Genomic DNA, 57,671 nt, shown 5'->3' with positions numbered 1-57,671 from the left:
TTTGGAAGTGGGTCTGTTAGTTGTACGTTAGTTGCAGCTGTATTTCCACTGTTTGTAATAAGAATTGTATAACTGATTGTTTCGCCAATTGTAGCAAATTGTTTATTTGTTGATTTTGTTAATGTTAAATTCGCATTGTTAATTTGAGTGGAAACGAGATTAGAAGAAATGTTTTTTGTAGTGGGTGATTGGCTAGGATTGACGGTATATTGATAAGAAGCACTTGAACCATTAGATACGACATTTGACGCGGGTATTGTGTTTACTACTACTTGAAATGAAACATTTTTTGTTGTGCCAGTTGGAATAGATCCTATATTCACACCAGTAGCGGGATTTGCACCCACTTGTGTCGTGCCATCTATTGTTAAACTGTTAAGGACGTAAGTTGTTCCGGTAGGAATGACATCTGTAAAAATAACGTTGTTCGCATTCGTATTACCTGTACCTGTAAAGGAAACGGTGTACGTTAATGTATCACCAATATCTGCAAAATTTTTATCTACTGCTTTTGCCATAGTTACAGTAGCGTTATTCACTTGAGTAGATACGATGTTGGTCGTATCAGTCCCACTTACTGCCGGCTGATTTGGCACAGGAATGTATTGATAAGTTGTTGTACCACTATTTAATATTGGATTTGTTTGCGGGATAGAAGGAACGAATACTTGAAATGAAACAGTAGTCGTAGAATTAGCAGCAATAGATCCAATTGATATACCAGTAGCGGGATTTGCACCAGCTTGAGTAACTCCGTTAACAGTTACACTTCCTGGAATGAAAGTAGTCCCGCTAGGAATCGGATCTGTATATAAAACGTTCGTTGCGGCGATATTCCCTATATTAGCTAAGGCGATACTATAAGTTAACGTTTCGCCAATATCGGTAAAGATTTTGTTAACTGATTTTGTACCATTAATATCTGCGAGGTTAATTTGTGTTCCTGCAGAGTTGCTTGTTGCAAGACCATTAAAAGTCGTTCCACCGGCAATTGGTGTATATTGAAATGTAATATTAGCAGTGTTAGAGATAGGGTTTTGGCTTGGAAGAGAAACGACAGTTGCTTGGAAAGTTACTGTACGAGAAGCGCTATTATTAATTGTTCCAAGAGATATACCAGCAGCGGGATTTGCATTTGTTTGAGGTACGTTATCTATCGTTACAGTGCCAGGTATAAAGGAGGTACCGTTAGGAAGACTGTCTATAAAAATAACGTTATTGGCGGGAAGAAGCCCGGTATTAGGGATAGTAACGGTATAAGTGAGAACATCTCCAATTGCAGCTACGCTTTTATTCACGCTTTTCGTTGCTTGTATGTTAGGCGAGTTTATATTAATTTGTAATCCGACTGTATTTAACATATATGCATCTCCGTTAGTTGTTAAACGGATTGCGGCGGAGACTTGGGAATTTGTTAAATAAGGAGAAATATCAATAGAAGTAATGTCCCAGCCTTGCCTTCCAGCGGAGATATTTGTACTTGTAGAAGCGCTTTGATTTCGTGTTCCAAATGTCCCTGTTGTATCTAAATTTCCGGCAGCGTTATTTACTTGAGAACCGAAGAAATTATTTACAGCATTATTTGGCCCGGATAATGCATTTAATGAACTGAAATTGGGTCCAAATAATGCTTGATCCCCAGTTAAATCAGCATCCCCTTCAGTAGAACTTATAAATAATCTCCCGCTTACAGGTCCTCCAGCAGGTGTTAAAAACCCTGAGACAGATACATCTGCACTACCAGTTTCTACAGATACACGGTTACCAGCTACGTAAATTGTTAAATTTCTTGCGGGTAAGGAACCGTTTTGATAAGCGACAATGAGCGTCCATCCAGAAGAATTGATAGCTCCGTTAGAAGCATCTAAAGGATCAACAAGTCCAGGGACAGAGCCGGTTGTATAAGAGCCAGATCCTCCAGCTTGAACGAGGGATGTTACATCTGCGGAACGCGTATAGAATCCAAATGTGACAGATCCAGAAACGAAGGTTTGATTAGAAGCTGTAACGGTTGAAGGGGTAATTGAGTATGTTGACACAGGTGTTGTAAAAGAAACAGGGTTTCCTAATACACTCGTAATATTTTGATCACGAGATAAGTAGTTTCCACCCCAAACAAGTTCTGCATAAAGAATAGTACTACCAGCAGGGATATTTAAAATAGCGGTAGAACTATTTTGTGTATAGTTTAATGTTGTACCCGCAGGAAAAGTAGTTACTTGTAAAGCGGTATTCGTAGTTGCGAATGCACCAATTGCCCCGATTGTACCAGCACGGTTTAGATTACTAATTTTACTTAAGCCTAAAGTATTTCCTGTAATAGCAAGTGCGCCGTTAGTGGTGGTAGAAAATCGATTCGTAATCGGCATGTTGTCACCTCATTTACAATATAGTCTTGGTCAAAATAGGATATGTGTGTGACAGATAAAGTGAAACATGTACAAGTTGATTTGGTAATAATGATTTAAATGTCTAGATAAGGGGATGGAATATGCTTGAATTGGAAATCAGGGTGGAACGTCTTAAGGAAGAACAAATAGGCGATATTGTAGAATTATCTTCTTATATTGGGTGGGATTATAACAGAGAAGAAATTGAGACTATTTTTGATTCAGGTATCGTATATGGTGTGTGGAATGAGAGGGAGAAACTGATTGCTAGCGCGGCAATAATATTATATGGGGAGAAATTAGCGTCTATAGGAATGGTCATTGTACATCCGGATTATAAGGGGAGAGGGATTGGAAAGACAATAACGAATTCATGCATTAAGAGCGTATCGGTTCAAACTCCCATTATGCTTATTGCTACGGATGAAGGAAAGCCGTTATATGAAAAACTAGGATTTAGGGCAGTAAGCTATGTTTCTAAATACATATGTAACTCGTACAATGTGAATGATTACTGTGTAGGAAATGAAGATTATATGATGAATTATGAAGAGTGTGATTTAGAAGAAATAATAAAATTGGATGAGTGTGCGTTTGGAACAAATAGAGAAGAGTTTTTAACGAAAAGAATGATGCAAGGTGAACAGTGCATCGTTGTAAAGGACAAGGAACAAAATGTATTAGGTTATGGTTTAAGTATACAAACATCAGAAAATAAAATAATAGGTCCAGTCGTTGCTAAAAATGATGAAATGGCAATGCGAATTGTTCATCATTTAGCAAGAGAGCATAATGGTAAATTAAGAATGGATGTACCAGAAGGAAAGAATGGTTTCATGAAAGAATTAGAGATTACTGGTTTTCAAAAGGTTAATACACCACCAATTATGATGAAAAATAGCGATAAATTATTAAGAAGGAGTAATGAACTGTATAGCATTGCAGCACAAGTTTTTGGGTGAAAAAAGAATCCTTTCGTGAAAAGGATTCTTTTTTATAGCCAACTTAATCACGATATTGATCATGAATAGGTTCAAAAAGGTCTTCCTCGACATCTCTAACAACTGAAAAATGATCAACATTATAATGTCCATGTAGAGTTTTATTATGATGACCGATGATTTGCTCTGCAGATAATACGTCGGAATCAGTTGTGGAATGACCGTTTTTAATTAATGTAACGTCAAATCCTTGTACAGTAGCTGTTCTAACAGCGGTGTCGATGCAATGTTCTGTTTTACATCCACCGATAACGATATGGTTAATTTTTTCTTCTTTCAAAAGTTCGAGTAAAGAAGTGCCATAGAATGCGTTTGTTGCTGCTTTATTAATAAGGATTGCAGACTGAGGTACTTTAATTTCATTATGTACTTCAAATCCTTCTCCGCTGCCAGAAGCAACATCGATATCTCTTACGAAAACAATAAGGGCATTTGAATCTATCGCTTTCTGTACGGCTGTATTTAGTGTAGATAATAACTCGGTTTTACGAAAAACTTCATTTTCTTGTTCATTTCCATCCATTAATTCTTGCTGCGCATCGATAATTAATAGTGCTTGTTTCATCGTGTCTCTCCTTTAATATGAAATAAGTGCCACTATATATATTCATTCAGATTGTAGAGGAATCCTCTATTGTCTACGAAGTAGACGATAGATTTACAAAGTTGTCAAAGAAATTTCATTCTCATAGCGTGTAAAAACATGTATGATAAGAAGTGGAGAATTTTTGAGTAGGTGGGAATAACATGCAAACAGTAGAAGATTATCTTTCATTCTTACATACGAAAGGATTTAAACTATCAGAGGAAGCGCAAGGGTTTATTATGTTCGGACAAGGATATACTGGCGCATCTGATGGGATTGTGAACGTGGCAATAGAAGCGACAATTAAACATCAATTACAGTTTGATGGGAGTTATTTTGTTGCGTTATTAGAACGATTGAAAGAAGAAGAAATTACAGATAAAAAAAGCGCTAAGGCTTTTATGCGGAAGTTACAAGCGTAACTTCACGCAGCCTGCGCTTCTTTTTTTGTTTTGGAAGGTAATTCAACAAAAATCATGCCTAGAAAAATACATAAGCATCCGATAATAGCAGAAATAGAAAGTTGTTCGTTTGCCACGAGTACGCCTGTTAAGGCAGCAAAAACGGGCTCCATTGCAAAAATGATTGCTACTCTCGTTGGAGACGTATGTTTTTGTGCTGATGTTTGAATGAAAAAAGCAATGGATGTCGCAAATAGGGAAGTTAAAAATAGAGCAAATAAAAAGGAAGAGTTCGTCCATAGTGCTACTGAAAATAATTTTTCCCAATCTTCAAACAAAAAGGCGCAAATAGAAGAAAACATGCCGACAGCTAATACTTGCGACGTGCTTAACAATAAAGGTGATATTTTCTTAGAAAAGAAGCCGTTAACGAGAATATGAGCAGCAAAAGCAACTGCACAACCGAGAACGAGTATATCTCCAATGTTTAATTGAAAAGAATCACCAGCCGTTAATAAGTATAAACCTGCTGTTGCTACAGCAATACCAAGTACGATAAAAATGGTAGCTTTTTGTTTTAAAAAGATAAAAGACAAAATAGGCACCATAACGATACTAAGCCCTGTTAAGAAACCTGCTTTTGAAGAGGTTGTATAAAGTAAGCCAAATGTTTGTAATACATAGCCAACACATAAAAAGAATCCAACGATTAATCCAGCGAGGCTACTCTGTTTTATATCTTGTTTTGTAGTTTTTTTTGCGAAAATCATTTGAACGAATAATAAAATAATTCCAGCGAATAAAAAGCGAATACCATTAAAGGTAAATGGACCAACGAAAGACATAGCATTTTGAACGACGACAAATGTAGCTCCCCAAATAAAAGAGACAAATAATAAAGCAAGAGGAGCAATCCAATCTTTTTTCACACTCATACCCCCGTTAATTTTGTAAGATAGCTTTTCTAGCTAATTCATCAGCTACTTTATTTTGACTACTTGGAATCCACTTAATAAAAAAGAGATCGAAACTTTTTATGTACTGCAGTGCCTCCTCTAATAGTGGTGCAAACATTTTATTTTTTGCGTATTCTTTTTCAACAGCTCGCTCGACAAGTTGCGAATCTGTACGAAAAGAGACAATGTTATAATTATGCTCCGTGCAATATTTTAATGCCGCAAGTAAAGCGTGGTATTCTGCTTCATGATTGGACATTGTCCCAAGGGGCAATGATAATTGTACAGCTGGTTGCACCCCTTTAATAAATACGCCTGCACCAGAAGGACCAGGATTTCCTTTTGATGCACCATCAATATATACTTCAATCAAAATGAGAAACCTCCAAATGATAAGATGATCCCCTACTTATATGTTTCCTTTTAAGTAGGGGATAGAGTAACTTAGCCGATTGTAATACTATAACGACATGTAAATGTTTCATTCGCTTGTAAAGATTGGATTCCTTTTTTTTCCTTGAAATCTTTTGCTGGATTTACTTCATCAGCAATCCCGTACCAAGGTTCAATACATAAGAAAGGTGCGTTTTCCCCTGGTGTCCATACGCCGACAAATGGGAACCCGTCAAATTCTACTTTTACAAATTTATTATGTTTATGAGAACGAATAGAGATTTCATCCGTATTCATATTTTCAAAAATAAGCGCATCATTTTTGAATAAATCGTATGTAAGTGGTAATTCATTCGTATTTTCAGTGATTAATTGCTTTTTACTTGAAAGGTAAGGTCCTTCTAGTACGCTTGTTTCTAAGCGTTCAGAACCATTAAATGATAAATGATAATCTGTAAATGATTCGCCCTCTAATAAGGGGAAGTTGAAACCAGGATGTGCTCCGATTGAGAAGAACATCTCTTTTGAAGTAGGGTTATTTACTTCATATGTTACATGAACGATTTGTCCGTCCAGCTCATAAGAAACGAGTAATTCGAATTCGTATGGGTATTTTTTTAATGTTTCTTCATTACTAGTTACAATATAAGTGATTTTCGTTTCACTTTGTTCTTTTACAGAGAATGTAAGATCACGAGCAAAGCCGTGTTGTGTTAAAGAATATGGTTCACCATCTACGTAGTATGTATTATCTACTAATCGGCCGACAATTGGGAATAAAATTGGTGCGCGGCGCCCCCAATAAGTAGAATCGCCTTGCCATAAATATTCAGTGTTATCTTCTTTTAAGCGAACGCTTTGTAATTCTGCACCTTTGTCAGAAATGGAAACGATCACTTTTTCATTTTGAATTGTTGCTGTCATGAAGTGAAACCTCCTAAAACTTTCATATGTTTTATTATACGTTGTCTAAAAGAAAAAAGGTAGTTAATGATAGGAATCTATTGACGAAAGGGAGTGTATTGCGTAGAATATAATCTTGTTGCTTAAAAAACGAATAACGTGGTTCGAAACCATCCCACGTAAAAAAACTAAGGAGATTTTGTCATGAATATTAGAACATTAGTCGGTAATGGTATTTTAGCGGCATTATATATTGCTGTTTCTATGCTTATTCAGCCATTTGGCTTTACGAATGTACAGTTTCGTATTTCAGAGATGTTTAATCATCTTGTTGTATTTAATAAGAAAGCAATTTACGGAATTGTATTAGGTGTATTTTTAACAAATCTCTTTTTCTCACCAATGATCGCTTACGATTTAGTATTTGGAGTAGGGCAATCTATTCTTGCATTAGTTGCAACGATTATTTCTATGCGATTTATTAAAGGTGTTTGGGCTCGTATGATCTTTAATACAGTTATTTTTACAATTACAATGTTTATGATTGCAATTGAGCTTCATCTTGCATTTGATTTACCATTTATGTTGACTTGGTTAACGTGTGCCATCGGTGAATTTGTTGTCATGGCAATTGGTATGCCTGTAATGTACTGGATTAATAAACGAGTACAATTTGAAAGATTTATGTAATAGATGAAAGAGCTATTCCTAAAGGGATAGCTCTTTTTATGTGTAATCACATTGAATATAATACTGTGACTCTTGATAAAATATAATAAAATAAAGTGAGGCTTTCATTAGCTGGTTACATAAAAGAAGTCTTATATAAGGGGAATCTAGTATGAAATATAAAATTCATTGGTTGTATAAAACGAAGCACGGTTTGCAGACGGAATTAACGACAGATTATATGAACATAGAAGATGTACTGCAATTTGCAGAGGATTTCGAGAAAACAGGAAGAGTGAAAGAACTATCATTTTATGATGAAATGGATGCAGAATGGTCATTAAAGGAAATGAAAAAGCTGAGTAAGCAAGTGGAGGAAGAGCTACAAGAAATACTCGTTTATTTTGATGGCGGGTATGATGTACAAACGAAAGAAGCTGGGGTAGGTATATGTGTATACTACAAAAAAGGGAATAAACAATACCGAATTCGCCGTAATGCATATATTGAAGGTATATATGATAATAATGAAGCGGAATATGCATCATTACTATATGGTATGAATATACTCGAGGAATTAGGAATTAAGTATGAAGCAGTTACGCTTCGTGGTGATTCGCAAGTTGTACTGCAGCAATTGGCTGGAGAATGGCCTTGTTATGATGAGCATTTAAATCATTACTTAGATCAAATTGAACAAAAAGCGAGGCAAATGAAATTAAAACTTGTATGTGAGCCGATATCTAGAAAACAAAATAAAGAAGCGCATCAATTAGCTACGCAAGCATTAGAAGGAACCGTCATTGATAGTCATAAAGAAATAACCGAATAGAGAGGTGCAAAGGTGGATAAAAAGCAACTCATTACAGAGGTAAATGACTTATTAGAAACGTATTGTGAAGGGTGTTTTCTGCGAGAACATAATCGAAAGACAAATAGTAAGTATTATGCTCATTCCTTTTGTATCAGGCAATGTACAGTGGGAGAAACATTAAAAAAGTATGGGGAACAGTTGTCATGAAAAAACATCCAGAGAAAGTTCTCTGGATGTTTTTTAGTGTCTTGCTTCATTTAATTGATGCTCGCATTTACTTAATTTCTTTTCTTCATTCATTAAAAATGGCTCATCTAAATCTGTTGCTACAGATTTCATAATCTCAAGCTGAGAACGAGCGGCTTCTACTGCAGTAGTAGCATGCTCTAATGTATCTGGATCCATTGAAATTGTCGCTGATCCTACCATTTTTTGTGCTGTTTCTACACGGAATTTTACTTCTTCAAAATCATTTACTTCTGATCCCATTATTACTTCCTCCTTTGTATATTGCGCATTTCACATAGTTTTTGCTCTGTAAAACGGAAATATACAAAGGAATAACAAAGGAGGTTACCAAGTAAGGTAACCTCCTGTTATATGTTGGATTAAAGTTTTACTACGTTAGCAGCTTGAGGTCCGCGGTTTCCTTCAGTAATGTCGAAAGATACTTCTTGACCTTCTTCTAAAGCTTTGTAGCCGTCACCTTGAATAGCAGAGAAATGTACGAATACATCGTCAGCGCCTTCCATTTCGATAAATCCAAAACCTTTTTCGTTGTTAAACCATTTTACTTTTCCTTGCATGTTACAATTCCTCCTAAAAACATTTGCTTTTTTCATTTAGTGAAATTCATTTGAAAGATAATATAAACTAAAAATGCTATAATCTTGAATATTCTGCTAAATGATTAATTTAAATATACACGAATTGGTAGAATTTAGTCAAGTAAGCGATTTTATTTTTTTGTATTTTTAAATAATTTTTCAACCAGATTTTTAAATAGGTATAGGACAGGCCGAGTATGTAATATTCTTAATTGAATGCTATACATAATGAGGTGAAAGAAAGAATGAATGAGTCTTATTTATTAGATAATGAAGGAATGCGAACGAGAACGGACATACCAAATTGGGTCACAAAAGAATTTCAAAAATTTTCGAGCGTCGTGCTAGAACCAACTTTCCCGTGCTATTTCGGCTTAACAGCTTTGAAAAAGAATGAACTTCGTTATTCATTTCTCTCTCATAATGATTGGAGTCATTTGCCACATACAATGTTATCTTTTTTAGAGTTAATGAAAGAGCGACCAATTGTAAGAAGAGGATTTTTTCTTTTTGTGGAACCGGAATGTGAGGAACAATCACTGGAATATTATCGTGATTACTTTTGGAAAGTACTACAATATTTACATGAAAACGATGATCAAACATGGCCGAAGCAAATTCCTGAAGACCCAGACCATTACTTATGGGAATTTTCATTTGGTGGTGAACCGATATTCGCATTTGGAAATGCGCCAGCTTATAAACAAAGAAAAACTAGGCATTTAGGAAATTCTCTCGTTATTGGGTTTCAACCACGCACCATCTTTGATGGATTAGAAGGGGATCGTCCTAAAGGAGCATATTCAAGACAAACGGTCCGAGATCGAGTTGAAAAGTGGGATCAGCTGCCGAAGCATCCTAACATTAGTCATTATGGTGATCCAGATCATCGGGAATGGAAACAATACTTCATAGGAGACGATGTAGAGCCGATAAAAGGAAAATGTCCTTTTCTTCATAAGTTAGAAAAATAAGAGCCATCATCCGGATGGCTCTTTTGTATATTTTGGATAAAAAAGGGTATTTTAGTAGTAAATATTTTGATGAAAGCTAGTCTATTTTTAATCATTACATCATTACTTAATAGTAAAGGAAGTAGAAAGGATAGAGCGATGTTTGGAGCGATTATACAACAAATTGTATTAGGTATTTCATTAGCTGCGCCGGTAGGTCCGATTAATATTGAAATGTTAAAACGAGGAATTGAACGAGGTTTTTGGCATGCGTGGGTTGTTGGAATTGGTGGAATGACTGCAGATATTTTGTTTATGCTTCTCATTTATTTCGGTTTATCTTCTGTGTTTATGTATACATATGTACAAGCTTTTATGTATTGCACAGGTTTTTTCTTATTATTTTATTTAGGATTTCAAAGTGTAAAACAAGGAATTTCCCACACGAATATGGAATATAAAAAGGAAGAGGTAGGTGGCCTTAAACAATCGTTTATGGCAGGTTTTTTAATTGCGATATCCAATCCATTAAATCTTGTTTTTTGGTTTGGAATATACGGAAGTACACTTAGCTCATTGCTTACGAAGGTAACGAAACAAGAAGCCTTTTTGTACAGTCTTTGTATTATCGTTGGCATTATTTTATGGAATTTAAATATCGCTTTTTCTGTCCATTTTGGCAGGACGTTATTAAAGCAAAAAGCACTTGGCTATATAACAGCCGGAGCAGGTATTATTTTAGTAGGATATTCTATCCATTTTGCATACAAAGCTTTACAGTTGTTCACATAAGATTGAAGGGGAGATTTTTATGTATCGAACCACTATTGACGGAAAAGAAATTATTATTACGCTAGCACCAAAAATCCGAAAAGAAATTACTGATAGGAATCCACTATATGAAGCGGTATTTCATAATGCAGCAAGATTACTACAAACAAAGCAACCGACGTTTGCAGTGAATCATGAAATATTTGGGCTCATTATTGGAGAGGTTCAAAGAGGAGAAGTAACAGTGTTTGCGGTGGAACACATTATTCCGAAGCAAAATATATTTGGATCGAATAATTTTTTCTCGACAATAGAGCAACAGGCAAATTTGTAAAGTGAATCGAATAAGAATAAAATAATAGAAATAGTCGTAACGATATGTTGCGGCTGTTTTTTTGGAAAAGGGGGAAGGAAAATGAAGAGAGTGGGGAAAGAGTTCTTTTTACAACATGATATCGTTATTATGTATAGTATTTTATTTATTTTCATCATTATTTTAAAAATGCAATTATTCGCATGGATCGGTATGTTAGCGTGTTTGTTTGGGATTGTTTTTTATATGCTTAACGAATATATGACACATCGATTTTTATTTCACTTAAAGCCACCAAAAAACGTATTTTTATTAAAAATGTTAAGAAGATTACATTATGATCATCACGTATATCCAGATGATTTAAAACTATTATTCTTGCCTGTATGGTTTAGTATACCTAGCTTTACTATATATTTACTTATATCATACGTTATAACAAAAAGTGTTACTATTACACTTTCATTTGGAATCGGAATGATTATCATGCTTCTCGTTTATGAATGGAAACATTATATCGCACATAAGCCAATTCGTCCGTTCACAAAGTTTGGGCGCTGGCTAAAAAAACAGCACATATTACACCATTATAAAAATGAAAAGTTTTGGTTTGGTGTTTCAAATCCAGTATTCGATTTCATATTTGGAACGCTTAAAGATGGAAAAGACGTTGAATTAAGCGAAACAGCTCGTAATTTAGAAAAAGAGAAAAAGACAGAAGTAGTGCGATAAGCACTACTTCTGTCTTTTGTTTTAATGAGCCTCAAATTTTGACTAGTATGAGATTGCGGTACGTAAATTTTATGCTGAAAAAGTATATTAAAAATTTAGGGGAAAATGCCGAAAAATGTCTATCGAAAAATCTTTGCAGGAATGTATGGATTGTCTAAAATGAAAATAAGTTTCTGAATATTTATAAAATTTAGTCTTTAGGTATGCAAGGGGGAATTGTATTTTTAGTAAGAGAGGGGATTGGATAATGAAACGAGATGATACGTCAGCACGTAAGTTACAAAATGAGGTGAATTATACAGAGGTCGTTCAGTCAGAAGAATTTCAATTGCTATTAAATACGAAAAAGAAGTTTATCGTTCCAATGAGTATTTTCTTTTTAAGCTTTTTTATTGCATTACCTATTTTAACATCGTATTCAAAGGTGCTCAATACACCAGCATTTGGGGATGTTACGTGGGCATGGGTGTTTGCATTTGCACAATTTATCATGACGTGGTCATTATGTATGATTTATAGCAAAAAAGCAGAATCCTTTGATAAACTCTCGCAAAAAATTCTGCAAGATATGCAAAAAGGGAGGGGCTGACTTTGAATGTAACCGCATTTGCACTATTTTTAATCATCGTTCTTGGTACACTCGTTATAACTTATTTTGCATCGAAGAAAACGAAAAATGCGAGTGAGTTTTATACAGCTGGAGGAGGATTAACTGGTTGGCAAAATGGTCTGGCCATTGCGGGAGATTATATGTCTGCTGCGTCTTTTCTTGGTATAGCCGGAGCGATCGCATTAACTGGGTTTGATGGGTTCTTTTATAGTATCGGTTTCTTAGTTGCTTACTTAGTTGTATTATACTTAGTTGCAGAGCCACTTCGAAATTTAGGGAAGTACACGTTAGCAGATATGATTGCGGCGCGTTTTGATGCGAAAAAAGTTCGCGGCGTTGCAGCGCTTAATACGATGACGATTTCAATTTTTTATATGATTGCACAATTAGTTGGGGCTGGTGCACTTATTAAATTATTATTAGGGATCGAATATACGACATCCGTTTTAATCGTTGGTACATTAATGACAGTGTACGTTATATTTGGCGGAATGACTGCGACGAGCTGGGTACAAATTGTTAAGGCTGTATTACTTATGGCTGGTACATTTATTATTTCTGTTATCGTTTTCTCAAAATTTAATTTTAGTGTGACTGAAATGTTCGCTCAAATGAAAACAGCTACACCATTAAAAGATTCATTTTTAAATCCAGGAGTAAAGTATAAAGATGGTCTTGATACGCTATCTTTAAATTTAGGACTAGTCCTTGGTACTGCTGGATTACCACATATTCTTGTTCGCTTTTTTACAGTACGTGATGCAAAAACAGCACGTCAATCTGTTGTATACGCTACGTGGTTAATTGGCGCATTTTATATTATGACGATTTTCTTAGGTTTTGGAGCAGCGGCATTTGTAGGAAATGAGGCGATTATGAAAGCGAATCCTGCTGGTAATATGGCGGCACCTTTATTAGCGAAAGCGTTAGGTGGAGATTTCTTATTTGCATTCGTATCAGCCATTGCCTTTGCAACGATTTTAGCTGTAGTGGCGGGACTTGTATTAACAGCCGCATCAGCATTTGCACATGATTTTTATAATGAAATTATTCGCAAAGGGAAATCAACGGAAAAAGAGCAAGTTTCAATGGCCCGCTATGCGTCTATTGGAGTAGCGGTATTATCCATTATACTAGCGTTATTTGCTCAAACATTAAATGTAGCATTTTTAGTCTCATTAGCATTTGCAGTTGCAGCGAGTGCGAATCTACCAGTAATATTATTCACAATATATTGGAAGCGCTTCAATACAACAGGTGCTATCTCCGGTATGGTTGTTGGTCTTGTATCAGCAATTGTTCTCGTAGCATTAAGTCCAAATGTTTGGAACCCTGTAGCTGGAAAAGCTATATTTGTAGGGGAAGCGATTTTCCCATATACGACACCTGGAATTATTTCAATTCCGCTTGGATTCCTTGCAGCATATTTAGGAACCGTGTTATCTAGTAAGAAAGAAGATGCAGCGAAATTTGATGAGATTCTTGTGAAATCTAATACTGGTCATGGTATTAGTGATGCATCTTCCCATTAAAAAGAGAAGGGCTTTTCGATATATAAGAAAAGCTCTTTTTTTCTTGTAAATATTACTGTAGTGTAAGTAGGATTTTGTCTTAATTTTGTGGAATGAAAATAAGCAGGGAGAAAATTAAATCATCATGGCACCAGCGCAGCTTTTGTGAAAAATAAGTTGTTATGGAAGGTGGAAGAAATGATGAAAACGAAACAGACAGATGAATTGTTAGCAAAAGATGAGCAATATGTTTGGCACGGAATGCGTCCCTTTAGTCCAAGTAGTACAATGGTAGGGGCAAAAGCAGAAGGGTGCTGGGTTGAAGATATACAAGGAAAAAGATATTTAGATGGTATGAGTGGTCTTTGGTGTGTGAATAGTGGATATGGCAGAAAAGAGCTCGCAGAGGCGGCTTATAAGCAATTACAAACATTATCATACTTTCCGATGTCACAATCGCATGAACCTGCTATAAAGCTTGCTGAAAAATTAAATGAGTGGCTGGGAGGAGAGTATGTTATTTTCTTCTCTAATAGTGGTTCGGAAGCGAACGAAACAGCTTTTAAAATAGCAAGGCAATACTATGCGCAAAAAGGTGAACCGCATCGTTATAAATTTATGTCACGTTACCGTGGGTATCATGGAAATACAATGGCTACGATGGCAGCGACGGGACAAGCGCAGCGTAGATATCAATATGAGCCATTTGCTTCAGGATTTTTACATGTAACACCGCCAGATTGTTATCGTATGCCTGGAATAGAAGCAGAGGACATTTATGATGTAGAATGTGTAAAAGAAGTAGATCGCGTTATGACATGGGAATTAAGTGAAACGATTGCAGCTTTTATTATGGAACCAATTATTACGGGCGGAGGCATATTAATGCCACCACAAGACTATATGAAAGCCATTCATGAGACGTGTCAAAAACACGGTGCCTTGCTCATTAGCGATGAAGTAATTTGCGGTTTCGGACGTACAGGGAAGGCATTTGGATTTATGAATTATGATGTGAAGCCAGATATTATTACGATGGCAAAAGGGATTACGAGCGCATATTTACCATTATCAGCGACAGCTGTGAAAAAAGAAATATATGAAGCATTTAAAGGAAAGGGAGAATATGAATTCTTCCGTCATATTAATACATTTGGTGGAAATCCTGCAGCTTGTGCATTAGCACTTAAAAACTTAGAGATTATGGAAAATGAAAATTTAATTGAGCGTTCTGCACAAATGGGCTCGCTTTTATTAGCGCAATTAAAAGAAGAAATTGGAGAACATCCACTTGTTGGGAATATTAGAGGGAAAGGTCTACTAGTTGGAATCGAACTAGTAAATGATAAAGAGACGAAAGAGCCAATTGATAACGACAAAATTGCAAGCGTTGTAAATGCTTGTAAAGAAAAAGGGTTAATTATAGGGCGAAACGGTATGACAACAGCAGGATATAATAACGTCTTAACATTAGCACCACCACTTGTTATTTCGAGTGAAGAAATCGCTTTTGTTGTTGGAACGTTGAAGACAGCGATGGAACGCATTTAATGAATGAAGCGAGCTTGTAGATTACAGCTCGCTTTTGTTTAGTAGGAGGGACTTTTTATGGAGAAGCATGATCTGAGTCAACATTATCACATCGGATATTATGAAGATGGATATGATTTAGAAGTGACGGCGTACAAAAGAATAAATGAACCAGTTTGGGATGCTTATATTCCGCATTATGAGGTAGACGATTTTTATAAGAAAGTGGAGAAAATGAAACTGGGTGAATATACGGATGATTACGGCATTATGGTGTATTCATTTAGTGATGATATTGACGAGGAAGAAGCACGAATTATGTTTGAAAAATGGTTAAAAAAGAACGAGATTGTGTAAAGATAAAATGAAAAGGAGATTGCTATCTTATAAGATAGCAATCTCCTTTTTATTGTAGAAAGCTTATTTACTTGCTTTCATTGCTTTATCTTTTGCACCAAAAGTGTATTTTAACATTGGTGGTGTAATCATTGTAGTTAAAATAACGACAATAACGATAGCTGTAAAGTAATCTTGTGCTAGTAGACCTGAAGAAAGTCCTGTTCCAGCGATGATAAGTGCAACTTCACCACGAGAAACCATTCCAGAACCGATAATGGCAGAAGACTTAGCGTCAAATCCAGTCATTCGTGCACCCAATCCACAACCAATTAGTTTCGTTAATACAGCGATTACTGTTAATGCTAGGATGAACCAAATTTGATTGCCAATACCGTCAAATGTAATATTCATACCGATACTAACGAAGAACACTGGAACGAACATAGCGTAAGCGATTGGTTCTACTTTCTTTTCTACTTCATGTTTGTAGTTCGTTTGAGAAATCGCGATACCAGCTGCGAAAGCACCGATAATACCAGCAATTCCTAATAATTCGCCGAAATATGCGAATGAGAAACAGATGATAAGAGCCGCGCTCACGATAGACTCAGATACGCGTAGTGGTGATAACCAGCGCATAATCGCAGGAACACCTTTCCATCCGATTAAAATAATAGAAGCGAAGAATACAACTTTCTTCAAGATAATCATTGTTAAGTTAACATCATCTGTACCTAAGAAGCTCATTGCAAATGCTAATAGAATAACGACAAGAATGTCATCAAATACAGCTGCGCCTAGCATAGTTGTACTTTCACGTGTTTTCATCTTTCCTAAATCGCGAAGTGTTTGTACGGAAATACTAACACTTGTCGCACATAGAAGTAATCCTAAAAATACAGCATTTCCTTGTTCCATTCCGATAACAAGACCAGAAACGTAACCACCTATGAATGGAAGAAGGATACCTCCAAGTGCAACTGCTAAAGAAGAATTACGATTTGCGTTTAATTCCTCTAAGTCTGTTTCAAGTCCTGCCATAAACATTAAAAGAATAACACCGACATTACTTAATTGTGTTAGAAGCTCTGAATTTTCAATCCAACCTAATATAGCTGGACCGATAACGATACCGACAATTAATTTACCTAGTACAGAAGGTTGACCTAATCTAACACTAAGATCACCAGCGAGCTTTGTACTTAATAAAATAAGTGCAATTTGAAAGAAAAATTCGAAATCCATCGGATCCTCTCCTCATCATTTTTATTTTTATCATACGATTTCTCGGAATTTGCCTAATGAAAATATGTAAAACCCATTAAACAAAGGGTCTGATTACAAGTTCTTTTGAACTTGTAATTTGAACCTGTAATTAATATATAATAAAATGTATGAAAAATCAATGAAAAAATAGCAGATTTTCATGATAGGATTCGATTTAGGTATGGAGAGAATCACTATATAATAAGAAGAAATAAGGATATATTTTTTATGAATTGGAGAAGGGTATATGTTATTAAATAAACGTTTTACAATTGGAGAAATGGCAAAAATGCAAAATATAGCGGAATCTACTCTACGCTATTATGATGAAAAGGGGATTTTTCATCCGTCCATTGTGGACCCGAAAACAAATTATCGCTACTATACAATCGATCAATTTTCACTATTAGATACGATTAAATTTTTACGCCAATTAAATATTCCATTAAAGGAAATTAAGAAATATATTGATGAAAGAAATCCAGCATACGCACTCAATTTACTGGAAAAACAACAAGAAATGATGTTGAAAAAACAAAGAGAAATTGAGTATGCTTTGGCGAAAATGGAGCATAGAATTCATTTAATTAAGGAAGCAACAAAAGTAAAAGCTGAACAAATGGTAATTAAAGAGATCCCGCAGCGAAAGATAACAGCCATTGCTGTTGCCCCGAATACGACGGATGATATGTTTGAGTACTATATTCATTCGCTGCAAAAAAATATGAAACAAATGGATGATAGTTTATTTTCTGGAGATATCGGTGTAACGGTGGCAAAGAAAGGATTAATGCAAAATGAGTTTCAAGCGTATAGCAGTGTTTTTATTCTGCTGGATTACATGCCTTTTCAAATGCATAGTTCAGATGAAATTAAAGAAGGTATATTTGCCTGTGTATATCACCATGGACCATATGAAGAAACGGATGAAACATATAAGAAGGTAATGAAATATATTGATCAAGAAGGATACGAAGTAAGTGGAGATGCGATTGAGATTGCATTAATTGATTGGTCTGTAACAGAAAATCCAGAGGAGCAAGTAACAGAAATTCAAATTCCTATCATGAAAAAACAAAGCAATAAGTTGTAGGGCTCGTATCATAACAAATTGGCATCAAACACAATAATTAAGTTACCTATTTTTTAATTCTCTATTGACCTTCAAGTAACTTTAAGGTTTAAACTGTGAACAGAGCATTGAAAAAAGGAGCATTTATATGATGGAAACAACAGAAAAGTTAAGAGAAAAACCGATAAAAAGTTTATTTATTTCATATTTAATACCAGCTGTTCTTGGAATGGTATTAATGTCAGTTAATATTGTGATTGATGCGGTTATGATTAGTAGAGGAGTTGGAGCAAATGGATTAGCAGGAGTAAACGTGGCTATTCCAGCGTTTTCAATTTTCTTCTCTATTTCATTATGGATTGGAATGGGCGGGGCAACGTTATATTCCATTGCACTAGGTGAAAATAAAGTAGAAAGAGCAAGGTCTATTTTTACGCAATCTATGACGGTAGCAGTAATGATCGTAGGTGTGTTAGCAGCGATTTGCTTATGGAGAATAGAAGATATAGCATACTTATTCGGTGCAAACGAAGTGATTTTACCGTATGCGTTAGACTATTTACACGTATTATTAACGTTTGGAATGATATACGTGTTAGAAAATATTTTAAGTACATTTATACGAAATGATGGAAATCCTAATTTAGCGATGGCAGGTCTAGTTGTAACGGCTGTATTAAATATAGTGTTTGACTATATCTTTATTTTTATCTTTGGATGGGGCGTAACAGGTGCTGCTTCAGCGACTATTCTTTCGGCAACGATCGGTTTCCTTGTATTATTAACGCACTTCTTTAGAAAAAGTAGTATTTTAAAGTGGACGAAATTCCATTTTGAATGGGATACAGTTAAACAAATTATGATCATAGGTTTCCCGAGCTTTACAGCAGAAAGTACCGTAGCGATTGTAACGATTGGCTTTAATATTGCATTCGTTCAATATGCAGGAGAAGTAGGAGTCGCTTCTTATGCGATGGTGAATAGTATTCACGCTATGACATTACTATTATTCTTCGGTGTCGGTGCTGCATTGCAACCAATCGCTAGTTTCCATTACGGTGCAAATTTATCAGAAAGATTGCGTGAAGGATTAAAGTTCGCTGTAAAAATTGCGGTAGTACTTGGTGGTATTGCAATAATTGTCGGATTATTCTTCGGGAAATATATTATTGGTCTATTTGATGTCCAATCTCCAGAGTTATTGGAGTTAACATTAACGGGTATTAGCTTGTTCTTTATCCAATATGTATTTTTAGGCTACAACATTGTGTATGGAGAGTACTTCCAATCAGTGCGACAAACTACAAAATCAGTGCTTATTATAATGAGCCGAGGGTTACTATTTATTATTCCATTATTATGGATTATGCCAAAATTATTTGGGATAAATGGAATTTGGCTTGTTATGCCAGTAGCTGAAGTATTGACAGCAATTATCGTATTTACGATGAATCGTATGAAACATCCTGTTCCATTAAATATGGCGGGAGAGAAAGAAGCAATATAATGAAGAGAATCCCCTTGAACAAGTAAGGGGATTCTTTTATGCTTTTAAACTAATCGCAAAAGATCCATCTGTTTCTTGAACAGACGCGAAAGCAACGTTTTTAATATTTGTAATTCCTTTTTCTTTTAATTCTTTATATAACCATTTTTCGTCCTTATGAATTAACTTTAAGTTATCGTATTGAATTTGCGAATCAACGATAAGGGCAATTGGTAATCCGGCATACGTAACATCTATGTTCAAATCTTTTGGAGTTAATGGTACAAGCTCACGCTTAGGTAAAATACTAATGGCTCCATTCGCTTCTAAAATAGCGTATTCAATTTCATGAACACTGGGGTATCCTGCGACGCGAAGGTTAGAAAGTAGTTCAGCAATTGGATATCTACTTTTTTGTAAGTTCTCAAAAATAATGTCACCATGTTTAATTAAAATGATAGGATGTCCGAGAATGAAACGATTTAGTTTGTTTAGTAAGCTTAATTTTGTAAGAAGCAAATGCAAACATGTAATAACGACCATACCGAGAAAGGCTTGCAAAGCACCAGAGACTGGTATGGCCTGAAAAGCTAAATAAGATAAAAAGATAATAGCACCAAAATCATGAGGAGTTAGTTGGGCTAAAGCTGATTTACCGAGCATCTTAAGTGATAGTAAAAATAAGATAAAAAAGAACGATACGTTACATAAAAAGAGAAGCAATAGAGACACTCCTTCGTGCAAAGTTGTACTTACTTTTCCCGAAAGGAATATAAATATTACTTCCCAGAGGATAAATTAGGGTGAACTGGAATTTGTCTGTATACAAACAAATAAATGGATATTATCATGAAAGAAGCAAAGAACTTAGGAGAATATGGATATGAAAAAGAAGAAAATAATTAAGTATATGATAGGAATTATAATGGTTTGCGCCGTTTATGCGGGATTTTTACAATATAACATTTATAAGCATGGGCAAATGAATGCCACCTACGATGCGGATTATATAATTGTATTAGGATCGAAAGTCAACGGAACGAAACCATCATACTCATTGCAATATCGTATTGATAAAGCAGCTGAATATTTACAATCACATGAGAAGACAATTGCGATTGTATCTGGAGGGAAAGGAAAAGGGGAAGATATTTCAGAAGCATTAGCAATGAAAAATGGATTAATGAAACTAAAAATTGCAGAAGACCGCATTATAATGGAAGATAAATCAACGAGTACAGATGAGAATATTAAATTCTCAAAACCGTTAATTTCGAGCGATATGAAAAAAGGAATGATCGTAACAAACGATTTCCATATGTTTAGAGCGAAAAAAATAGCAGCAAAACAAGGTTTACAATTAGAAGGCCTTCCGGCTGAAACACCGAAGCGAATTGTCATTCCATCGAATATACGAGAGTATTTAGCCATTACGCAATATTGGTTTATGAATCGAATATAGAGAAAATAATCCCGCCTGGAAATCTAGGCGGGATTATTTTTGATGGAAATCTTACAAATATGTCATGTTTGTGAAAGGTAAAGCGATAGTTTCTACAATGGATTCCTGACATAATGAAGATAACAAAAACTATTTAGAGGTGAATCGGATGAAAGGAAATAATATATTATCTTCACTATGTTACTTTAGTATCTTTTTTGCACCATTTTTACTGCCAATTATCGTGTACTTCGTTGCGGAGGATGAAGTGAAATACCACGCGAAAAAAGCATTTTGGTCACATATTTTCCCGTATGCGATTTTATTTGGTGGCTTAGCAGTATCCGGCATATATGGCTTAAGCTTCAATCAATCTGATGGTGCTGGAATTGGAATGATGATCACATATGCGGTGTTCATTCTTGTAGGGATTTATTACTTCATTTGGAATATCGTAAAAGGTATTAAAGTTTTGAAAACAGCGTAGTAAAATAAGGAATAATTCGATGTGAGTTTGTCGTTATTTGTCGGTAAGTCGATATCTCTTGTCGAATCGTCGATATATTCGAAAAATCGTTGATATAGTGCAAGGAATCGCCGATATATTTAAATTATCGCTGATATAATTTCATTTACCGTATTAATAGACGTTTTAAAAAGAGCAATTCAAAAAGAATTGCTCTTTTTGTGCTTATAAGTTGTGAATATTGAAAAAGATATGTTAATTTTTCATTATGAAGAGAAAAAAGGAGTGTTTTTCATGAATGAGATTATACATAAAATGGAGCAACACGTTTCAGTTCGTAAATATAAAGAAGAATCAATTCCGAAAGATGTAGTAGACAGAATGGTACAAGCTGCGCAGCATGCCGCTTCCTCACATTTTGTACAGGCGTATTCAGTTATATATGTAACAGATCAAGACCTAAAGGCTAAACTAGCAGAGTTATCCGGAAATCGTCATGTGAAAAACTGCGCAGCATTCTTTGTTTGTTGTGCAGATTTAAAGCGACTAGAAATGGCATGTGAAAAACACGGTACAGAGATAAAGCATGAAGGAGTAGAAGAATTTATCGTTGCAACGGTAGATGCTTCACTTTTCGCGCAAAACTTAGCGCTAGCAGCGGAATCTTTAGGATACGGTATTTGTTATATTGGTGGTATTCGTAATAATCCGAGAGAAGTAAGTGAATTGCTTCATTTACCAGATAAAGTATATCCTGTATTCGGAATGACAGTTGGTGTACCAGATGAAGATCATGGAGTGAAGCCACGTTTACCAGTAGCAGCAATTCTCCATGAGAATGGATATGATGAAAAGAAATATGATGAATTATTAAACGAGTACGATGAAACGATGAGCTCGTATTACAAAGAAAGATCATCAAATAAGAAGAACGTAACATGGACGGAATCAATGAGTTCGTTTATGGCTAAAGAAAAAAGAATGCATATGAAAGAATTTTTAAGTGAAAAAGGATTTAACAAGAAATGAGTAAAAAGGCAGTCCTGTATGCAGGTCTGCCTTTTTTGGAGGAGAAATATGATTGTCTTCGAATAAGTATAGGGGGAGGAGATAATATGAAAAAAGCATTAATCTTTTTATTTGATGGATTTGCAGAATTTGAAGTGAATATAGCGAGTTTATTTTTAATAAGTAAGGAATTCGAAATAATAACAGCAACAATAGACGGCAAAACAGTTATAGGAGAAGGTGGTTTTTTGTGTCAACCACATGTTTCTATCGAGCTTATTGAAGTAGCGGACTATGAAGTGCTTATCGTACCAGGAGGACATATTTTTGACCATTTAGAAAATGAAAAGTTGTTATCTATCGTGAACGAATTACATAAGCAAAATAAATGGATAGCGGGTATTTGTGCAGGGACATCTTTACTACATGCAGCAGGAGTACTTAATAAGAAGAAATTCTCAACATCATTAACACCAGATGAAAAACAATTAGCGCATTTACATGAATGGGAATATAAACAAAATAAAGATATAACCGTTGATGGAAAAATTATAACAGCGGTAGGATCTGCGTACGTTGAATTTGCTGCTGAAATAATGAAGCAGCTCAATTTATTTAATGAAGCTGAAGTGAAGGAGAACTTGCAATACTTTAAAAATGTAACAGCGGTTTGTGATGAAACGTTAGTTTAAGTGAAGATAAAAAGCGGCATAATAGCCGCTTTTTATCGTTTAGTTAGTATTTTATTTATGATTTTGTATCTCTAAAATATGTTTTTTATTTATGATGTAAAATACTCCACCACACGTAATAATATAAAGCATCTTTTATATTGAAAAGCTTACTTATAACAAATGTAAACTTTCAATAAGAAGATACATACCCGTACAACTCAAAAGGATATATGTAAATATTTTGAAAATCCGTTGATTAAGCCATTTGAAAATAATTTGACCTATATACAAACCTAGAAATACGATTGGAATAGCATAAAAACTGGATTCCCAAATTGTTTTGTTTGTCCCAGTGAAGAGTATTTGAGTTAGTAGACTAATGAAATATATAAACAGATAAAAGGCTAATGTAGTTGCTCGTAACTTCTCCTTTTTCGTATCAGTTCCTGTAAAATAAAGTAACAGGGGAGGACCTGGCATACCGATACTTGTCGTTAAAAGACCAGATAATCCGCCAACTATGAAATCTCTAGATTTTGTTGATTGAATTTTAAAGTTGCATATTAGCATCAACGTTAATAGTAAGAGCAGGATGCTAATTGCTAATTTAAATGTGTTGATGTTAATGGAAGTGAAAATGATAATACCAAACGGAACACCAACTATGCTTCCGAAAATTAATCTTTTCAGTAGAATAAAATCAATGTCTGTTCTTATTTTCCAAATGAGTGATATGGAAATAATTAATGATAAAATAATATTTATTTGAATAGCTTCTTGTGGTAGAAATAGCATGAGTAAGAAAGGTGTTGCCATAATAGAAAAGCCAAAACCTGTACTTGTTTGTAAAATAGAAGCTACTAATATAATACATATGAAAGTGAATATAATCTCCAAAATAACCCTCCTACATAATCAAATCCAATACATATTTTAACATAAAGTGAAACTTAAATCAGTGGGGCTTACTGTCCTTTAAAACGGGAAAAAAGCGGCTAAATAGCCGCTTTTTATGATGCATTTAATATTCCAATGATGATCCTGTAGCCTTAAAATATTTTTCTCGTGAAGGCGTCATTACCCGGATTGCTAATAAACAGGAAAGGAGAAGAATGAGTAACGAGCTAATGATTACAGTAATTTGAACGGAAAGAAATTGTGCGGATGCCCCAATTGCTAAAATGAAAAAGATTTGGATGAAATTTTTTATAGAATCAAATACGCTATCAATCCGTCCTATCATGTCTACAGGGATGTTATTTTGATAAAATGTGATAAAGCCAGTACCAGCAAATGATGAAGAAATGCCCAGTAAAATGAAACCGCCTGCCGCGACTATAAATGAATTTGAAAAGGCGAAAATTACATAACCTATTGCTGTAAAAATCATACCGAATCCGATACAATGTTGAATCGGTAATCGTTTAGCAAAGAGAGAAACAAGAAATGAACCAAAAATATATGCAGCACCAGTTATACTAACAAGCATGCTATATTCCATGTCGGATAAAAACAGTACTTGTTTTGTGAATACAACTTCTTGTGAATCGAGCGCCATAGAAACAAGCATAGTGGCTTGAAATAAAACGAATATGAGAATGATGTAAGTTTCCGTTCGAGCGAATGAAAAAACTTGTTTCCAATCACTTCGTAATGTTTGTACGAAAGTATTTGCAACTTCTTCGTTTTGCTTTGTTTGTAGTGTAATGTTTGGTAAGAAATAAATGAGAATAGTAGAAAGTAGAAAGGAAAGTGAGTTGCAGTAAATTACAAAGGATGCTGAGTACGTGGTGAGAAGTATTCCAGCAAGGGCTGGACCGATAATAAAAGCCCCGCTTGTACAAAAGTTATTCCAAGCGTTGAATTGAGCGCGTTCTTCAGCTCGTATGAGCATTGTTCTATAAGAAAATGATGCTGGATCGAAAAATGATGTAGCGATGCGAGTTAAAAAGATAAAAATATAAATGGCCCAAATAGAATCAAATAGTGGAATACAGCCAATGAGAGCTGCCCGAATTATATCTGTGATGAGCATAATGGACCGTTTGTTTAATCGATCTACTATGCTACCAGACCATATTTTTGTAACAACGGTCGCAATTGGACCTACAATCCATAATCCTGCTACAGCAGCAGGGGAGTTTGTGCTATTTAACACCATTACGTTTAGGGCGATGAGATACATAAAATCACCTAAACGAGAAATTCCTGTTCCTGACAATAATAATAATTTATTTTTCATGAGCAGCTGGACCTTTCTTTCATTGTTTTTTAATTTTGCAGGAAATAGCGTATTCCTCTTCGGAGTTTGATTGACGAGCGGTTTTGTTTTCCCAGCGTAATAAAACTTGTGAAACTTCCCAAGTAAGCTGTTGTAATTCCTCGGGAGTTAAAAATAAATGAGACACAATATGACTACCTGTATTTGTTCCTTCTGTGCCGCTTTCTTCAATATAGAAATGAGCAGATTTTGCCTTGTAATATTTTTCAATAATTCCCCGTTTTTCTTTCGTTTCTACTAATTCAAGTAACCCTCCATCATATAAAATTTGAACGTGATAATGTACGCTACCAGCAGATTTATTTAGTTTAGTAGCTACTTGTTTTGCAGTGAGTGCTTCGTCTTTTAAAAGGTGAAGAATTTGAATGCGAGTTGCGTTGGAAATGAGCTTCTGCTGCTCAGCTGAAATAGTAAGTCTATCGTCAAACATTACGAAATCTCCTTTCTTACAATCTAAATTTATTGTACATTCTAAAAAATTAGAACGTAAGGAAAATAAATCGCCTTTTTCCTTTGAATTTCGACATAAATAAAAATAGCATGTACATAAACATGCTATTAAGTGATAGTGGATTCTTTACTCAGTTTCCCGCGATAGAATAAGTAAAGCCATATAAAACTAACAAAAATACAGCATATAGCCAACAAGGTACCGATAACTTGCGGAGAAAGAACCTCTAGAAGCGCTCCTGTAAAAAACATAGATAACTGAATAAGAGATCCATAAATGGAATAATGGAATGAAAAAACTTTACCCATCATATTTTCCTTCGTGTAAGTTTGAAGTAATGTCGTATCAAGTGGAACGATGATTCCTCCTGCTATGCGCATACAGAGCAATGTAATAATACCGACAATAAGCTGATCGGATAAAATGAATGCGAGAAAGAAAATTCCTTGTAGGAAGTAGGCCCAGCCAAATGCTTTTTTCATTCTTTCTTTATTATGAGATATATAAAGATTAACGAGGAGACTACCCATCATAAGCCCAGCCCCTTGAACCGTATATAAAATTCCGATATTCGTGTGAAAAATTTTTTCGGCATAGATCGTTAGAAGTAGCTGATAAGCACCTCCAATCATGCCCCATGAAATGCCGACAAGAATTAAGGTTAAAATAATTTTAGTTTGTAATATGTATGTATAACCATCTTTTATATCAGTAAAAAATGCTTTTTTCTTATTACAAGTATCATGAGAAGGGACACTCATATTATAAATAAAATAGGCTGAAATAAAGTATGACAGGCTATTTACTAAAAAAGCGAACTCAATATGTAAAGATTGTGCAAGGATTCCGCCTAAAGAAGCCCCCATAATAGACATAAAACCATTCATTATACTAGAAAGAGAGTTAGCAGTTACGAAATGATCTTGGTGTACGATATTTTTTAAGGTTGCTTGTTTAGCCGGCTCAAATAAACAAGAAAGTACAGCTAAACATATATTAGAAATGAAAATAATCTCAATTTTATATAGTGCAAATAAATAAGTGAGGACGATTATGCCTCGTAAAATATCGGTAAAAATCAGAATCTTCTTTTTAGAAAAACGATCTACAACGCCGCCAATGAAAGGGCTAAGAAGAAGTTGAGGTAAACCTTTACTTATAAAAGTTAGTGCGATCATAAACGGAGATTTCGTTATGCTATAGACGAATGTTACTAAAGCTACAGTATGAAACCAATCTCCAAGTACACTTAACGTTTGACCGTAAAATAGTTTTTTGAAGTTATTATTTGTTTTTAGAAGTGTAGAATAAGAAACTGACATAACAAGATTAATCTTTATGTAATAAGGATGCTGGAACTTGTTTTTTCCACTCGCTTAAATACACTTTCTCGGCTGTAGGAAGTCCAACAGGTAATTGTGCAATCAATTCTAAACTATTTCCGTCAGGATCGTTAAAGTATACGGCGGCATGCGCTAATTCAGGAAAAACAATCGGTTCAATTGGTTCCATTCCGAAATCTTTTCGTGCTGAAATGCCTTTTTGATTTAGCCAATGAATCGCATTTTCTAAATCATGTAAGCTTACTTGAAAGGCGATGTGTCGTAAAGAGGGATGATAATTAACTTTATATTCAGTGCCTTCCCAAAGGCCGAGCCAACTTTCATTTTCTTTAATCCAAAAGAAAGCAATATCATCTCCTCTTTTATATAATTTCAGTCCAAGTGATTCATAAAAAGGTATTGATATCTCTAGGTTACGGACAGGTAAATGTGCTTCGTAAAGACCTTTAATCATTGTAATCCTCCTTAGTAAAGTATTTCTTAATTTCATAGTAAACGTTTTTTTATTAGTTGAAATCGCAAAAAAGAGGGATATTCATTCATACGAAAGTATGAAAAAACAGCTCAAATATGAGCTGTTTTCGTATAGTTTTTCGTTCAATTGTTAAGGATAGGATATATTAGTATCCGAATCCGCCGCCACCCCAACAGCTACATCCGATGATGATTAGAAGGATGAATAGTACGATAAGCAAAGCAAATCCACCGCCGAAACCAGCGCAACTTCCACCATAGCTCATATGTTTTCCTCCTTTTGAGTAAGTTAATCTATATAATTCATGGACTACTATATACAATATGTTTTTTGTATGGAAAAGGAGCCAGTCTCTTTTTGAATTAGACAAACGCCTGTATGGTTATTTTGATTGTATGTTGGGCTAGTGATATGTGAATGAATTGTTATATAATTTGCGATTTGTTCATAAAAAATATAAAAATTGTAAAAAAAACCATTTTTATATTTTTTTATGAGAGGATTTGTACTATAATTTTACAAGTAATATTATGGGAAAAGGGAGTTTTAGTAAAGAGATGGAGATGGGAAAATTACACAATAAAATAGAAAACAAAAAGAAAGAGCTAATCCAACTTGTTGCTAGACATGGATTGGAACATGATAAAGTTTTGTTATTTAGCCGAGATTTAGATATACTTATTAATAAGTTTATGAATGTAAAAGATAAATTACATAAATAATTTGTAGTTTTTTATATTAGGATATTTTGCGAAAAAGGAGAGGAAATTATTTGGAACATTTACAAGAAGAGTTATATAAACAAATAAAAGAAGAAAAAGGTATTGTTACAGTTTTTTTAAAGAGTGGCGTTAGAATAGTAGGAGAAATTGTTGCGATAGATAAATTTACCGTTTTAATGTTAGTTGATGGAAAACAACAACTGATTTACAAGCAGGCTGTATCAACGATAATGAAATAAGACACTCAATTTGAGTGTCTTTTCATTATCGTTTGCAAGCTTCCACGTCAATGCCGGCAGCTAATAATTTCTTTTCTCCATCTTGTTCAATCATTTTTTGTAATTTAGATAGGAAAGAATCAAAGTTTGTATGCTTTGCTACTTGGAATGTCATTTTATGCTCAATTGGTAGCCACGTATCAATATCAGCTTCGTTATGCTGGATTTTCACCTCAAGCTTATCAAGTGCGTTGGCAACTTTTGCTTCGTACGTTTCTTTCGCTTCAAACTCCATCCATAAATCATATAATTCCTGACCGAGAGAACCTTTTAATGTTCGTTTAATATTCAAAATGGCTTCTTGCTCATTTATTTGTTTTTGTAATTGTAATTCATGACTATTCATTGTATCAAAAGCAGGAATATCACCAGCTTCAGCTTCGACTAGGTCGTGAATGATAACCATTTTAAGTAATTTTTCAATGTTTACTTTTTGATCTAAATAAGGCTCAACTAAAATGGCCATTAGAGACATGCGCCACGTATGTTCAGCAACACTTTCTTGACGTCCGTTAGAAAGCCAGCTGTGTCGCATTTCATATTTTAGTTTTTCTGCTAGTGCAATGACTTGTAAAATGTTATGTTCCATCGTGATCCTCCTCATATTTCCATACTATAATTCTAATATGGAAATGAAATGTGTCAATTCTATGAGTATATTGCGATAAATAGATGATGAGCGTATAATACTTAATATATGTGAAAACGCATTATTAAAATAAAAAAATGTTTTATAAAAATGAAAAGGGAAGGGCCGGAATATGGGAGACGAAAATCAAGTGTTTGCTAGACCAGAAAGAAAAAAAAGGAAGTTTGATATTTCTAGCCCAGTGGGCATAATAGTAGGTTTTGCTATTGTAATAGCGGCAATTATGATTGGCGGCGGCGGAGTAAAAGCTTTTAAAAACTTTTTAGATGTTTCATCTATTTTAATTGTAATAGGGGGAACAACTGCGACAATTGTTGTGGCATATCGATTTGGAGAAATAAAAAAATATACGAAAAGTATTTTTACTGTTTTACATAGAAAAGAAGAAGATTTAGAACAGTTAACGGATTTGTTTGTCGATTTTTCGAAAAAGTCTAAAAAACACGGTTTGCTTTCTTTAGAAGTTGATGGAGAGCAAGTAGACAATCCTTTTATTCAAAAAGGAATTCGATTAATGTTAAGTGGTTACGATGAAGATGAATTAAAAGAAGTGTTAATGAAAGATGTTGAAACGGAAGTGTATGAGTTAAGAAAAGGGGCAGCATTACTAGATAAAATTGGCGATTTCGCTCCAGCTTGGGGCATGATAGGGACTTTAATCGGTCTTATCATTATGCTTCAAAACTTGCAAGACACATCGCAAATTGGTACAGGGATGGCAGTTGCGATGTTAACGACATTGTATGGGTCAGTACTTGCGAATATGATTGCAATCCCTCTTGCTGAAAAAGTGTATCGTGGTATTGAAGATTTATATACAGAGAAGAAGTTTGTTATTGAAGCGATTTCAGAATTATATCGTGGTCAAATTCCTTCTAAATTAAAGTTGAAACTCGATACATATGTATACGAAACAAAGATAAAAAAGGTAAAACGAGCAGCCTAATATTTCAAGGAGTGGTATGGTTATGATGCAACGACCGCAAAAGGGATCGCCTCGTTGGATGACGACTTTTACAGATTTAACGATGTTATTATTAACTTTCTTTGTATTACTAGTTGCTACATCAAAGCAGGATGCAGTAAAATTGTCACAGATGCTTGAAAAGTTTAGTGACGTGGAGCAAGTAGATGCAAAAGTAATGGAAAATACAATACCAGATATTTCACATGAAAAAAATGATGAAAAAATGATCTCGAAAAAGAGAATGGACGAATTATATAAAAAGTTAAAAGCATATGTAGATAATAACGGTATTAGTCAAGTGAATGTATATCGAGAGGATACGGGAGTAAGCGTCGTTATAGTAGATAATTTAATATTTGATACGGGTGACGCGAACGTTAAACCAGAAGCGAAAGAGATAATAAGTCAATTAGTTGGGTTTTTCCAATCAGTACCAAATCCGATTGTTGTTGAAGGGCATACAGATAGTAGACCTATTCATAATGACAAATTCCCTTCTAACTGGGAGCTGTCTTCAGCAAGAGCAGCAAATATGATTCATCACTTAATTGAAGTGTATAATGTGGATGATAAAAGGTTAGCTGCGGTAGGATATGCAGACACAAAGCCAGTAGTACCAAATGATTCACCGCAAAATTGGGAGAAAAACCGTCGCGTTGTCATTTACATAAAAGAATAGTATATTATCATTTTAATAATAAAATAATGAAAATACGAAAATTCTTTTAAAAAAATATTAAATTTTATCATTTTATTTTGTATAATGAGTGAGAATGATAAGGTGAAATATTAAGATATATTTATACATAGAAGGAGAGAATTAAAAAGAATGGCACATAAAATTTTAGTTGTAGACGATGCGATGTTTATGCGAACGATGATTAAAAACTTATTAAAAAGTAATTCTGAATTTGAAATTATTGGTGAAGCAGAGAATGGAGTAGAAGCAATTCAGAAGTTTAAAGAACTTCAACCGGATATTGTAACATTAGATATTACTATGCCAGAAATGGACGGACTTGAAGCATTAAAAGAAATTATTAAAATTGATTCAAGTGCAAAAGTTGTTATTTGTTCAGCAATGGGACAACAAGGTATGGTATTAGATGCAATTAAGGGTGGGGCAAAAGACTTTATTGTAAAGCCATTCCAAGCAGATCGCGTAATCGAAGCTTTAACAAAAGTAGCAAACAGCTAATATAGAAGGGGTGCCACAAGGAATCTAAACATTGATAGCGGATATGCGTGTGGCCCCCTTTTTTCTTGCTTTAAAACACTAAATTGTTATACATGAATGAAATGTTTGTTAGACAGGTAGGGGATTAAAATGCAAACAGATCTATTAAATATATTTTTTGAGGAATCAGAAGAACATTTACAATCGCTAAATGAAAATGTGCTAACTTTAGAACAAAATCCTACTGATATGGATGTTGTGGGAGAAATATTCCGCTCAGCCCATACATTTAAAGGTATGTCAGCGAGTATGGAATTTACGGAAATGGCGGATTTAACGCATAAGATGGAAAACGTTTTAGATGAAATTCGTCATGGGAATATAGTTGTAAATGCAGAGATTATTGATGTGATTTTTGAGTGCATTGATAATTTGGAGAAGATGGTTGCAGATGTGCAACAAGGCGGAATGGGCAATATTGATGTAATTACAACTAAGCAGAAATTAGAAGCATTATTGAATGGCAATGTAGAAACTCCTGCGGAATATATTGAGCAAGAACCTATAAATAATGATGCAGTTTCACATGAAGTGCATATAACTGTTGAGCAACAAGCTATTTTAAAAGCAGTACGTGCAATTATGTGTATTGAAGCACTGCAAAATGTAGGTAATGTACAAAAAACAGTTCCAAGTATTGAGGAAATTGAAGCAGATGCTTTCGGGTTTGAGTTCACAGTATTTATGGATACTGATCAAAGTGAAGAAGAATTAAAACAAGTAGTGCTTCATGTTTCTGAAATTGAGAAAGTAGAAGTGAAGCAAGGACATACATTAAAAGAAGTAGTCTCGAAAGAATTGGGTACACAAGAAGCTATGCAGGAAGATTTACAAGCGGCTACGCATGTGGAATCAACTAAAGAAGTATCGAAGCAATCTGCTAATGCTACACCTGCTAAAAGCGCTGCAAAAACGAAAAATGGTAAAGTGGAAAATCGTTCCATACGTGTTCAATTAGAAAAAATTGAAAGATTAATGAACATGTTTGAAGAAAGTGTAATTGAGCGTGGCCGTATAGATGAATTGGCACAAGCAATTCAAAACAAGGAATTAATTGAGCATTTAAATCGATTAGGCGATATTTCAAAAGATATTCAAAATGTACTACTAAACATGCGTATGGTACCAATTGAAACGGTATTCAATCGTTTCCCGCGTATGGTACGTATGTTAGCGAAAGATTTAGGGAAGAAAATCGATTTACAAATTACAGGTGAAGACACCGAAGTTGATAAAATTGTTATTGATGAAATCGGTGACCCACTCGTTCATTTAATTCGTAATGCAATTGATCACGGTGTTGAAACAGTTGAACAACGTCGTGATGCAGGTAAAAATGAGACAGGTACGATTAAATTAGAAGCGTTTCATAGTGGAAATCATGTCGTTATTCAAATTACGGATGATGGAAATGGTATTCATAAAGGGAAAGTATTAGAAAAAGCGATTAAAAATGGTGTTGTAACAGAATCTGAGGCAAATAAATTAACGGACCGTGAAGTATTTGATTTAATCTTCCAACCAGGATTTAGTACAGCTGAAGTTGTATCAGACCTTTCTGGGCGTGGCGTTGGATTAGATGTTGTGAAACATACGATTCATAGTTTAGGTGGACATTTAATTATTGATTCTGAAGAAGGAAAAGGTAGTACATTTAGAATTGAACTGCCATTAACGTTGTCCATTATTCAATCTATGCTTGTTCAAACGAATGATAAACGTTATGCTTTCCCTCTTGGTAATATTGTTGAAGCAATTCGGATTAAGAGAGAAGACATCCAATCCTTACAAGGAAAAGATGTGTTAAATTACCGTAATCAAATTATTGAAGTGAAGCATTTAAGTACTGTATTTGGTGAGAAAACAGTAGATGAGGCGTTTGCGTCATATGATGGTCAAATGGTTCCTGTGTTAATTGTTCGTAATACACATCGCAGCTATGGACTTATTGTAAACACAATTATCGGTCAAAGAGAAATAGTCCTAAAGTCATTAGGTGACTTCTTTGCAGAGAGTTCTAACTATTTCTCTGGTGCGACGATTCTCGGTGATGGACGAGTGGTCCTCATTTTAAACCCAGAAGGTTTATAATAGGAATGAAGGAAAGCTCCCCACTTGTATACAATTGGGGAGCTTTTTGGTTAATCGTTACTAATCTAAAAATGGGAATAAATACATATTAACGTTTTATATAATAAGTTTGTTAAAATAAAATGAGAGTTTATATCATTTGATAGAAAAACAGAAATGAGGAGGCAGAGAAAATGCCTGAGCAACACACAAAAGGGGATACGAGCACAATTGTGCTAGAAAAAGAAAATGAGCATTTAACGCCTCAAGAATGCGATATTCTTGGCGAAATTGCAAATATATCATTTGGTTCAGCTTCGACTGTATTATCAACAATCTTAAATAGGCAAGTAAGCATTACTGCTCCTCGTATAGAATTGGTAGATTTATATGATTCAAGCGACGTCGAAGTTCCACACGTTGTATTAAACATTCATTTTACAAAAGGATTAGATATGGAAAACCTTCTTGTCCTTAAGCAAGATGTTGCATTATCCATTGCTGATTTAATGATGATGGGAACAGGTGAAGTGGAAGACGGAAAAGAACTTGGTGAATTAGAGCTAAGTGCTGTACAAGAAGCGATGAATCAAATGATGGGGTTCGCAGCTACATCTATGTCTGAATTCTTCCAAGATACAGTAGATATGTCTCCGCCGACAATTAAAGTTGTAAAGTTATCAGAAGAAATGGAGAAAATCTCTGAAATCGATGGGAATCATACGATTGTTAAAGTATCGTTTGATTTAAAGATAGATAATCTTGTAAGCTCTAAACTTGTGCAAATTGTTTCAGTTGAACATGCGAAACGAATGGTAAATAAATTAATGCAATTATCTGGTGACGTAGAAGAGCAAGACGAGCCAGCAGAAGTAGTGGAAACTGAGATTGTAGAAGAAGTTGAAAAAGAGCATTTAACACAAGAAGAGAAGGATGTCCTTGGTGAAATTGCAAATATTTCAATTGGTTCCGCTTCAACAGTATTGTCAACACTTTTAAATCAGCCAGTTACAATTAGTACGCCGAATGTAGAATCAATCAATGTTCGTCATTATGACGGAGTACCAGTCCCATTTGTTATTTTAAATGTTGATTTTGTTGAAGGACTAAAGAATGAGAATGTATTCGTATTTACGAAAGATGTCGCTTTAACAATGGTAGATTTAATGATGATGGGAACAGGAGAAGTTGATCCAGAGAAAGAACTTAGTGAATTAGAATTGAGCGGTATTAAAGAGATCATGAACCAAATGATGGGGCATGCTGCGACGGCGATGTCAGAAATGTTTCAAGAAAAAATGGACATGACACCACCAAATGTTAAATTCGTAACGTTAAAAGAAGAAATGGAATATTTGGGAGAGTCAATGAAAGTGGACGAACTCGTCCAAATTACGTTCAACCTTGAAATTGGCGACCTGCTTCAATCGAAAATGTATCAAATTTTACCGATTTCAGAAGCGAAAGAAATGGTTAAAAGACTTCTATATCCAATGATGGAAGAGGAAGAAGAGATTGTTACGGAAGAAATTGAAGAAGAAAAAATTGTAGAACCTGTTGTGCAACCTATTGAATTTAAAGAAGTAAAACAAATGGAACCAGTATACATGGACACATCCATCTTACAAAATGTAGAAATGAATGTAAAATTTGTATTTGGAAGCACAGTGAAAACAATTCAAGATATTTTAAGTTTACAAGAGAATGAAGCGGTTGTACTAGATGAGGATATTGACGAGCCAATTCGTATTTATGTAAATGATGTATTGGTGGCGTATGGTGAACTTGTAAATGTAGATGGATTTTTCGGAGTAAAAGTGACGAAATCACTATAAGGCGTTGAAATAGTAGATGAAAAGCGTAAAGGTCTTTCTAATTTGCTGGCTATGCATACATGTATGCTTGCTCTTCCCGCTGCAAAGTCAGGCGGAAGAGCAAAATGTGCCAGAACAAAAATTAAATGAAATGAATGTGCAAGAAGAAAATAAAGAAGTTCAAGAGCAGCCAGAGCAAGAAGAAATGAAGCAAGATAATGAGAAACAACAAGAAGTAGCAAATGAACAAGAAATCGAAAAAAAGATAGAGACGGATCAAGGGGTTATTACAGTAAATAAGCCAGAATTAAAAGTTGGCGAAGAAGTGCGGCTTATTGTAGAACCGAAAGAGCAAAATGTTCAAAGTATAAAAGGTATTTTGCGCTTGCCAAAAAAAGGCGATCAGTATGAACAAGAAAGAATTCTATCGTTTAAGTATGAAGAGGAAACGAAGCGATGGATTGCTAACTACAAGGTCGAGACTTTTGATTTGCAAGGTGATTGGAACCTTCAGCTCATTCAAAGTTACAAAGAAAACGAGAAAGAAGAGCTTGTAGAAAATGAAGTGAAAGTCCCGCTCATTCGTATAAATAATGAAGTGCCAACTCTAGATAAAGAGTTACCGAAGTTGCATAAAGTTACGATTGATGAGACGAAGGGAAACGTAATTGAACGAAAACAAGGCGATTCTATACGTGTGCGAGTGAAGGCGACAGACGTAGAATCAGTTGTGAAAGAAGTCCGTGTGATATTAAAGGGGAAAGAAAATAAAGAGATTACCTTTTTATTAGATTACAATAGGCGTGATATGGATTGGCAAAAAGTATTTGAAATAACGGATACGTTGCCAATTGGCACATACGAACTAGTTGTAGAGATAGTGGATGCGGCCGGCAATAAACTGGTTGAGGCAAGTGAGTATATCGTTTCTGTTTTGGAGCAAAAAACAGAAGAGGATAAAAAGGTAGAAGAACGAGAGAAAGAAGAGAAATTAGAAGATAAGAAAGAAACTGAGAAGCAGGAAGACTCGAAAGTAGAAATCCCGCTTCCAGAAGAAAAACCGCCAGTTGTTCAAATTCCGAAAAAAGAAGAGAATGTAAACGGTCTTATAAAAGAACCATTGAAAGAGAAAGAAAAAATTACTTATGTTATAAAAGAGCCTTTCACAGACAACAAGGAAGTAAATAAAGCGAAGGCACAAATAGATAAAGATAATAACAATCAAGTCATTTCGAAAAAGAAAGAGAAAAAAGAAAAGCCAGATGATAAGAAAGAAGCTAAAAGTGAACAGGGAATACAAGCTTCTAATGTATTTGCCATCATGTCAGGTTTATTCGTATTGTTTTTAGTTTTAAAAAGTAATAAAGAATGGGGCTAATAATTTCATAGTAGTGGAGGCGCTTAGATGGAGATTAAACGTACGACAATTGAAAATAAGACGCTACAACCATTAAAACAGCCTGCAGCTATTTCGGAACATGAAATCCAGAAAGAACGAAAGCATAGTAATCTAGTGTTTACTGGACAGTCTAAGATTATTTCGAGAAATAATGAAATAGGGATTTTACTTGCGAGTTTAGGTGATGGAAAGGTTATGAAGGAAATGCTTTCTAAAGAGATGGATACAGTATTACAACTCTTTAAAAAGTTACATACGTTATCTGGAGAAGGGAAGCAAACAGAAAAAGTATTTGAACAAGTAATGAGAAGTTTACAAGGGCTTGTTAAACAGGCGCATATAAAAGAACTTCCTTTGTTAGATGGAACGTATGATTTCGCAGAAGTACAACTATCATTTGGTAGAAAGGTACATATTCCGTTATTAGATGTAAGTGCACTCCTTTCTAGAGTGGAAAGCGATTCGTCAGAAGGAAATATAAATTTAATGGTAACAGTTATTACTGCTTACATAACGAAATTGTCTAACGAAACTATTTTAATTAGCGTTACAGATCGCACTGCTAAAGAGCGGGATGTAAGTGTATGGAGAGCGCTTGCGGAAATGAATATGACACAATTATCACAGGCCCTGCAACAAACGATGCAAGAACATAAATGGTCTATGACATTTCTTTTTCTCTTTGTATGGATTGTTGCTATTATTTTAATTCGAGTTATATAAAAAGGTCGTCACTTTACATTGTGACGACCTCTTTTATATTTTTTCGTAGAAGAATGTATCAAATCTCTGAAGATTATAACGTTCAGGTGTTAAAATTTGTTCGGTACTACCAACAAATAGTACGCCGCCTTTTCGTAAAGCACGACTAAACTTTTCGTAAAGTTTTACCCTTGCTTCTTCAGTAAAGTATATCATTACGTTGCGACAAATGATTAAATCGTAATTTGTATCGAACGACTGCATTAACAGGTCATGTTGTTTGAACGTAACGTTTTGCTTAATGTTTTGATGTAATGAATATATATCATTCTCTTTTGTGAAATGACGCTCTTTCAAATCGATAGGTAATTCTTTTAAAGAACGTTCTGTATATTGACCACGTTTTGCAGTTTCTAAAATGTGGAAATCAAGATCTGTTGCTTGTATTTCAAAACGAAATGGAGCTAGATGCTTCGATAAAATTAAAGAGAGTGTGTATGGTTCTTCACCGGCAGCGCAAGCGGCACTCCATACTTTTAATTTTCCGTTATTTTGTTCAAGTAATTTTGGTAGTGCTTTCGTTTCTAACGTTTGCCAACGTTCTTTATTTCTGAAAAATTCTGAAACGTTAATTGTAATATAATCAATAAAACTTAAAAATAAATTTTGATCGGTACGTAAATTACTTAAAAAATTAGTGTAGTTCTCAAAACCTTTTCTCGAAATAAAAGCATCGATTCTACGACGCATTCTATCTTGTTTATATGAAGCGATATCCATATTAAATTGTTGTTTAAAACTCGCGATAAAATGATCATAATCTTGTTCAATTATCATATTTATAATAGGCACAATAACGATATTGTGCCTCCCCCTTTACATCATACGGATTTTTTGTTCAAAGTTTTTTTTCATCTGTTTTTCATGTAAACCTGGTAAATCATAAATAACAGCATCAATTCCTGCTTCTTTTGCAACGTCAACGGGAATGACAGAAGTATGCTTGTCCCCATTATAAAAACAGAGCACTAAATCGGTATCTTCGATTATTTGTTTTATAAAAAACATATAATCTGATCGGTAAATAGAGTCGGAAGGATGATCAAAAGCGACATACTCGGCTCCGTGTTTTTTTAAGTAATCAAGGACCTCTTGAAATTCATCTGTTAATGCTGGTAACGGCTGTAGCGTGTAAAGGCATAAATTTTGAGCGAGTCTTTCGTTTTCGATGAAAAAACGAAGAATCTCATTTTCGATAGATTTATAACATAATATGTAAATTTTATGTTTGTGAGCATAGTCAGTTAAAAATTTTTTTATTTCTTCTTGATCTAATGCTGTTAATTGATTTGAACCACAAAGAAAAATATTCATAGATTTGTGCCACCTCATGCTAAATTGTAACATATCTTTTATAAAAAATAACTGCAAAATATTAGTGTTCAGAGTATAATTATAAATAACTGGATTTTACGATTAAGTTTAGGAAGAAATAAAAAAATAAATAGGTGATATATATGCTGCGTTCGATCTCGCATAATCCAATTTTATCGCATATACCCCCTGCTACTCAAATGCCGAAAGAAGCAAATGTCAGGACAGGACTTGCATTTTCGGATAATTTGCATGCAGATCCGAAAAAAGATAAATTGTTAGAACAAATGGAAGCATTTGTCGATAACATTGGAGAAATTAAAGAGAAAATTGAAATGGAATTAACGCTTGATAATGTAATGGAATACAAAAATACAGTAAAATCATTTTTGAATTTTTACGTAGACAATGTATTGCAATATAAAGATGTCATGTCTCGTCATCCGCGTTACGGATATTCACAGAAAATGACGATTGTAAAACAGGCGGAAATGGGATTAAATGAGCTAGAAGATGTTATGAATTTAATTAATACGAAAACGGGACATTTAGAAATGTTAAATCAGATTGGAGAAATCCACGGTTTAATTGTAAATTTAGTCTTGTAAAAGGGAAGGAAGCTATATGTACATACAATTATATGAAAAGCTCGTTATTATTCAAAAAGCATATGAAAACATTCAAGCGCTTGGAGAACAAATATATGAGAATTTAAAACATAAAAATGTAAATGCAGTTCAAAAGTTACAAGTAGAGCAATTGCAGTACATTGATGGTTTAAAAAAGTTATCAAGGTCATTTGAAGAAATGGTTGTTCAGTTTTGTAAAGAAAAGGACGTGGAATCATTTCGCGTAAGTGCATTATTTTCGCATTTTTCTAACGAAGAAATTGAAAAAATGGAAGAATTACAAAAAAATGTAGCTGAATTAGAAGAGAATGTAAAAATGATTCTTTTGAAAAATCAATATTACTTAAACGTACTATTAAAAACTACAGAAAGTATTGTGGATTCCGTTTCTGAATATAATTTAGAGCGAAACAATAATTCACAAATCTTTATGAACGAACTATTGTAAAGGGGAAGTGAAACATAATGAGACTATCTGATTATAATACGCCGCTATCGGGTTTGTTAGCGGCACAAATGGGATTACAAACGACGAAACAAAATTTATCTAACATTCATACGCCTGGTTATGTGCGTCAAATGGTGAATTACGGATCGGCTGGAGCAAGTCAGGGCTATTCACCAGAACAAAAAATAGGTTACGGTGTACAAACGTTAGGCGTTGACCGTATTACAGATGAAGTGAAGACGAAACAGTTTAACGATCAATTATCTCAACTCTCTTACTATAACTACATGAATTCGACTTTATCACGTGTAGAATCTATGGTTGGAACGACAGGAAAGAATTCGTTATCTAGTTTAATGGATGGCTTCTTTAATGCCTTTCGTGAAGTTGCAAAAAATCCAGAACAACCAAATTACTACGATACATTAATTTCTGAAACTGGGAAGTTTACAAGTCAAGTAAATCGTCTGGCGAAAGGCTTAGATACAGCAGAAGCACAAACGAGAGAAGATATTGAAGCGCATGTCAATGAATTTAATCGTCTTGCTGCTAGTTTAGCGGAAGCGAATAAAAAAATTGGACAAGCAGGTACACAAGTGCCAAATCAACTTTTGGATGAACGTGATCGTATCATTACAGAAATGTCTAAGTATGCAAATATAGAAGTGTCTTATGAATCTATGAATCCTAATATCGCGAGTGTTAGAATGAATGGTGTTTTAACAGTAAATGGACAAGATACATATCCACTTCAATTAAATAAAGAAAAAGAACCAATGACTGCTGAAATTTACGGTTCGGAAATTCCTTTAACTAGTGGAGCAATCCAATCAGCAATCGATACGAAAGCGAAGATTGCTAGTTATAAGAAAAACCTTGAAGAACTAATGAGTTCTGTAAAGAATGAAGTAAACACAGTAATGGGGAAAGAGTTCTTCGTTGGAGATCAAGCGAAAGATATGAAATTAAACCCGGAATTTGCAAAAGATGTTTCGAAAATGAAAATATCAGCTGAAACAGCAAATAAACTAGCAGCAATTACAGATGGAAAGTATAAAGAAGGTCTTTCTTATAAACAAGCATTAGACCAATTCGTAGTTGGTGTTGCATCTGATAAAAGTGCAGTGAATGCATATCAAAAAATTCATGGGGATTTATTAGAGGGGATTCAGGAAGAAAAGATGGGTGTCGAAGGCGTTAATATGGAAGAGGAAATGGTTAATTTAATGGCCTTCCAAAAATATTTCGTTGCAAACTCTAAAGCTATTACTACGATGAATGAAGTGTTTGATAGTCTATTTTCGATTATTAGATAATGAGGGATAAAAATGAAGGTCTTTTCTTTTATGTTTGAAGAGAGGGCCAGCAGAGGATAGAAGCGGTCAGTGCCTAATAGAGGACCTATCGGTGTGAGACCAGAGATACGGTGCGGTAGAGGAATAAGTTAGGTAAGCGGAGAGCCGGAAATAATTCTGGTTTCTTCTTCAAATTAATTTGAAATAGATAAAGGAGGAGATAGAAATGAGAGTATCTACATTTCAAAATGCAAGCTGGGCAAAGAATCAGTTAATGGATTTAAATGTGCAACAACAATACCACCGAAATCAAGTAACTTCAGGGAAGAAAAACCTTCTTATGAGTGAAGATCCACTTGCGGCAAGTAAATCATTTGCGATTCAACATTCATTGGCGAATATTGAACAAATGCAAAAAGATTTAGCTGACTCTAAAAATGTATTAACACAAACTGAAAATACTTTACAAGGTGTTCTAAAATCTTTAACAAGAGTGGATCAATTAACAGTGCAGGCATTAAATGGACCAAATGGTGAAAAAGAGTTGAAGGCTATTGGTGCAGAGATTGATCAAATTTTAAAACAAGTTGTATATTTAGCGAATACGGAAGAGCAAGGTCGTTATATTTTCGGTGGTGATAGTACAGAGAAGCCACCATTTACAGAAGATGGTACGTATCAAGGTGGAGAAAATGATGTGAACTGGCGACTAAATGATGGTTATGAATTCAAAGCGTTTCGTAACAGCGAAGCGTTATTATCCCCTGTTATAAAAACGTTAAAACAGATGAGCGAAGCGATGCAAAAAGGTGACCAAAAAGCGTTACAGCCGTTATTAGGAGAAAATAAGGAGAATTTAGATGGCATCATTAATCGGACAACTGAAGTCGGTTCAACAATGAACACAATGGAGACATTTAAAACAATTTTAAGCGAACAAAACTTAGCACTTCAAGAAAACCGTAAAGAAATTGAAGATGTCGATTTAGCAATAGCAATTTCTGACTTAGCTTATATTAATGCGACGTACGAAGCAACGCTTAAAGCAGTTAGTACGATGAGTAAAACGAGCATTTTAGATTATATGTAAACAAATAAGGAGTGAAGAATTATGGCAGGAACAATATCTGATTATGGTGGCAGGCAGCAAATATGGAATTTAGGAAATAACATGATAGATACATCAAAGTTAGTAGATTTAGAGCTACAAGCATTGGAAATGAAAAAGTCTCCATATACTACACAAAAACAAACGTTAACAAATGAAAAAAATGTGTATGCAAGTATGAAAAAAGAATTTGGAAGTCTTGTACAAGTATTTAAAGATTTAAACGCATTTAAAGGTGATGAAAAGAAAACAACTTTGTCCAAAGATGGTTTTATGACAGCACAGGCGGACGCTGCTGCTATTCCTGGAACATATACGATTACAGTAGAACGAGTAGCCGAAAGACATCAAATAACTACAGCTCCACTTACTCCTCCGAAAACTCCAGAAGGCATGGAGCAAAAATTTAGTTTAGACTTAAAACTTGGAGTGGATGATGTATTCCAGATAAATGGAAAAGAAGTTAAAGTTTCGAAAGATATGACTTATAAAGATCTTGTCAATAAGATAAATAATGGAAATTATGGTGCATCAGTATATACATTAGGGGATCAACTATTTTTCACATCGACTACTGCGGGAGAAGCTGGAGAGCTGAAATTAACTGATGGTGCCAATGGTTTTTTACAAAGTATAGGATTGGTTACTTCTACTAAAAATACAAATGGAACGAATGCTATTGCGCATCAAGTGACAGGAGCAATAAATGCTGAATATACAATAAATGGAATGAAAGGAACTAGTAAAACAAATAAGATCGATGCAATTCCAGGATTAACTATTAACTTAGAAAAGGTAACTACAGAGCCAATTAAATTAACTATTGAAGATTCTGATATAAAGAATTCGATAGATTTAATAAAAAAAATGAAAGATGAGTATAATAAAGCTGTTAAAAATTTAGATTTATTTACTGGTAAAAATGGAGTGATGCAAGGGAATAACGTGTCATTTGCTATCAATAATGCAATGACAGGTATTTTTAAATTTTCCCAAGATGATAAGTATTTATTTTCTTTTGGTATTCAAATTGATAAAACAGGAAATATAACTCTTGATGAAGAAAAACTGAAAACAGCTTTTAAAGAAAATCCAGAATCCACGAAACAATTTTTCTTTGGTTTCAATGGCTTAGGTCACGATACAGAAAAAAGGTTGGATGGTATATTTGGGGATGAAGGGATCATTGGAAAACGTTCTAAAAGTATCGAAAAGCAAGTAACTGATTTAGAGAAAAAAATTCAAGATATTGATAAGGTTAATAAGGAAAAACAAACAACAATTATTGATAAATATGCAAAGTTAGAAAGTCAGTTAGCTTTACTTGATAGCCAGTTGAAGACGATTAAAGCAATGACTAAAACAAAAAGTGATGACTAATGAAAGTTGAGGAAGTGATCGTATGCAAGCATGGCAACGCTATATGCAAAATGATATTATGACGAGTAATCCAATTAAAAATACAATTTTCATTTATGAAAGGTGTATTGTAGAGTTTCGCAATTTAGAAGGTGTTTTAAATACTTTTAAATTGCAAGAAGGGGACACACTTCTTGAAAAGTTAGAACGCATTTTTGAAGAATTAAAGCTTCAATTAAATCCTGAAATTACGAAAGATTTATATGATAGTTTGTACGGTTTATACGATTGGATTAGCATTCAAATTCAAACGATGAAAGTAACACGTGAAGCAAAAGACATTGATGCGATTGTGAAAGTGTTACAAGATTTAATAGAAGGTTACCGCGGAGCACTTGAAAATGAACAATGATATTTATCGGACGTTTGTCGGCTGTTTTAATGAAATCGGTGAATTGCAAGTGTCAGATGGAGAGTTTGCTGAGAAGAGTGAAATGTTAAATCGTTGGATGATGACATTGGATGAAGAAATGCGCGCACAAGTTGCGGCAGAAGTAAGTCCATTCATTATTAAGGCGGCGCAGCATATTCGAGATAAGCAAAAGATTTTAGAAGAAATGATTATGACAAATGATGGGCGCATGAAAGCTAATTCATTTTACGGTAAATTTTAATGATAGAGTTTAGAAACGGATTCCCCTTTTAGGAGGGGATCCATTACTTTGTTTAAGTAAAGACTTCCGCTGATTGAGGTTTCATTTTATGACTGTAATGAAAAAAAGTAGTAATCTAAATAATGTGAAAATGAACTTTAGTTTGTAGATTATATATTGAAATGTTGCATAGATTATTACGTGTATACAGTTTTTTTGTATTCTTTTTTATATTTTTGTATTTTTCTAAAGACAACAATGGAAAAATGGAATAAAATATGTAAGGGTACATGATTGTTAATATTTTAATAAACACATATAAGAAAATAAATAATGAAATGAAACTTCCATCAGTGGATCATGAAATTAGAAAAGAAAGGGTGTGGAATATGCCAGATTTAGTGAGTGATGTAGGCCATTATATGAATTATTTAGTGACGAAACGAAATACTGTTTCTAGTAATATTGCAAATGCGAATACACCCGGCTATAAAGCACAAGATGTAACATTTGCTGAGCAAATGAATAAAAGTAGTGCATTATATAAGAACAATGTTGCAGACTTAAAGAGCAATCCAGATTTATATCAAACGAATGAAATGCACTTACCGACAGTAAATACGAAAAATACATATGCAAAGATTCAAACAAAATCAATGCAAACGAATAAAGATGGAAATAGTGTGGATGTAACGACAGAAATGCTAGATTTAATGAAAGCAAATCAGTTATACGGTATTTCAATTAACGCAATTAATACACAATATGCAATTAACCAAGCGGCACGCGGACGTTAAAAGTAGAAGGAGAGACAATGATGTTTCAGGCAATTAATGCAAGTGGCTCAGGACTAACGACAGCGAGAAAGTGGATGGAAGTTACTTCTAACAATATTGTAAATGCAAATACAACGGCTGCTCCGGGGGCAAATTTATATGAGCGTCGTAGTGTAGTGCTAGAATCAAACAATAGTTTTGCAAATATGTTAGAGGGGTCTCCTACTAATGGGGTAAAAATAAAAAGTATTGAAGCAGATAAAACTGAAAACTTAGTGTATGACCCAACACATCCACATGCAAATGAAGAAGGATATGTACGTTATCCGAATGTTGATGTGACTGCTGAAATGACGAATGTAATGGTTGCCCAAAAAATGTACGAAGCGAATACAAGTGTATTAAATGCGAATAAAAAAATGCTGGATAAAGATTTAGAAATCGGTCGAGGATAAGGGGGAGTATAGTAATATGAAAATCCAACCAATGCTAAATACGCAACCATTTGGAGCAATTCAGTCAATTGGTGCACCGAAAACTACTCAAACATCTGTAGTTGAGGGGAAAAAGTTTATTGATTTATTGGAAGATATGAATCAAACGCAAAACAATGCGCAAACAGCAGTATATGATTTACTAACTAAAGGGGTGGGAGAAACACATGACGTTTTAATTCAGCAGAAGAAGGCTGAGTCTCAAATGAAAACGGCTGCTCTCGTACGTGATAATCTTATTGAAAATTATAAGTCACTAATTAATATGCAAATTTAGGAAAGTGGACGGGTGTGTTTAAATGGAAAAGATGAAAAATGTTATCCAATCGTTAAAAACGTGGCATAAATTAGTAATCGGTGCTGCGCTTTTAGCGATTGTAACAGGAGCACTTTTATACTTCACCTTGCCAGATAAATATGTTGTTGTATATCAAAATTTAAATGATACAGATAAGCAAGAGATTACAGCAGAATTATCAAAGTTAGGTGTCGATTATCAATTAGCGGCCGATGGATCGATTCGTGTGCAAAAAAATGATGCTCCATGGGTTCGAAAAGAAATGAATGGAATGGGCTTACCGTTTAATTCTAAAAGCGGTGAGGAAATTTTATTAGAAAGCTCGCTCGGTTCAAGTGAGCAAGATAAAAAAATGAAGCAAATTGTCGGTACGAAAAAGCAATTGGAGCAAGATATCGTAAGGAACTTTGCGACAGTTGAAACGGCAAATGTTCAAATTACATTACCTGAAAAAGAGACAATTTTTGATGAAGAAAAAGCAAAAGGAACAGCTGCGATTACGGTTGGAGTGAAGCGTGGCCAATTATTAACGGCAGATCAAGTTGCAGGTATACAGCAAATGATTAGTGCAGCAGTTCCAGGTGTAAAAGCAGAAGAAGTAAGTGTGATTGATAGCAAAAAAGGTATTATCTCAAAAGGAGCAGATGAAGCGCATTCTACTAGTTCCTCTTCTTATGAAAAAGAGGTAGAGATGCAACAACAAATTGAAGGTAAATTAAAGCAAGATATTGATGCAACGTTAATGACGATGTTTAAACCGAATGAATATAAAGTGAATACGAAAGTGTCTGTAAACTATGATGAAGTTACACGCCAGTCAGAAAAATATGGTGATAAAGGTGTACTTCGTAGTAAACAAGAGCAAGAAGAAAGCTCTACTGCACAAGAAGGAGCAGAGACGAAACAAGGCGCTGGTATTACAGCGAACGGTGAAGTACCAAACTACGGTACGAACAATAATCAAAATGGTAAAATCGTCTATGATAATAAAAATGGTAACAAAATTGAAAACTATGAAATAGATAAAACAGTTGAAACAATTAAGAAACACCCAGAATTAACGAAAACAAATGTTGTAGTATGGGTAGACAATGATACGTTAGTAAAACGAAAAATAGATATGACTACTTTCAAAGAAGCAATCGGCACAGCTGCTGGGCTTCAAGCTGATCCGAATGGAAACTTTACAAACGGTCAAGTTAACGTTGTAACTGTTCAGTTTGATCAGCCGAAAGAAGAGAAGAAGAAAGAACCAGAAGAAAGCGGTATAAACTGGTGGTTATTCGGTGGAATTCCAGCTGGTTTATTAGCAATTGGTGGTCTAGTATGGTTCTTCTTAGCAAGACGTAAGAGAAAGAAAGAAGAAGAGGAATATGAAGAATACTTAGCAGAAGAGGAAAGTGCTGCAAGTAATGAAAGTATTATGGAAATTCCCGAAGAAAAAATAGTACCAGAGCCAAAACCAGAACCAGAAGAACCGAAAGAACCGACGTTAGATGAACAAGTGCAGGATGCTACGAAAGAACATGTAGAAGGTACTGCAAAAGTAATTAAAAAATGGTTAAATGGACAGTAAGGGAGGAACAACGATGTTAGATGAAATCTCCTCCAAAGAAAAAGCTGCCATCCTTATTCGTACATTAGAAGAAGGGGTGGCAGCAAAAGTCATTGAATATATGACGGCTGAGGAAAAAGAAGTATTACTTCGTGAAATCGCGAAATTTCGTGTATATAAACCGGAAACGTTAGAAAATGTACTAGGAGAGTTCTTGTATGAATTAAATGTAAAAGAATTAAACCTAGTGACTCCGGATAAAGAATATATTCGTCGCATATTTAAAAATATGCCAGAAGACGAACTAGAAAAATTATTAGAAGATCTTTGGTATAACAAAGATAATCCGTTTGAATTCTTAAATTCACTTGCGGATTTAGAACCGCTTCTTACGGTACTTAATGATGAATCGCCACAAACGATTGCGATTATCGCTTCTTATATTAAACCGCAGCTCGCTTCTCAATTAATTGAGAGATTACCAGATCATAAGCGAGTAGAAACGGTAATGGGTATTGCGAAGCTAGAGCAAGTTGATGGTGAATTAATAAATCAAATTGGTGATTTATTAAAATCAAAATTAAATAATATGGCATTTAATGCAATTAATAAAACGGATGGCTTGAAAACAATAGTAAACATTTTAAATAATGTTTCACGAGGTGTTGAAAAAACAGTCTTTCAAAAGCTGGATGAAATGGATTATGAGTTATCTGAGAAAATTAAAGAAAACATGTTTGTATTTGAAGACTTACTCGGACTTGAAGCTCTTGCACTTCGTCGTGTATTAGAAGAAATTACAGATAACGGTGTTATTGCGAAAGCACTTAAAATTGCAAAAGAAGAAATTAAAGAGAAATTATTTACATGTATGTCTTCAAACCGTAAAGAGATGATTCTAGAAGAATTAGATGGCTTAGGACCGCTTAAGATGACGGATGCTGAAAAGGCACAGCAAACGATTACAGGTACAGTGAAAAAGCTAGAGAAGGAAGGAAGAATTATCGTTCAAAGAGGTGAAGATGATGTCCTTATTTAAAAACAGAATTCCGAAGAATTCTGTTTCTTTTTCTGAAGAAACGTATGAATTACAATTCCCAAAGCCAGCCGCAGTTCATATAGAAGAGGAAGAATTACAAGTTGATCATGCAGAACTTCGTGCGCAACAAGAATCGTTACATATGGAGATGAATCAGCTAAGGCAAGAACAGCAAACGCTAGAAAGAGAGCGTCAACAGCTATTGCAAGATAAAGAACAATTTCAAATGCATATTCATGAACAAATGGAACAGATGGAAGTAGCACGTATGCAGTTTCAAAAAGAACAACAAGAAACAGCATATGAATGGACAGAGTTATTATGGAATCAATCTTTTCATTTAGCAGAAAAAATCGTGAATCAAGCAGTAGATTCACGATTGCTTGATGTGTTACCTATTTTAACTGGCATCGTTCAAACGTTGCCTACTTCGTTTGAAAAATTAATCATTACCGTACACCCAGAAACATTTGAACGTATTCAAGAAGAGAAGGAAAATACGAAAGAGTATTGGTTACTACAATTAGTAGAATGGAAATATGATTTCTCCTTACAGTTCGGTGAATTTGTTCTAGAAGAAGAGAAAGAGTTCTTTGAATTTAAATTTGCACCTATATTTGCGAAACTTCGCCAGAAATGGAAAGAAGAGAAGGTATTTGAGGAGCAAAATGTATGAATCGACTATTAATGAATGAAAACCAAAAATGGAATACATTTATTGAAACGCCGTTTTATACGAAAGTCGGTAAAGTTCATAGTGTACAAGAACAGTTTTTTGTAGCGAAAGGGCCAAAGGCGAAAATCGGTGATGTTTGTCTCGTTGGAGAACATAGCGTCTTATGTGAAGTAATTGCAATCGAAAAAGAGAACAACATGTTACTTCCGTTTGAACAAACAGAAAAAGTATGTTACGGAGATTCAGTTACACTAATTGCAGAAGATGTTGTCGTACCACGTGGTAATTATTTACTCGGAAAAGTGTTAAGTGCAAATGGCGAAGTACTAAATGAGGATGCAGAGAATATTCCATTACAAAAAATAAAACTAGATGCCCCGCCTATTCATGCATTTGAACGTGAAGAAATTACCGATGTATTTGAAACGGGAATCAAATCAATTGATTCTATGCTAACAATTGGCATCGGTCAAAAAATTGGTATTTTTGCTGGTTCTGGTGTTGGTAAATCTACTTTACTCGGAATGATTGCGAAAAACGCAAAAGCTGACATTAATGTTATTAGTTTAGTAGGAGAACGTGGCCGAGAAGTAAAAGACTTTATTCGAAAAGAATTAGGTGAAGAAGGAATGCGAAAAAGCGTCGTTGTTGTAGCGACGTCAGATGAAAGTCACCTAATGCAACTTCGTGCAGCGAAGCTTGCAACGTCTATTGCTGAATACTTCCGTGATCAAGGCAATAACGTACTACTTATGATGGATTCTGTTACTCGTTTTGCGGATGCTCGCAGAAGCGTTGATATTGCCGTTAAAGAGTTGCCAATTGGTGGTAAGACACTCTTAATGGAAAGTTATATGAAGAAGCTGTTAGAGCGCTCTGGGAAAACACAAAAGGGATCCATAACAGGTATATATACCGTACTCGTCGATGGAGACGATTTAAACGGCCCTGTACCAGATTTAGCGCGTGGTATTTTAGATGGACATATTGTATTAAAACGTGAGCTTGCAACACTTAGTCATTACCCTGCTATTTCAGTGCTAGACTCAGTGAGTAGGATTATGGAAGAAATCGTTTCGCCAACTCATTGGCAACTTGCAAATGAAATGAGGAAAATCTTATCTGTTTATAAAGAAAATGAATTGTATTTTAAATTAGGGACGATTCAAGAAAATGCAGAAAATGCTTATATTTTTGAATGTAAAAACAAAGTAGAAGGTATAAATACGTTTTTAAAACAAGGTCGATCTGATAGTTTCCAATTTGATGATATTGTTGAAGCGATGCACCATACAGTATAAGACCTCTGCCCAAGAGGTCTTATTTTTTTGTTTTTTAATATTTCACAGATTTTTTTGGGAAAAAACTATATAATAGAAAAAGAGAACGTTATAATAGGAAGGGGTTATGAAAACAGGTGGATAAACAGCAGTACGACACGATAAAATTGCAAATAAATCAAGAAAAAGAACAGATTTTGAAAGAAGTGTATGAATTAACAGCTGAAAAAAGAAAAATAGAACAAAAAAAAGAATATGATTTATATGTTGTAAAATCGCGTAGTAAAGTCGTACAAACTGGGCAGCGTATAATGGCTGGCATGCTTTCGTCACATACGTTTTCACCTGAAAGAATAGAAGAATGGAATCGGAAAATTAAAAAAACGGAAGATTTTATTCAAAAAAATGAAAGCCTTTTAGAACAGGCAAAAGAAAAAGAACGTGTCATTGATGAGATGTATCAAGAAGGTTGTAGGAAGCTTGCTAAAGTACGAGAAAAGCAGGAAGAAAAAATGCTTCTTGATTTGAAAATGTGTATGAATGGATGAGGTGAATATAGTGATACAGTCTGTATTACCGGTGCAACAAAGTTTACCTCCGCAAAAAGAAAAAGGGCTAGAAGTACAATCAAAAAGTGAAGATTCTTCATTCGATCGTACGATGAGAATGGAAAATAAAAAGCAGCCGAAAACGGAGAAAATGAAACGAGAAGAAGCACCAAAAGAAGAAAAAAAAGAATACATTCTTTCTAAACAATCAGTAACGAAAGAAGAGCCAATTGTAAAGAAAAAAGAAAAAAAAGAAACAGAACAGTTGTTATTAGCTGTATCTGAGCAAATGGTTGCAATTGAGCAATTACGTGTGCAACCGGAATTGTTATATCAATACATACAAAAAATACAAGAGCTATATAAAGAATATGGGAATATAAAACTTAACGAATTACCCGCCAATGAATTACAACAGTTACAAGAGCTCCTTTCAAATATGAATATTAAAAATGCTATATGTTTAGAAGATACAATGCAAATGGTATTAGATAAAGTGACGATGCCAGAGCAAACGATGCAAGTATTGAAAGTTGTAGAAACAGAAACTTGTAATATCGCAAAAAAACAAGAAGATTCCAAAGACTTAGATGTAGATCTTCCAAAAGCTGAGGGCGATGATGTAAAGATAGAGTTGCCGGAAGGTGATGTGTTAAACGATTCGAGTTCAACGGGTGCGGAGTTACTAAATAAAGCAACGGGTACGGATCAAATAGGAAAATCAAATAATGGCGCTGAGAAAGTTACGTTACCTGACTTAGGAAAGAAAATGGAAGCACAAGTAGAAGCGTTGCAAAAATTTGTAGTGAAACAAGAGCGTGTTTTATTTCAGTTAAATCCAGAAAAACTTGGCACATTAACGGTGTTTATGAAAAAACATGGAGATCAAATTGATGTTCACGTAGAAATGGAAAAACATGATGCGAAAAAACGTGTTGAAATCATTTTTGATGAATTGAGACTGAAGTTAAAAGAAAAAGAAATCAATATTCAAATTAGCTATTCAGATAAAGATGAAAATCGAAAAGAACAGCGAGAACAAGAGCAAAGACAAAAACAAAAATTAGCAAGTACGAAACATGAAAAACAACATGCAAAAGAATTTGCGGGATTATTGGAGGAATAAAGTGTGCCAACAGTTGGATTAAATACAACGAGTACAAATCATATTCCGTTACAAGCAGGAGCACAAACAAAAAACGCATCTGTTACTGGTGCACAGTCGACAGCTCAACAAGCAAACGGAGTATCAGCAAGTACTCAAAAAACACCCGGTATTATGGATAAAGATGATTTCCTGAAACTTTTCTTAGCAAGCTTTCAACATCAAGACCCGTTTAATGCGATGGATATGAACCAAATGATGAACCAAACAGCACAGCTATCGCTTATGGAGCAAGTACAGAATATGACGAAAGCAGTAGATAAACTGCAATCAACGATGTATTCGACTGCTCTTGATGGAGGGATGAAGTTTTTAGGAAAGTACGTTAGAGGTGTAAGCAATAATGGAAAGCAAGTGACTGGTCAAGTGGAAACAGTTCGACTTGCTGAAAATAACGATGTGCAACTTATTGTTGATAATCAAGTTGTCTCACTTCGTTTCATAGAGAGGGTTTCTGATAAACCGATAACAGAAACTAATCCGGAAGATGAGAAGAAAGATGATATAGAAAAAAATGAAGAGGTTAAGCAAGATTAATAAAAGGAGTGTACAAAGGTTATGATTAAAGCGTTATATACAAGTATTACAGGGATGAATGCAGCACAAAATGCATTAAGTGTTACTTCAAATAATATTGCAAATGCACAAACAGTTGGATATAAAAAGCAAAAGGCTATTTTTGATGATTTACTATATAATAATACGGTTGGTTCACGTGGTGATGGTGCCTATGCTGGTACGAATCCAAAGAGTATTGGTAACGGTGTAAAGTTCAGTGGGACATCTACTGATTTTAGTGATGGCTCTATTACTTTAACTAGTGATAAGATGGAGACAGCGATAGAAGGAAACGGTTTGTTTTTAGTTGGTGATCGTAACGGTGGAAATGTAGAGTATACGAGAAAAGGGTCTTTTGGTGTATCGAAAGATAGCTATGTTACAAATACAGGTGGACAGTATGTACTAGGTTATGGTGTAAAAACAGGAACACAAGAAGTAGATTTTTCTTCACGACCAAGCCCAATTCATATTCCAATGGGATCAGCTGTTGGTGGGATTCAAACAGATAAAGCGACAATAGGCGGAAACCTTCCTAGAAACCAAAATGCATTATCACACGAATTCACAGTTTTTGATGCGGAAGGGAACTCGTTAACGTTACGTGTAAATATTAAACAAAAGACTACAAAAGAGACTGTAGATGGTAAAGAAGTTGAAAAGCCAGTGCCAGGTGAATATACATATACAGTTTCTGTAAGGAATGATTCTAAAAACGAAAAAGAATTTAAGCCTGTTGAAGGCATGACGGGCGAAAAAAATCTTAAATTTGATACATTAGGAAATTTAAAGGAGACAGATGAGGCTGTACAAAAAGATCCAGTAACTGGTGAAATTACTAAAGGTGGATCTGTTCAAATTCCTTTTGGTGGTGGTCTAACACTTGATTTAAGCGGATTAACAAATTATCCGACAGGGAAAACTATTTCTACAACAGAAGTAACGGGGCGTCCAGCTGCAATTGCAAATGACTATTCTATTTCTGATGGTGGTTTCGTTATGATGAAATATTCAGATGGTAGTATGAAAGTTGTAGGACAACTAGCTGTAGCTACATTCCCGAATTCAGGTGGATTAATGAAAACAGGGAATGGAAATTACGTTGCGACACCATCAGCGGGTATTCCAGGGGTAGGTGTTGCTGGTGAGAATGGTGCAGGGAATGTACGAGGGTCAGCAAAAGAAAGTTCAAACGTAGATTTATCTGTAGAATTTGTTGATTTAATGCTTTATCAACGTGGATTCCAAGGAAATGCGAAAGTAATTAAAGTTTCAGATGAAGTATTAAATGAAGTTGTGAACTTAATTCGATAATATATCATAAAGTAAAATTGTAATGTAGTAGAAAGGGTTTTTTATTCGTATGACGACAAGACAAGAGCGAATTTTACAATTGCCTTTTTTTGGAAATAAACGTGAACTTGCCGAGCAAGTGTTAAACATGGAACGAGAAGAGCATATATATTTACCTGATCAATTTGAAATTAAGCAAGTACCTGCATATTCATTTGGTGAAAAGCAATCAATTATTGGCCGTATTCATGAGTTTTATTTCGTAAGTGTTGGTAGCGAAGGAGAATGGAAGTATCAACTGTTTAAGGACGAGATGAAGTGCCGTGAGTTTTTTATTACACTATCAGGGATAACGGATCAGCAGATTGCATTTTGGTTCAATAACATCGAGTTATTGAAAAGCTCTTAAAAAGCTTTTAAAAGCCCTTTTTTAGGTTTTGAGAGAGGACCTGGCGGTGTGTGGTGGCGGTTAGTGCTTATGTGGGTGCTCGACCGTTGTTTAAGACCAGAGATATGAAGATTTACTAGGCTAGTTTAAGATTTAAGCGAAGTGTAGTATGAATAATACCTGTGGTCTTAGCGTGTTAGATGGACTAATAAGTTTATTTGTGACGATAGATTTCTATAAAAGGAGAGGTGAGGAGGATGGCGCAGAATAAGTATCGCGTTACATTCATTTCGCCAAGTGAGGTTGAGCAGCGGACTGTTATGGCGGCGAGTAGTTTGCCGGATTTAATTCGTAAAGTAGAGAGTATTATTGCAGATCCGAACGGTTACTTTGTAAATGATAAAAAAAATAATTGCTATTTTAAAGTGATTAAAGAAAATGTTACGTTTATTCAATATGAGTTACTATTTTCTGATAAAGAAATTCATATTGAAAAATTAAAACATATAGCACCATCTATATTGAAACAATTATTTAAAAAAATAAATGATCCAGAATTATATGCGCTTGCGCTACTTGATGTTGATATAGCGACGAAAGAATATGTGCTAGAAGAAATGGATTCGGAGCTAAGAATACGAGTCGAAACGGAGCTTTCAAAAAAGTGGGAAGCAATGCCGACAGAAATTGTAGGAGCACAAGAAGTGTTATTAGAGGCACTTGCTTCATTTATACAAGATTAAGCGGCTTTTTAAATAAAGTGAAACTTTAATTAGTGGGGGGGCATCCCCCACTAATTATGAGGTGAACCAATCGGGCATTTACGGGAATGTGATCTCCTACCTAACTTCTTTTCTCTAGCTGATTTTTGAGATGGGAGTTTTACTGCCTGCAAATAGCGGGATAAATGAATCGTTCAACTATCTATATTTTTCATGTAGGTAGTTGACTTTTTCGGTTTGATAAAGCTTAATAATTAGATATACGGAATTAATGGAAGGGGAGCGACACTTTTATGTCACAAGCACAAAGTATTTTATTAGAAAGCGGAACAAATGAATTAGAGATTGTCACATATACTGTTGGTGAAAATCTGTTTAGTATTAATGTAATGAAAGTACGTGAAATCATTAATCCATTCCCTGTTACAACTGTGCCAGAATCTCATCATGCAGTTGAAGGTGTTGTCCAAGTACGTGGTGAAATTTTACCTGTTATTAACTTAGCGACAGCTCTTAATTTAAAATCGACAAAGCCACTTGATCAAACGAAATTTATTATTTCAGAATTAAATCAAATGAAAGTAATTTTCCGCGTTGATGAAGTGCATCGTATTCAACGTATTTCGTGGGAACAAATTGATGAACCAGCTTCATTGTCTATGGGACTAGAAGAAACGACATCTGGTATTGTAAAACTAGATGGAAAAATCATCTTACTATTAGATTACGAGAAAATTGTATGTGAAATTAGCGGTACTGGCTATGACAATAAATCACTTGCAGGTTTAGAGCAAAAAACAGATCGAGCTGAAAAGGTTATTTATATTGCAGAAGATTCAGCAATGCTTCGCCAAATATTAGAAGAAACATTATCATCAGCTGGATATACGAAAATGAATTTCTTCAGCAATGGTGCAGAAGCATTAGCACAAATTGAAAAACTAGCGAAAGAGCAAGGGGAAAAAATGTTTGAACATATTCACCTGCTAATTACGGATATTGAAATGCCGAAAATGGATGGACATCATTTAACGAAAGTAGTTAAGGATAGTGAAGTAATGAATCGTTTACCGGTCATTATTTTCTCTTCATTAATTACGAATGAGTTATTCCATAAAGGTGAGGCTGTTGGTGCGAATGCCCAAGTGAGTAAGCCAGATATTCAAGAGTTAATTGGTCTTGTCGATAAGTTAGTTTTATAAAAAAAGATATGTAATTACTTAGGATTCCTATTAATGTAAGGTAGTCAATTCATATATATGATTGATTACCTTATTTGTTTGGTTTATATATTTTAAATTAAGTATAACTGCTTTTAAATATATATTTTTATGATGAAAAAGTACTTAATAATAAAAAATCTACTAGCATATTTTTTAAAAAAGTAAGATAATATAATCTGTTAATATTAAAATATCTAATTATTGTTCTATTAAAACAGGAGGAATTATAATGAAAAAAAATAAAAATTCTAAAATTTTAACGGGTATTTGTGTGAGTTCAGCTTTGATGTTTTCTGCTACAGCCCCATCTATCACAGCTTTAGCGGCAGGTAATCCATCGATAGCTCCAGCGACTTCAGCCATTAAGGTTGAAAATAAAAAAACGGGTGATACAGATACGATTTCAGTTGGTAATTTAGAAGCTGGAGATATTGTAAAAATATATAATGCGATTAAAGAAGAGAAGGCATTGGCTACAACAACAGTTGGAGAGAATGGTAAAGAAGGAACAATTGCGAAAACAGATTTATTAACAGCAACAGGTGGCACAGTATATGTAACAGTTACTAAGGCAGGAAAAGAAGAAAGCACACGTGTAGCGGTAAAGTATGCAGCTGAGCCAGTAACAAAAGCGCCAGTGGCAGGGGCAATCACAGTAGTGAATAATAAAGCAGGCGTGAAAGATGTAGTGGCAGTGACAGGAGTTAAGACAGGCGACGTAGTTAAAGTATACGACGCAGCCAAAGAAGGAAAAGAACTAGGAAAAGCAACAGTGGCAGAAAATGCGGAAGAAGCAAAAATAGAAATTGATCAAATCGCAAAAGACGCAAAAACAAAAGGAAATGTATACGTAAGTGTACAAAGCAAAGGTGAGTTAGAAAGTACGCGTACAGTGAAAGCATATGATGCAGAAATCACAGTAACGCCAGCGGCGTCAGTAATTAAAACAGCGAACAACGCAACAGGAGAAGAAGACACAATTACAGTAAGCAAGTTAGAAGCTGGTGATGTAGTCAAGGTATATGACGCAGCCAAAGAAGGAAAAGAACTAGGAAAAGCAACAGTGAAAGAGAAGGAAGCAGAAGCCGTAATTACGAAAAAAGATTTATTCGTGGCAACAGGTGGAACAGTGTACGTAACAGTGACAAAAACGAATAAAGAAGAAAGTGCTCGTGTGGCAGTGAAATATGCATCTGAAACAGTAACAAAAGCGCCAGTGGCAGGGGCAATCACAGTAGTGAATAATAAAGCAGGCGTGAAAGATGTAGTGGCAGTGACAGGAGTTAAGAC

Annotated in this window: 67 protein-coding genes, 1 pseudogene and 1 riboswitch (1 of these 69 running past the window's edge); of the genes and pseudogenes, 50 read left to right on the top strand and 18 right to left on the bottom strand. The window is 34.7% G+C overall.

Annotated features, from left to right (window positions below):
- Positions 1-2,369, bottom strand: partial view of a DUF11 domain-containing protein gene (locus tag MR115_RS11300; RefSeq protein ID WP_242241283.1) — the 5' portion only. Its footprint begins 12,664 nt before the window's first position; only the first 2,369 of its 15,033 coding nucleotides appear in the window; its start codon is at positions 2,367-2,369; the stop codon falls past the left edge of the window.
- A 122-nt stretch (positions 2,370-2,491) separates the two neighbouring features.
- On the opposite strand from MR115_RS11300, the gene MR115_RS11295 reads away from it, so the two are divergent.
- A complete protein-coding gene (locus tag MR115_RS11295; protein ID WP_242241281.1) occupies positions 2,492-3,352 on the top strand; it encodes a GNAT family N-acetyltransferase in 861 nt (286 codons plus the stop codon).
- 43 nt (positions 3,353-3,395) lie between these two features.
- Here the strand turns inward: MR115_RS11295 and MR115_RS11290 are convergent, their stop codons facing one another.
- Entirely contained in the window at positions 3,396-3,956 is a 561-nt protein-coding gene (locus MR115_RS11290; RefSeq protein WP_242241279.1) for a cysteine hydrolase family protein, read from the bottom strand.
- 182 nt (positions 3,957-4,138) lie between these two features.
- Between MR115_RS11290 and MR115_RS11285 the strand changes: the two genes are divergently transcribed.
- Positions 4,139-4,399 carry a DUF6123 family protein gene (locus tag MR115_RS11285; RefSeq protein WP_001195213.1) on the top strand — a complete coding sequence of 87 codons (261 nt, stop codon included), beginning with the start codon at positions 4,139-4,141 and terminating at the stop codon, positions 4,397-4,399.
- A 2-nt stretch (positions 4,400-4,401) separates the two neighbouring features.
- On the opposite strand, the gene MR115_RS11280 is transcribed toward MR115_RS11285, so the two are convergent.
- The 3 genes from MR115_RS11280 to MR115_RS11270 form a co-directional block, all read right to left on the bottom strand.
- Entirely contained in the window at positions 4,402-5,307 is a 906-nt protein-coding gene (locus MR115_RS11280; RefSeq protein ID WP_141434896.1) for a DMT family transporter, read from the bottom strand.
- A gap of 13 nt (positions 5,308-5,320) precedes the next feature.
- The gene (locus MR115_RS11275; protein WP_000573873.1) at positions 5,321-5,707 is read right to left on the bottom strand and encodes a reverse transcriptase-like protein; all 387 of its coding nucleotides are present in this window, start codon (positions 5,705-5,707) and stop codon (positions 5,321-5,323) included.
- Positions 5,708-5,778: 71 nt separating this feature from the next.
- Positions 5,779-6,651 carry an aldose 1-epimerase family protein gene (locus MR115_RS11270; RefSeq protein ID WP_242241277.1) on the bottom strand — a complete coding sequence of 291 codons (873 nt, stop codon included), beginning with the start codon at positions 6,649-6,651 and terminating at the stop codon, positions 5,779-5,781.
- 132 nt (positions 6,652-6,783) lie between these two features.
- A riboswitch (PreQ1 riboswitch) is annotated at positions 6,784-6,828 on the top strand.
- Between the two features lie 6 nt (positions 6,829-6,834).
- Between MR115_RS11270 and MR115_RS11265 the strand changes: the two genes are divergently transcribed.
- The 3 genes from MR115_RS11265 to MR115_RS11255 all read left to right on the top strand — a co-directional run bounded on the left by MR115_RS11265 (position 6,835) and on the right by MR115_RS11255 (position 8,320).
- On the top strand, positions 6,835-7,320 hold the full coding sequence (locus MR115_RS11265) for a QueT transporter family protein (RefSeq protein ID WP_001026467.1): 486 nt from the start codon (positions 6,835-6,837) through the stop codon (positions 7,318-7,320).
- Between the two features lie 151 nt (positions 7,321-7,471).
- Complete coding sequence (locus MR115_RS11260) at positions 7,472-8,131, top strand: ribonuclease H family protein (RefSeq protein WP_242241274.1); 660 nt, start codon at positions 7,472-7,474, stop codon at positions 8,129-8,131.
- 12 nt (positions 8,132-8,143) lie between these two features.
- Complete coding sequence (locus tag MR115_RS11255; protein ID WP_000358801.1) at positions 8,144-8,320, top strand: zinc-finger domain-containing protein; 177 nt, start codon at positions 8,144-8,146, stop codon at positions 8,318-8,320.
- A gap of 33 nt (positions 8,321-8,353) precedes the next feature.
- On the opposite strand, the gene MR115_RS11250 is transcribed toward MR115_RS11255, so the two are convergent.
- Together MR115_RS11250 and cspB are read right to left on the bottom strand one after the other, a co-directional pair.
- Complete coding sequence (locus tag MR115_RS11250; protein WP_000534395.1) at positions 8,354-8,602, bottom strand: DUF2564 family protein; 249 nt, start codon at positions 8,600-8,602, stop codon at positions 8,354-8,356.
- Positions 8,603-8,721: 119 nt separating this feature from the next.
- Positions 8,722-8,919, bottom strand: a complete 198-nt coding sequence (cspB, locus tag MR115_RS11245; RefSeq protein ID WP_001161731.1) for a cold shock-like protein CspB — start codon at positions 8,917-8,919, stop codon at positions 8,722-8,724.
- Between the two features lie 266 nt (positions 8,920-9,185).
- Between cspB and MR115_RS11240 the strand changes: the two genes are divergently transcribed.
- From MR115_RS11240 to MR115_RS11205, 8 genes are all read left to right on the top strand, one after another.
- Complete coding sequence (locus tag MR115_RS11240) at positions 9,186-9,914, top strand: YqcI/YcgG family protein (RefSeq protein WP_097817795.1); 729 nt, start codon at positions 9,186-9,188, stop codon at positions 9,912-9,914.
- 138 nt (positions 9,915-10,052) lie between these two features.
- On the top strand, positions 10,053-10,685 hold the full coding sequence (locus MR115_RS11235; RefSeq protein ID WP_000466561.1) for a LysE family transporter: 633 nt from the start codon (positions 10,053-10,055) through the stop codon (positions 10,683-10,685).
- Between the two features lie 19 nt (positions 10,686-10,704).
- Positions 10,705-10,998, top strand: a complete 294-nt coding sequence (locus MR115_RS11230) for a hypothetical protein (protein ID WP_000286363.1) — start codon at positions 10,705-10,707, stop codon at positions 10,996-10,998.
- Positions 10,999-11,079: 81 nt separating this feature from the next.
- A complete protein-coding gene (locus tag MR115_RS11225) occupies positions 11,080-11,709 on the top strand; it encodes a sterol desaturase family protein (RefSeq protein WP_242241273.1) in 630 nt (209 codons plus the stop codon).
- A gap of 247 nt (positions 11,710-11,956) precedes the next feature.
- Positions 11,957-12,298, top strand: a complete 342-nt coding sequence (locus MR115_RS11220) for a DUF485 domain-containing protein (RefSeq protein WP_097817793.1) — start codon at positions 11,957-11,959, stop codon at positions 12,296-12,298.
- Between the two features lie 2 nt (positions 12,299-12,300).
- On the top strand, positions 12,301-13,851 hold the full coding sequence (locus MR115_RS11215) for a solute symporter family protein (RefSeq protein WP_242241272.1): 1,551 nt from the start codon (positions 12,301-12,303) through the stop codon (positions 13,849-13,851).
- A gap of 180 nt (positions 13,852-14,031) precedes the next feature.
- Positions 14,032-15,381, top strand: a complete 1,350-nt coding sequence (locus MR115_RS11210; protein ID WP_242241271.1) for an aspartate aminotransferase family protein — start codon at positions 14,032-14,034, stop codon at positions 15,379-15,381.
- A gap of 57 nt (positions 15,382-15,438) precedes the next feature.
- On the top strand, positions 15,439-15,717 hold the full coding sequence (locus tag MR115_RS11205) for a DUF3986 family protein (RefSeq protein ID WP_242241269.1): 279 nt from the start codon (positions 15,439-15,441) through the stop codon (positions 15,715-15,717).
- 63 nt (positions 15,718-15,780) lie between these two features.
- On the opposite strand, the gene MR115_RS11200 is transcribed toward MR115_RS11205, so the two are convergent.
- The gene (locus MR115_RS11200; RefSeq protein ID WP_061680520.1) at positions 15,781-16,944 is read right to left on the bottom strand and encodes a cation:proton antiporter; all 1,164 of its coding nucleotides are present in this window, start codon (positions 16,942-16,944) and stop codon (positions 15,781-15,783) included.
- A gap of 268 nt (positions 16,945-17,212) precedes the next feature.
- Between MR115_RS11200 and MR115_RS11195 the strand changes: the two genes are divergently transcribed.
- Positions 17,213-18,058 (top strand): MerR family transcriptional regulator, encoded by an 846-nt coding sequence (locus MR115_RS11195; protein WP_097817789.1) that lies wholly within the window; start codon positions 17,213-17,215, stop codon positions 18,056-18,058.
- Between the two features lie 130 nt (positions 18,059-18,188).
- Positions 18,189-19,544 (top strand): MATE family efflux transporter, encoded by a 1,356-nt coding sequence (locus tag MR115_RS11190; RefSeq protein ID WP_242241549.1) that lies wholly within the window; start codon positions 18,189-18,191, stop codon positions 19,542-19,544.
- 36 nt (positions 19,545-19,580) lie between these two features.
- On the opposite strand, the gene MR115_RS11185 is transcribed toward MR115_RS11190, so the two are convergent.
- The gene (locus tag MR115_RS11185; RefSeq protein ID WP_097864589.1) at positions 19,581-20,246 is read right to left on the bottom strand and encodes a DUF421 domain-containing protein; all 666 of its coding nucleotides are present in this window, start codon (positions 20,244-20,246) and stop codon (positions 19,581-19,583) included.
- Positions 20,247-20,406: 160 nt separating this feature from the next.
- Between MR115_RS11185 and MR115_RS11180 the strand changes: the two genes are divergently transcribed.
- The 4 genes from MR115_RS11180 (at position 20,407) to MR115_RS11165 (ending at position 23,130) form a co-directional block, all read left to right on the top strand.
- Positions 20,407-20,985: a YdcF family protein gene (locus tag MR115_RS11180; protein ID WP_097817788.1), complete on the top strand. Its 579-nt coding sequence runs from the start codon at positions 20,407-20,409 to the stop codon at positions 20,983-20,985.
- Between the two features lie 148 nt (positions 20,986-21,133).
- On the top strand, positions 21,134-21,451 hold the full coding sequence (locus MR115_RS11175) for a magnetosome magnetite crystal formation protein family (protein WP_000678044.1): 318 nt from the start codon (positions 21,134-21,136) through the stop codon (positions 21,449-21,451).
- A gap of 273 nt (positions 21,452-21,724) precedes the next feature.
- Positions 21,725-22,459 (top strand): oxygen-insensitive NADPH nitroreductase, encoded by a 735-nt coding sequence (nfsA, locus tag MR115_RS11170; RefSeq protein ID WP_242241267.1) that lies wholly within the window; start codon positions 21,725-21,727, stop codon positions 22,457-22,459.
- Between the two features lie 86 nt (positions 22,460-22,545).
- A complete protein-coding gene (locus MR115_RS11165) occupies positions 22,546-23,130 on the top strand; it encodes a DJ-1/PfpI family protein (protein ID WP_242241265.1) in 585 nt (194 codons plus the stop codon).
- A gap of 153 nt (positions 23,131-23,283) precedes the next feature.
- Here the strand turns inward: MR115_RS11165 and MR115_RS11160 are convergent, their stop codons facing one another.
- The 6 genes from MR115_RS11160 to MR115_RS11135 form a co-directional block, all read right to left on the bottom strand.
- Positions 23,284-24,009, bottom strand: a complete 726-nt coding sequence (locus MR115_RS11160) for a sulfite exporter TauE/SafE family protein (protein WP_097864587.1) — start codon at positions 24,007-24,009, stop codon at positions 23,284-23,286.
- A gap of 124 nt (positions 24,010-24,133) precedes the next feature.
- A complete protein-coding gene (locus MR115_RS11155; protein WP_242241262.1) occupies positions 24,134-25,354 on the bottom strand; it encodes an MFS transporter in 1,221 nt (406 codons plus the stop codon).
- Between the two features lie 19 nt (positions 25,355-25,373).
- The gene (locus tag MR115_RS11150; RefSeq protein WP_132131560.1) at positions 25,374-25,823 is read right to left on the bottom strand and encodes an ArsR/SmtB family transcription factor; all 450 of its coding nucleotides are present in this window, start codon (positions 25,821-25,823) and stop codon (positions 25,374-25,376) included.
- Positions 25,824-25,951: 128 nt separating this feature from the next.
- Positions 25,952-27,166, bottom strand: a complete 1,215-nt coding sequence (locus tag MR115_RS11145; protein WP_132131561.1) for an MFS transporter — start codon at positions 27,164-27,166, stop codon at positions 25,952-25,954.
- A gap of 7 nt (positions 27,167-27,173) precedes the next feature.
- On the bottom strand, positions 27,174-27,641 hold the full coding sequence (locus tag MR115_RS11140) for a VOC family protein (RefSeq protein ID WP_242241261.1): 468 nt from the start codon (positions 27,639-27,641) through the stop codon (positions 27,174-27,176).
- 166 nt (positions 27,642-27,807) lie between these two features.
- Positions 27,808-27,927: a YjcZ family sporulation protein gene (locus MR115_RS11135; RefSeq protein ID WP_098872753.1), complete on the bottom strand. Its 120-nt coding sequence runs from the start codon at positions 27,925-27,927 to the stop codon at positions 27,808-27,810.
- A gap of 238 nt (positions 27,928-28,165) precedes the next feature.
- On the opposite strand from MR115_RS11135, the gene MR115_RS11130 reads away from it, so the two are divergent.
- Together MR115_RS11130 and hfq are read left to right on the top strand one after the other, a co-directional pair.
- Positions 28,166-28,384 carry an aspartyl-phosphate phosphatase Spo0E family protein gene (locus MR115_RS11130; RefSeq protein WP_071743560.1) on the top strand — a complete coding sequence of 73 codons (219 nt, stop codon included), beginning with the start codon at positions 28,166-28,168 and terminating at the stop codon, positions 28,382-28,384.
- A gap of 50 nt (positions 28,385-28,434) precedes the next feature.
- Positions 28,435-28,623, top strand: coding sequence for an RNA chaperone Hfq (hfq, locus tag MR115_RS11125; RefSeq protein ID WP_000400662.1), 189 nt, complete (start codon positions 28,435-28,437; stop codon positions 28,621-28,623).
- A gap of 25 nt (positions 28,624-28,648) precedes the next feature.
- Here the strand turns inward: hfq and MR115_RS11120 are convergent, their stop codons facing one another.
- Entirely contained in the window at positions 28,649-29,251 is a 603-nt protein-coding gene (locus MR115_RS11120) for an HD domain-containing protein (protein ID WP_098585644.1), read from the bottom strand.
- A 172-nt stretch (positions 29,252-29,423) separates the two neighbouring features.
- Between MR115_RS11120 and MR115_RS11115 the strand changes: the two genes are divergently transcribed.
- The 7 genes from MR115_RS11115 to MR115_RS11085 all read left to right on the top strand — a co-directional run bounded on the left by MR115_RS11115 (position 29,424) and on the right by MR115_RS11085 (position 37,521).
- Positions 29,424-30,257, top strand: a complete 834-nt coding sequence (locus MR115_RS11115) for a flagellar motor protein MotP (RefSeq protein ID WP_000502146.1) — start codon at positions 29,424-29,426, stop codon at positions 30,255-30,257.
- Positions 30,258-30,279: 22 nt separating this feature from the next.
- Positions 30,280-30,957 carry an OmpA family protein gene (locus MR115_RS11110; protein ID WP_097864583.1) on the top strand — a complete coding sequence of 226 codons (678 nt, stop codon included), beginning with the start codon at positions 30,280-30,282 and terminating at the stop codon, positions 30,955-30,957.
- Positions 30,958-31,107: 150 nt separating this feature from the next.
- Complete coding sequence (locus tag MR115_RS11105) at positions 31,108-31,476, top strand: response regulator (RefSeq protein WP_000940570.1); 369 nt, start codon at positions 31,108-31,110, stop codon at positions 31,474-31,476.
- A gap of 129 nt (positions 31,477-31,605) precedes the next feature.
- Positions 31,606-33,606: a chemotaxis protein CheA gene (locus MR115_RS11100; RefSeq protein ID WP_242241260.1), complete on the top strand. Its 2,001-nt coding sequence runs from the start codon at positions 31,606-31,608 to the stop codon at positions 33,604-33,606.
- Between the two features lie 173 nt (positions 33,607-33,779).
- Positions 33,780-35,420 (top strand): flagellar motor switch protein, encoded by a 1,641-nt coding sequence (locus tag MR115_RS11095; RefSeq protein WP_097817779.1) that lies wholly within the window; start codon positions 33,780-33,782, stop codon positions 35,418-35,420.
- A 16-nt stretch (positions 35,421-35,436) separates the two neighbouring features.
- Positions 35,437-36,777, top strand: coding sequence for a transglycosylase (locus MR115_RS11090; RefSeq protein ID WP_242241258.1), 1,341 nt, complete (start codon positions 35,437-35,439; stop codon positions 36,775-36,777).
- Between the two features lie 27 nt (positions 36,778-36,804).
- Positions 36,805-37,521, top strand: coding sequence for a hypothetical protein (locus MR115_RS11085; RefSeq protein ID WP_242241256.1), 717 nt, complete (start codon positions 36,805-36,807; stop codon positions 37,519-37,521).
- Positions 37,522-37,554: 33 nt separating this feature from the next.
- Here the strand turns inward: MR115_RS11085 and cheR are convergent, their stop codons facing one another.
- Positions 37,555-38,337, bottom strand: coding sequence for a CheR family methyltransferase (gene cheR, locus MR115_RS11080; RefSeq protein WP_242241254.1), 783 nt, complete (start codon positions 38,335-38,337; stop codon positions 37,555-37,557).
- 39 nt (positions 38,338-38,376) lie between these two features.
- Positions 38,377-38,874, bottom strand: coding sequence for a flagellar motor switch protein FliG (locus MR115_RS11075; RefSeq protein WP_242241252.1), 498 nt, complete (start codon positions 38,872-38,874; stop codon positions 38,377-38,379).
- A gap of 143 nt (positions 38,875-39,017) precedes the next feature.
- Between MR115_RS11075 and MR115_RS11070 the strand changes: the two genes are divergently transcribed.
- From MR115_RS11070 to MR115_RS10965, 22 genes and pseudogenes are all read left to right on the top strand, one after another.
- Positions 39,018-39,482 carry a YaaR family protein gene (locus MR115_RS11070; protein ID WP_000946323.1) on the top strand — a complete coding sequence of 155 codons (465 nt, stop codon included), beginning with the start codon at positions 39,018-39,020 and terminating at the stop codon, positions 39,480-39,482.
- A gap of 16 nt (positions 39,483-39,498) precedes the next feature.
- On the top strand, positions 39,499-39,951 hold the full coding sequence (locus tag MR115_RS11065) for a hypothetical protein (RefSeq protein WP_242241250.1): 453 nt from the start codon (positions 39,499-39,501) through the stop codon (positions 39,949-39,951).
- Between the two features lie 17 nt (positions 39,952-39,968).
- The gene (gene flgK / locus MR115_RS11060; RefSeq protein WP_242241248.1) at positions 39,969-41,267 is read left to right on the top strand and encodes a flagellar hook-associated protein FlgK; all 1,299 of its coding nucleotides are present in this window, start codon (positions 39,969-39,971) and stop codon (positions 41,265-41,267) included.
- Between the two features lie 205 nt (positions 41,268-41,472).
- Positions 41,473-42,336 (top strand): flagellar hook-associated protein 3, encoded by an 864-nt coding sequence (locus MR115_RS11055; protein WP_242241247.1) that lies wholly within the window; start codon positions 41,473-41,475, stop codon positions 42,334-42,336.
- A 21-nt stretch (positions 42,337-42,357) separates the two neighbouring features.
- Complete coding sequence (locus MR115_RS11050; protein ID WP_242241245.1) at positions 42,358-43,734, top strand: flagellar hook-associated protein 2; 1,377 nt, start codon at positions 42,358-42,360, stop codon at positions 43,732-43,734.
- 22 nt (positions 43,735-43,756) lie between these two features.
- Positions 43,757-44,125, top strand: coding sequence for a flagellar export chaperone FliS (locus MR115_RS11045; RefSeq protein WP_242241243.1), 369 nt, complete (start codon positions 43,757-43,759; stop codon positions 44,123-44,125).
- The gene (locus MR115_RS11040; protein WP_120340500.1) at positions 44,115-44,387 is read left to right on the top strand and encodes a flagellar biosynthesis protein FlgG; all 273 of its coding nucleotides are present in this window, start codon (positions 44,115-44,117) and stop codon (positions 44,385-44,387) included. Before MR115_RS11045 ends, MR115_RS11040 begins: the two co-directional genes overlap by 11 nt.
- A 317-nt stretch (positions 44,388-44,704) precedes the next feature.
- Positions 44,705-45,163: a flagellar basal body rod protein FlgB gene (flgB, locus tag MR115_RS11035; protein ID WP_142305789.1), complete on the top strand. Its 459-nt coding sequence runs from the start codon at positions 44,705-44,707 to the stop codon at positions 45,161-45,163.
- Between the two features lie 20 nt (positions 45,164-45,183).
- Positions 45,184-45,597, top strand: a complete 414-nt coding sequence (gene flgC / locus MR115_RS11030) for a flagellar basal body rod protein FlgC (RefSeq protein ID WP_064449886.1) — start codon at positions 45,184-45,186, stop codon at positions 45,595-45,597.
- Positions 45,598-45,613: 16 nt separating this feature from the next.
- On the top strand, positions 45,614-45,913 hold the full coding sequence (fliE, locus tag MR115_RS11025) for a flagellar hook-basal body complex protein FliE (protein WP_242241241.1): 300 nt from the start codon (positions 45,614-45,616) through the stop codon (positions 45,911-45,913).
- Between the two features lie 22 nt (positions 45,914-45,935).
- The gene (locus MR115_RS11020) at positions 45,936-47,510 is read left to right on the top strand and encodes a flagellar M-ring protein FliF (RefSeq protein WP_242241239.1); all 1,575 of its coding nucleotides are present in this window, start codon (positions 45,936-45,938) and stop codon (positions 47,508-47,510) included.
- 13 nt (positions 47,511-47,523) lie between these two features.
- Positions 47,524-48,528 (top strand): flagellar motor switch protein FliG, encoded by a 1,005-nt coding sequence (locus MR115_RS11015; protein WP_048561266.1) that lies wholly within the window; start codon positions 47,524-47,526, stop codon positions 48,526-48,528.
- Complete coding sequence (locus tag MR115_RS11010; protein ID WP_242241237.1) at positions 48,515-49,204, top strand: FliH/SctL family protein; 690 nt, start codon at positions 48,515-48,517, stop codon at positions 49,202-49,204. The genes MR115_RS11015 and MR115_RS11010 overlap by 14 nt, the downstream gene beginning before the upstream one ends.
- On the top strand, positions 49,201-50,505 hold the full coding sequence (gene fliI, locus MR115_RS11005) for a flagellar protein export ATPase FliI (RefSeq protein ID WP_097918046.1): 1,305 nt from the start codon (positions 49,201-49,203) through the stop codon (positions 50,503-50,505). Before MR115_RS11010 ends, fliI begins: the two co-directional genes overlap by 4 nt.
- A 116-nt stretch (positions 50,506-50,621) precedes the next feature.
- A complete protein-coding gene (locus tag MR115_RS11000; RefSeq protein ID WP_242241236.1) occupies positions 50,622-51,032 on the top strand; it encodes a cytoplasmic protein in 411 nt (136 codons plus the stop codon).
- 10 nt (positions 51,033-51,042) lie between these two features.
- Positions 51,043-52,158, top strand: a complete 1,116-nt coding sequence (locus MR115_RS10995) for a flagellar hook-length control protein FliK (protein WP_242241234.1) — start codon at positions 51,043-51,045, stop codon at positions 52,156-52,158.
- A 3-nt stretch (positions 52,159-52,161) separates the two neighbouring features.
- On the top strand, positions 52,162-52,734 hold the full coding sequence (locus MR115_RS10990; protein WP_001143483.1) for a flagellar hook assembly protein FlgD: 573 nt from the start codon (positions 52,162-52,164) through the stop codon (positions 52,732-52,734).
- Positions 52,735-52,755: 21 nt separating this feature from the next.
- Entirely contained in the window at positions 52,756-54,069 is a 1,314-nt protein-coding gene (gene flgE, locus MR115_RS10985) for a flagellar hook protein FlgE (RefSeq protein WP_098585632.1), read from the top strand.
- A gap of 49 nt (positions 54,070-54,118) precedes the next feature.
- Complete coding sequence (locus tag MR115_RS10980) at positions 54,119-54,457, top strand: DUF3964 family protein (protein WP_242241231.1); 339 nt, start codon at positions 54,119-54,121, stop codon at positions 54,455-54,457.
- Positions 54,458-54,693: 236 nt separating this feature from the next.
- Complete coding sequence (locus tag MR115_RS10975) at positions 54,694-55,179, top strand: hypothetical protein (RefSeq protein ID WP_000068322.1); 486 nt, start codon at positions 54,694-54,696, stop codon at positions 55,177-55,179.
- A gap of 272 nt (positions 55,180-55,451) precedes the next feature.
- Positions 55,452-56,360 carry a chemotaxis protein gene (locus tag MR115_RS10970; RefSeq protein ID WP_064459934.1) on the top strand — a complete coding sequence of 303 codons (909 nt, stop codon included), beginning with the start codon at positions 55,452-55,454 and terminating at the stop codon, positions 56,358-56,360.
- A 250-nt stretch (positions 56,361-56,610) separates the two neighbouring features.
- Positions 56,611-57,671, top strand: a pseudogene (locus MR115_RS10965) (hypothetical protein); the annotation flags it as partial.

The organism is Bacillus cereus group sp. BfR-BA-01309 (assembly GCF_022664315.1).
In the GTDB taxonomy this organism is placed as follows: domain Bacteria; phylum Bacillota; class Bacilli; order Bacillales; family Bacillaceae_G; genus Bacillus_A; species Bacillus_A mobilis.
The sequence above is the reverse complement of the archived record's forward strand: the minus strand, read 5'-3'. Positions and strand labels throughout refer to the sequence as shown.

Bases quoted from the DNA above. Each gene is read 5' to 3' on its own strand.
- MR115_RS11295 (WP_242241281.1), top strand. From the start codon at position 2,492: ATGCTTGAATTGGAAATCAGGGTGGAACGTCTTAAGGAAGAACAAATA.
- MR115_RS11290 (WP_242241279.1), bottom strand. From the start codon at position 3,956: ATGAAACAAGCACTATTAATTATCGATGCGCAGCAAGAATTAATGGAT.
- MR115_RS11285 (WP_001195213.1), top strand. From the start codon at position 4,139: ATGCAAACAGTAGAAGATTATCTTTCATTCTTACATACGAAAGGATTT.
- MR115_RS11270 (WP_242241277.1), bottom strand. From the start codon at position 6,651: ATGACAGCAACAATTCAAAATGAAAAAGTGATCGTTTCCATTTCTGAC.
- MR115_RS11265 (WP_001026467.1), top strand. From the start codon at position 6,835: ATGAATATTAGAACATTAGTCGGTAATGGTATTTTAGCGGCATTATAT.
- MR115_RS11260 (WP_242241274.1), top strand. From the start codon at position 7,472: ATGAAATATAAAATTCATTGGTTGTATAAAACGAAGCACGGTTTGCAG.
- MR115_RS11250 (WP_000534395.1), bottom strand. From the start codon at position 8,602: ATGGGATCAGAAGTAAATGATTTTGAAGAAGTAAAATTCCGTGTAGAA.
- cspB (WP_001161731.1), bottom strand. From the start codon at position 8,919: ATGCAAGGAAAAGTAAAATGGTTTAACAACGAAAAAGGTTTTGGATTT.
- MR115_RS11240 (WP_097817795.1), top strand. From the start codon at position 9,186: ATGAATGAGTCTTATTTATTAGATAATGAAGGAATGCGAACGAGAACG.
- MR115_RS11235 (WP_000466561.1), top strand. From the start codon at position 10,053: ATGTTTGGAGCGATTATACAACAAATTGTATTAGGTATTTCATTAGCT.
- MR115_RS11230 (WP_000286363.1), top strand. From the start codon at position 10,705: ATGTATCGAACCACTATTGACGGAAAAGAAATTATTATTACGCTAGCA.
- MR115_RS11225 (WP_242241273.1), top strand. From the start codon at position 11,080: ATGAAGAGAGTGGGGAAAGAGTTCTTTTTACAACATGATATCGTTATT.
- MR115_RS11220 (WP_097817793.1), top strand. From the start codon at position 11,957: ATGAAACGAGATGATACGTCAGCACGTAAGTTACAAAATGAGGTGAAT.
- MR115_RS11210 (WP_242241271.1), top strand. From the start codon at position 14,032: ATGAAAACGAAACAGACAGATGAATTGTTAGCAAAAGATGAGCAATAT.
- MR115_RS11205 (WP_242241269.1), top strand. From the start codon at position 15,439: ATGGAGAAGCATGATCTGAGTCAACATTATCACATCGGATATTATGAA.
- MR115_RS11200 (WP_061680520.1), bottom strand. From the start codon at position 16,944: ATGGATTTCGAATTTTTCTTTCAAATTGCACTTATTTTATTAAGTACA.
- MR115_RS11195 (WP_097817789.1), top strand. From the start codon at position 17,213: ATGTTATTAAATAAACGTTTTACAATTGGAGAAATGGCAAAAATGCAA.
- MR115_RS11190 (WP_242241549.1), top strand. From the start codon at position 18,189: ATGGAAACAACAGAAAAGTTAAGAGAAAAACCGATAAAAAGTTTATTT.
- MR115_RS11180 (WP_097817788.1), top strand. From the start codon at position 20,407: ATGAAAAAGAAGAAAATAATTAAGTATATGATAGGAATTATAATGGTT.
- MR115_RS11175 (WP_000678044.1), top strand. From the start codon at position 21,134: ATGAAAGGAAATAATATATTATCTTCACTATGTTACTTTAGTATCTTT.
- nfsA (WP_242241267.1), top strand. From the start codon at position 21,725: ATGAATGAGATTATACATAAAATGGAGCAACACGTTTCAGTTCGTAAA.
- MR115_RS11165 (WP_242241265.1), top strand. From the start codon at position 22,546: ATGAAAAAAGCATTAATCTTTTTATTTGATGGATTTGCAGAATTTGAA.
- MR115_RS11155 (WP_242241262.1), bottom strand. From the start codon at position 25,354: ATGAAAAATAAATTATTATTATTGTCAGGAACAGGAATTTCTCGTTTA.
- MR115_RS11150 (WP_132131560.1), bottom strand. From the start codon at position 25,823: ATGTTTGACGATAGACTTACTATTTCAGCTGAGCAGCAGAAGCTCATT.
- MR115_RS11145 (WP_132131561.1), bottom strand. From the start codon at position 27,166: ATGTCAGTTTCTTATTCTACACTTCTAAAAACAAATAATAACTTCAAA.
- MR115_RS11140 (WP_242241261.1), bottom strand. From the start codon at position 27,641: ATGATTAAAGGTCTTTACGAAGCACATTTACCTGTCCGTAACCTAGAG.
- MR115_RS11135 (WP_098872753.1), bottom strand. From the start codon at position 27,927: ATGAGCTATGGTGGAAGTTGCGCTGGTTTCGGCGGTGGATTTGCTTTG.
- MR115_RS11120 (WP_098585644.1), bottom strand. From the start codon at position 29,251: ATGGAACATAACATTTTACAAGTCATTGCACTAGCAGAAAAACTAAAA.
- MR115_RS11115 (WP_000502146.1), top strand. From the start codon at position 29,424: ATGGGAGACGAAAATCAAGTGTTTGCTAGACCAGAAAGAAAAAAAAGG.
- MR115_RS11110 (WP_097864583.1), top strand. From the start codon at position 30,280: ATGATGCAACGACCGCAAAAGGGATCGCCTCGTTGGATGACGACTTTT.
- MR115_RS11105 (WP_000940570.1), top strand. From the start codon at position 31,108: ATGGCACATAAAATTTTAGTTGTAGACGATGCGATGTTTATGCGAACG.
- MR115_RS11100 (WP_242241260.1), top strand. From the start codon at position 31,606: ATGCAAACAGATCTATTAAATATATTTTTTGAGGAATCAGAAGAACAT.
- MR115_RS11095 (WP_097817779.1), top strand. From the start codon at position 33,780: ATGCCTGAGCAACACACAAAAGGGGATACGAGCACAATTGTGCTAGAA.
- MR115_RS11090 (WP_242241258.1), top strand. From the start codon at position 35,437: ATGAAAAGCGTAAAGGTCTTTCTAATTTGCTGGCTATGCATACATGTA.
- MR115_RS11085 (WP_242241256.1), top strand. From the start codon at position 36,805: ATGGAGATTAAACGTACGACAATTGAAAATAAGACGCTACAACCATTA.
- cheR (WP_242241254.1), bottom strand. From the start codon at position 38,337: ATGATAATTGAACAAGATTATGATCATTTTATCGCGAGTTTTAAACAA.
- MR115_RS11075 (WP_242241252.1), bottom strand. From the start codon at position 38,874: ATGAATATTTTTCTTTGTGGTTCAAATCAATTAACAGCATTAGATCAA.
- MR115_RS11070 (WP_000946323.1), top strand. From the start codon at position 39,018: ATGCTGCGTTCGATCTCGCATAATCCAATTTTATCGCATATACCCCCT.
- MR115_RS11065 (WP_242241250.1), top strand. From the start codon at position 39,499: ATGTACATACAATTATATGAAAAGCTCGTTATTATTCAAAAAGCATAT.
- flgK (WP_242241248.1), top strand. From the start codon at position 39,969: ATGAGACTATCTGATTATAATACGCCGCTATCGGGTTTGTTAGCGGCA.
- MR115_RS11055 (WP_242241247.1), top strand. From the start codon at position 41,473: ATGAGAGTATCTACATTTCAAAATGCAAGCTGGGCAAAGAATCAGTTA.
- MR115_RS11050 (WP_242241245.1), top strand. From the start codon at position 42,358: ATGGCAGGAACAATATCTGATTATGGTGGCAGGCAGCAAATATGGAAT.
- MR115_RS11045 (WP_242241243.1), top strand. From the start codon at position 43,757: ATGCAAGCATGGCAACGCTATATGCAAAATGATATTATGACGAGTAAT.
- MR115_RS11040 (WP_120340500.1), top strand. From the start codon at position 44,115: ATGAACAATGATATTTATCGGACGTTTGTCGGCTGTTTTAATGAAATC.
- flgB (WP_142305789.1), top strand. From the start codon at position 44,705: ATGAAACTTCCATCAGTGGATCATGAAATTAGAAAAGAAAGGGTGTGG.
- flgC (WP_064449886.1), top strand. From the start codon at position 45,184: ATGTTTCAGGCAATTAATGCAAGTGGCTCAGGACTAACGACAGCGAGA.
- fliE (WP_242241241.1), top strand. From the start codon at position 45,614: ATGAAAATCCAACCAATGCTAAATACGCAACCATTTGGAGCAATTCAG.
- MR115_RS11020 (WP_242241239.1), top strand. From the start codon at position 45,936: ATGGAAAAGATGAAAAATGTTATCCAATCGTTAAAAACGTGGCATAAA.
- MR115_RS11015 (WP_048561266.1), top strand. From the start codon at position 47,524: ATGTTAGATGAAATCTCCTCCAAAGAAAAAGCTGCCATCCTTATTCGT.
- MR115_RS11010 (WP_242241237.1), top strand. From the start codon at position 48,515: ATGTCCTTATTTAAAAACAGAATTCCGAAGAATTCTGTTTCTTTTTCT.
- fliI (WP_097918046.1), top strand. From the start codon at position 49,201: ATGAATCGACTATTAATGAATGAAAACCAAAAATGGAATACATTTATT.
- flgE (WP_098585632.1), top strand. From the start codon at position 52,756: ATGATTAAAGCGTTATATACAAGTATTACAGGGATGAATGCAGCACAA.
- MR115_RS10980 (WP_242241231.1), top strand. From the start codon at position 54,119: ATGACGACAAGACAAGAGCGAATTTTACAATTGCCTTTTTTTGGAAAT.
- MR115_RS10975 (WP_000068322.1), top strand. From the start codon at position 54,694: ATGGCGCAGAATAAGTATCGCGTTACATTCATTTCGCCAAGTGAGGTT.
- MR115_RS10970 (WP_064459934.1), top strand. From the start codon at position 55,452: ATGTCACAAGCACAAAGTATTTTATTAGAAAGCGGAACAAATGAATTA.